General features: G+C 72.1%; 45 protein-coding genes, 4 tRNA genes, 1 pseudogene and 1 riboswitch. Of the genes and pseudogenes, 27 read left to right on the top strand and 23 right to left on the bottom strand.

Annotated features, from left to right (window positions below):
* Positions 1 to 214 precede the first annotated feature (214 nt).
* From IEY56_RS25450 to IEY56_RS25440, 3 genes are all read right to left on the bottom strand, one after another.
* Complete coding sequence (locus IEY56_RS25450; RefSeq protein WP_189039610.1) at positions 215 to 1,645, bottom strand: lipase family protein; 1,431 nt, start codon at positions 1,643 to 1,645, stop codon at positions 215 to 217.
* Positions 1,646 to 1,948: 303 nt separating this feature from the next.
* Positions 1,949 to 2,197, bottom strand: coding sequence for a WhiB family transcriptional regulator (locus IEY56_RS25445; protein WP_189039609.1), 249 nt, complete (start codon positions 2,195 to 2,197; stop codon positions 1,949 to 1,951).
* A 351-nt stretch (positions 2,198 to 2,548) separates the two neighbouring features.
* The gene (locus tag IEY56_RS25440) at positions 2,549 to 3,430 is read right to left on the bottom strand and encodes an endonuclease/exonuclease/phosphatase family protein (RefSeq protein ID WP_189039608.1); all 882 of its coding nucleotides are present in this window, start codon (positions 3,428 to 3,430) and stop codon (positions 2,549 to 2,551) included.
* Positions 3,431 to 4,036: 606 nt separating this feature from the next.
* On the opposite strand from IEY56_RS25440, the gene IEY56_RS25435 reads away from it, so the two are divergent.
* Positions 4,037 to 5,131 carry a cation diffusion facilitator family transporter gene (locus IEY56_RS25435; RefSeq protein ID WP_189039607.1) on the top strand — a complete coding sequence of 365 codons (1,095 nt, stop codon included), beginning with the start codon at positions 4,037 to 4,039 and terminating at the stop codon, positions 5,129 to 5,131.
* Between the two features lie 646 nt (positions 5,132 to 5,777).
* Here the strand turns inward: IEY56_RS25435 and IEY56_RS25430 are convergent.
* The 4 genes from IEY56_RS25430 to IEY56_RS25415 form a co-directional block, all read right to left on the bottom strand.
* A tRNA-Phe gene (locus tag IEY56_RS25430) sits at positions 5,778 to 5,851 on the bottom strand.
* Between the two features lie 4 nt (positions 5,852 to 5,855).
* A tRNA-Asp gene (locus IEY56_RS25425) sits at positions 5,856 to 5,930 on the bottom strand.
* A gap of 39 nt (positions 5,931 to 5,969) precedes the next feature.
* Positions 5,970 to 6,042, bottom strand: a tRNA-Glu gene (locus IEY56_RS25420).
* Between the two features lie 180 nt (positions 6,043 to 6,222).
* The gene (locus IEY56_RS25415) at positions 6,223 to 7,860 is read right to left on the bottom strand and encodes a metallophosphoesterase family protein (RefSeq protein ID WP_189039606.1); all 1,638 of its coding nucleotides are present in this window, start codon (positions 7,858 to 7,860) and stop codon (positions 6,223 to 6,225) included.
* A gap of 103 nt (positions 7,861 to 7,963) precedes the next feature.
* Here IEY56_RS25415 and IEY56_RS25410 point away from each other — a divergent pair, with 103 nt between their 5' ends.
* The 15 genes from IEY56_RS25410 (at position 7,964) to IEY56_RS25340 (ending at position 23,013) form a co-directional block, all read left to right on the top strand.
* The gene (locus IEY56_RS25410) at positions 7,964 to 8,326 is read left to right on the top strand and encodes a metallopeptidase family protein (protein ID WP_189039635.1); all 363 of its coding nucleotides are present in this window, start codon (positions 7,964 to 7,966) and stop codon (positions 8,324 to 8,326) included.
* Complete coding sequence (locus IEY56_RS25405; protein ID WP_189039605.1) at positions 8,323 to 8,925, top strand: fluoride efflux transporter FluC; 603 nt, start codon at positions 8,323 to 8,325, stop codon at positions 8,923 to 8,925. Before IEY56_RS25410 ends, IEY56_RS25405 begins: the two co-directional genes overlap by 4 nt.
* A complete protein-coding gene (crcB, locus tag IEY56_RS25400; RefSeq protein WP_189039604.1) occupies positions 8,922 to 9,296 on the top strand; it encodes a fluoride efflux transporter CrcB in 375 nt (124 codons plus the stop codon). Before IEY56_RS25405 ends, crcB begins: the two co-directional genes overlap by 4 nt.
* 917 nt (positions 9,297 to 10,213) lie before the next feature.
* Entirely contained in the window at positions 10,214 to 12,055 is a 1,842-nt protein-coding gene (locus IEY56_RS25395) for a DEAD/DEAH box helicase (protein WP_189039603.1), read from the top strand.
* Between the two features lie 66 nt (positions 12,056 to 12,121).
* Positions 12,122 to 12,194: transfer RNA gene (locus IEY56_RS25390), tRNA-Lys, on the top strand.
* A gap of 193 nt (positions 12,195 to 12,387) precedes the next feature.
* Positions 12,388 to 12,702 carry a DUF4333 domain-containing protein gene (locus IEY56_RS25385; RefSeq protein ID WP_189039602.1) on the top strand — a complete coding sequence of 105 codons (315 nt, stop codon included), beginning with the start codon at positions 12,388 to 12,390 and terminating at the stop codon, positions 12,700 to 12,702.
* A 422-nt stretch (positions 12,703 to 13,124) separates the two neighbouring features.
* Entirely contained in the window at positions 13,125 to 14,144 is a 1,020-nt protein-coding gene (locus IEY56_RS25380) for a YbaB/EbfC family nucleoid-associated protein (RefSeq protein WP_189039601.1), read from the top strand.
* 24 nt (positions 14,145 to 14,168) lie between these two features.
* A complete protein-coding gene (locus IEY56_RS25375) occupies positions 14,169 to 14,471 on the top strand; it encodes a type VII secretion target (protein ID WP_189039600.1) in 303 nt (100 codons plus the stop codon).
* An 18-nt stretch (positions 14,472 to 14,489) separates the two neighbouring features.
* Positions 14,490 to 15,224 carry a hypothetical protein gene (locus tag IEY56_RS25370; RefSeq protein ID WP_189039599.1) on the top strand — a complete coding sequence of 245 codons (735 nt, stop codon included), beginning with the start codon at positions 14,490 to 14,492 and terminating at the stop codon, positions 15,222 to 15,224.
* 133 nt (positions 15,225 to 15,357) lie between these two features.
* On the top strand, positions 15,358 to 15,681 hold the full coding sequence (locus IEY56_RS25365) for a hypothetical protein (RefSeq protein WP_189039598.1): 324 nt from the start codon (positions 15,358 to 15,360) through the stop codon (positions 15,679 to 15,681).
* A 226-nt stretch (positions 15,682 to 15,907) separates the two neighbouring features.
* Positions 15,908 to 16,666, top strand: coding sequence for a MerR family transcriptional regulator (locus IEY56_RS25360; RefSeq protein ID WP_189039597.1), 759 nt, complete (start codon positions 15,908 to 15,910; stop codon positions 16,664 to 16,666).
* Positions 16,667 to 17,031: 365 nt separating this feature from the next.
* Positions 17,032 to 18,498: an aldehyde dehydrogenase family protein gene (locus IEY56_RS25355; RefSeq protein ID WP_189039596.1), complete on the top strand. Its 1,467-nt coding sequence runs from the start codon at positions 17,032 to 17,034 to the stop codon at positions 18,496 to 18,498.
* A gap of 43 nt (positions 18,499 to 18,541) precedes the next feature.
* Positions 18,542 to 20,200: a GMC family oxidoreductase gene (locus IEY56_RS25350; protein WP_189039595.1), complete on the top strand. Its 1,659-nt coding sequence runs from the start codon at positions 18,542 to 18,544 to the stop codon at positions 20,198 to 20,200.
* Positions 20,200 to 21,690, top strand: a complete 1,491-nt coding sequence (locus IEY56_RS25345; RefSeq protein WP_229712194.1) for an APC family permease — start codon at positions 20,200 to 20,202, stop codon at positions 21,688 to 21,690. The genes IEY56_RS25350 and IEY56_RS25345 overlap by 1 nt, the downstream gene beginning before the upstream one ends.
* Before the next feature lie 408 nt (positions 21,691 to 22,098).
* Entirely contained in the window at positions 22,099 to 23,013 is a 915-nt protein-coding gene (locus IEY56_RS25340; protein ID WP_229712199.1) for a D-alanyl-D-alanine carboxypeptidase family protein, read from the top strand.
* Between the two features lie 87 nt (positions 23,014 to 23,100).
* Here IEY56_RS25340 and IEY56_RS25335 read toward each other — a convergent pair whose 3' ends face one another.
* Both IEY56_RS25335 and IEY56_RS25330 read right to left on the bottom strand, forming a co-directional pair.
* Positions 23,101 to 24,354: a PP2C family protein-serine/threonine phosphatase gene (locus IEY56_RS25335; RefSeq protein WP_189039594.1), complete on the bottom strand. Its 1,254-nt coding sequence runs from the start codon at positions 24,352 to 24,354 to the stop codon at positions 23,101 to 23,103.
* A 339-nt stretch (positions 24,355 to 24,693) separates the two neighbouring features.
* Positions 24,694 to 25,617 (bottom strand): Rieske (2Fe-2S) protein, encoded by a 924-nt coding sequence (locus IEY56_RS25330; RefSeq protein ID WP_189039593.1) that lies wholly within the window; start codon positions 25,615 to 25,617, stop codon positions 24,694 to 24,696.
* Positions 25,618 to 26,293: 676 nt separating this feature from the next.
* A riboswitch (cyclic di-AMP (ydaO/yuaA leader) is annotated at positions 26,294 to 26,474 on the top strand.
* Between the two features lie 347 nt (positions 26,475 to 26,821).
* Here IEY56_RS25330 and IEY56_RS28985 point away from each other — a divergent pair.
* Positions 26,822 to 27,853, top strand: a complete 1,032-nt coding sequence (locus IEY56_RS28985; protein WP_373292187.1) for a M23 family metallopeptidase — start codon at positions 26,822 to 26,824, stop codon at positions 27,851 to 27,853.
* A gap of 562 nt (positions 27,854 to 28,415) precedes the next feature.
* A complete protein-coding gene (locus tag IEY56_RS25320) occupies positions 28,416 to 29,549 on the top strand; it encodes an aldo/keto reductase (RefSeq protein ID WP_189039592.1) in 1,134 nt (377 codons plus the stop codon).
* A gap of 80 nt (positions 29,550 to 29,629) precedes the next feature.
* On the opposite strand, the gene IEY56_RS25315 is transcribed toward IEY56_RS25320, so the two are convergent.
* The 5 genes from IEY56_RS25315 to IEY56_RS25295 form a co-directional block, all read right to left on the bottom strand.
* Positions 29,630 to 30,340 carry a bleomycin resistance protein gene (locus IEY56_RS25315; RefSeq protein WP_189039591.1) on the bottom strand — a complete coding sequence of 237 codons (711 nt, stop codon included), beginning with the start codon at positions 30,338 to 30,340 and terminating at the stop codon, positions 29,630 to 29,632.
* A 145-nt stretch (positions 30,341 to 30,485) separates the two neighbouring features.
* The gene (locus tag IEY56_RS25310; RefSeq protein ID WP_189039590.1) at positions 30,486 to 30,908 is read right to left on the bottom strand and encodes a PPOX class F420-dependent oxidoreductase; all 423 of its coding nucleotides are present in this window, start codon (positions 30,906 to 30,908) and stop codon (positions 30,486 to 30,488) included.
* 18 nt (positions 30,909 to 30,926) lie between these two features.
* A complete protein-coding gene (locus tag IEY56_RS25305) occupies positions 30,927 to 31,139 on the bottom strand; it encodes a DUF397 domain-containing protein (protein ID WP_189039589.1) in 213 nt (70 codons plus the stop codon).
* A gap of 80 nt (positions 31,140 to 31,219) precedes the next feature.
* Positions 31,220 to 31,432, bottom strand: a complete 213-nt coding sequence (locus tag IEY56_RS25300; RefSeq protein ID WP_189039588.1) for a DUF397 domain-containing protein — start codon at positions 31,430 to 31,432, stop codon at positions 31,220 to 31,222.
* Positions 31,416 to 32,264, bottom strand: a complete 849-nt coding sequence (locus IEY56_RS25295) for a helix-turn-helix domain-containing protein (protein WP_189039587.1) — start codon at positions 32,262 to 32,264, stop codon at positions 31,416 to 31,418. The genes IEY56_RS25300 and IEY56_RS25295 overlap by 17 nt, the downstream gene beginning before the upstream one ends.
* Before the next feature lie 116 nt (positions 32,265 to 32,380).
* Here IEY56_RS25295 and IEY56_RS25290 point away from each other — a divergent pair, with 116 nt between their 5' ends.
* Together IEY56_RS25290 and IEY56_RS25285 are read left to right on the top strand one after the other, a co-directional pair.
* A complete protein-coding gene (locus IEY56_RS25290; protein ID WP_229712192.1) occupies positions 32,381 to 32,902 on the top strand; it encodes an ATP-binding protein in 522 nt (173 codons plus the stop codon).
* Between the two features lie 38 nt (positions 32,903 to 32,940).
* Entirely contained in the window at positions 32,941 to 33,348 is a 408-nt protein-coding gene (locus IEY56_RS25285; RefSeq protein ID WP_189039586.1) for a (deoxy)nucleoside triphosphate pyrophosphohydrolase, read from the top strand.
* A gap of 474 nt (positions 33,349 to 33,822) precedes the next feature.
* Here the strand turns inward: IEY56_RS25285 and map are convergent, their stop codons facing one another.
* Entirely contained in the window at positions 33,823 to 34,599 is a 777-nt protein-coding gene (gene map, locus IEY56_RS25280) for a type I methionyl aminopeptidase (RefSeq protein WP_189039585.1), read from the bottom strand.
* A 75-nt stretch (positions 34,600 to 34,674) separates the two neighbouring features.
* On the opposite strand from map, the gene IEY56_RS25275 reads away from it, so the two are divergent.
* A complete protein-coding gene (locus IEY56_RS25275; protein ID WP_189039584.1) occupies positions 34,675 to 34,977 on the top strand; it encodes a helix-turn-helix domain-containing protein in 303 nt (100 codons plus the stop codon).
* Between the two features lie 214 nt (positions 34,978 to 35,191).
* Here the strand turns inward: IEY56_RS25275 and IEY56_RS25270 are convergent, their stop codons facing one another.
* Both IEY56_RS25270 and IEY56_RS25265 read right to left on the bottom strand, forming a co-directional pair.
* Positions 35,192 to 35,485 (bottom strand): YrhB domain-containing protein, encoded by a 294-nt coding sequence (locus IEY56_RS25270; protein WP_189039583.1) that lies wholly within the window; start codon positions 35,483 to 35,485, stop codon positions 35,192 to 35,194.
* Between the two features lie 235 nt (positions 35,486 to 35,720).
* Positions 35,721 to 37,076 (bottom strand): PrsW family intramembrane metalloprotease, encoded by a 1,356-nt coding sequence (locus tag IEY56_RS25265; protein ID WP_229712191.1) that lies wholly within the window; start codon positions 37,074 to 37,076, stop codon positions 35,721 to 35,723.
* A gap of 757 nt (positions 37,077 to 37,833) precedes the next feature.
* On the opposite strand from IEY56_RS25265, the gene IEY56_RS25260 reads away from it, so the two are divergent.
* Positions 37,834 to 38,757, top strand: a complete 924-nt coding sequence (locus IEY56_RS25260) for a DUF2382 domain-containing protein (protein WP_189039582.1) — start codon at positions 37,834 to 37,836, stop codon at positions 38,755 to 38,757.
* Between the two features lie 75 nt (positions 38,758 to 38,832).
* On the opposite strand, the gene trmB is transcribed toward IEY56_RS25260, so the two are convergent.
* From trmB to IEY56_RS25245, 3 genes are all read right to left on the bottom strand, one after another.
* Complete coding sequence (gene trmB / locus IEY56_RS25255; protein WP_189039629.1) at positions 38,833 to 39,600, bottom strand: tRNA (guanosine(46)-N7)-methyltransferase TrmB; 768 nt, start codon at positions 39,598 to 39,600, stop codon at positions 38,833 to 38,835.
* 97 nt (positions 39,601 to 39,697) lie between these two features.
* Positions 39,698 to 41,140, bottom strand: a complete 1,443-nt coding sequence (gene lhgD, locus IEY56_RS25250) for an L-2-hydroxyglutarate dehydrogenase (protein WP_189039581.1) — start codon at positions 41,138 to 41,140, stop codon at positions 39,698 to 39,700.
* A 429-nt stretch (positions 41,141 to 41,569) separates the two neighbouring features.
* On the bottom strand, positions 41,570 to 43,066 hold the full coding sequence (locus IEY56_RS25245; protein WP_189039580.1) for an NsdA family TPR-like regulatory protein: 1,497 nt from the start codon (positions 43,064 to 43,066) through the stop codon (positions 41,570 to 41,572).
* Positions 43,067 to 44,152: 1,086 nt separating this feature from the next.
* Between IEY56_RS25245 and IEY56_RS28705 the strand changes: the two genes are divergently transcribed.
* Both IEY56_RS28705 and IEY56_RS28700 read left to right on the top strand, forming a co-directional pair.
* A complete protein-coding gene (locus tag IEY56_RS28705) occupies positions 44,153 to 46,987 on the top strand; it encodes an asparagine synthase-related protein (RefSeq protein ID WP_229712190.1) in 2,835 nt (944 codons plus the stop codon).
* A gap of 567 nt (positions 46,988 to 47,554) precedes the next feature.
* Positions 47,555 to 47,713, top strand: a complete 159-nt coding sequence (locus IEY56_RS28700; RefSeq protein WP_229712202.1) for a hypothetical protein — start codon at positions 47,555 to 47,557, stop codon at positions 47,711 to 47,713.
* Between the two features lie 1,640 nt (positions 47,714 to 49,353).
* On the opposite strand, the pseudogene IEY56_RS29135 reads toward IEY56_RS28700, so the two are convergent.
* A pseudogene (locus tag IEY56_RS29135) lies at positions 49,354 to 49,779 on the bottom strand (RNA polymerase sigma factor); the annotation flags it as partial.
* Positions 49,780 to 50,065: 286 nt separating this feature from the next.
* Positions 50,066 to 50,947 (bottom strand): TetR/AcrR family transcriptional regulator, encoded by an 882-nt coding sequence (locus IEY56_RS25225; RefSeq protein ID WP_229712189.1) that lies wholly within the window; start codon positions 50,945 to 50,947, stop codon positions 50,066 to 50,068.
* 448 nt (positions 50,948 to 51,395) lie between these two features.
* Between IEY56_RS25225 and IEY56_RS25220 the strand changes: the two genes are divergently transcribed.
* Positions 51,396 to 52,784, top strand: coding sequence for an NAD(P)/FAD-dependent oxidoreductase (locus tag IEY56_RS25220; protein ID WP_229712198.1), 1,389 nt, complete (start codon positions 51,396 to 51,398; stop codon positions 52,782 to 52,784).
* A gap of 217 nt (positions 52,785 to 53,001) precedes the next feature.
* Positions 53,002 to 55,023, top strand: a complete 2,022-nt coding sequence (locus tag IEY56_RS25215; protein ID WP_189039578.1) for an ATP-binding SpoIIE family protein phosphatase — start codon at positions 53,002 to 53,004, stop codon at positions 55,021 to 55,023.
* 13 nt (positions 55,024 to 55,036) lie between these two features.
* Here the strand turns inward: IEY56_RS25215 and IEY56_RS25210 are convergent, their stop codons facing one another.
* Entirely contained in the window at positions 55,037 to 56,386 is a 1,350-nt protein-coding gene (locus IEY56_RS25210) for an MFS transporter (RefSeq protein ID WP_229712188.1), read from the bottom strand.
* A gap of 133 nt (positions 56,387 to 56,519) precedes the next feature.
* On the opposite strand from IEY56_RS25210, the gene IEY56_RS25205 reads away from it, so the two are divergent.
* Entirely contained in the window at positions 56,520 to 57,065 is a 546-nt protein-coding gene (locus tag IEY56_RS25205; RefSeq protein WP_189039576.1) for a MarR family winged helix-turn-helix transcriptional regulator, read from the top strand.
* Positions 57,066 to 57,486: the final 421 nt, after the last annotated feature.

Raw genomic sequence — 57,486 nt, 5'->3', positions numbered from 1 at the left:
TTCGTCCCCGGTGACGTCCGGCGCGCCGGAAGGACGCCCAAGTGTCCTGTGCGCATGGTCAGTTGACCAGAGGGTGATCAGCAGCGCGGCCTGTCGCCCGGTCCTGCGCCGCATGCGGCACGTCTGCGGAACCTCGTATCCCGCACGTCGGATGCAGCTCGGGAGACGGGCGCGGGTGCCGCGCACCGGGCCGGGTCACTGCCGCCGGAGCCGGTCACCGCCTGCCGGGCAGGGTCGCGCAGCCGGAGGCCGCCGCGTCGCCCGAGAGGCGGTCGGTCAGCCACGAGACGGCCTTGCCCTGGTCCGTGATGAGGGGGACGAGGTGGTTGGTGAGGAGCTTGTCGCCGAGATTCGGCAGCTCGATCCCCTCGTACGTGACGTTCGCGCCCTGGCGGCACCAGTCCACGGCCAGCCGGCGGGCCTGCTCGTGGGGGACGATGTCGTCCTGGACGCCGGTCGCCACCCGCACGGGACCCGCGGGCCTGCGGTCGCCGACGCGCTGGTCGTCGAGGACGGCACGCGCCTCCGGCTCGGCGGCGATGATCTCGCCGAGGGACTTGCCGCTCTCCGTCCACTTGCCGCTCTGCGTGAAGCCGTAGCGGAAGATCGCGTCGCCGACGCACATGGTGGAGATGTCCCTCAGCGCGTCGCGGCCGGTGGCGTTGACGTTGGCGTCGACGATGTCGCGCACGTCGGCGTCGGACTGGGCGAAGCCGTTGACCGACCAGCCCAGCGCTCCCGCCAGGGCGCTGCCGTCGATGCCCTTCATGACCTCGGTCAGGTCGGCCGGCGGCGCACCCGAGTAGGTTCCCGCCAGCTCGATCTCGGGGGCGTAAGCGGGCTGGAGTTCCGCCGCCGCGGCGCTCGCTCCGCCGCCCTGGCTGTACCCGTACAGCCCGACGCGCGACCCGGGCGTGACCGACGCTCCGGGCACCGAGCGTGCGGCGCGTGCGGCGTCGAGCAGAGCGTGTGCCTGGTCGACGCGGTTGACGTACGTGTGGAGCCGGTCGGTCGCGCCGAGCCCGGCGTAGTCGGTCACCACGACCGCCGCGCCCTTGGAGAGGAGCCGGTAGATCGCCAGGTCCTCGTACGCGACGGAGACGGTCTGGCCGTTCAGGGTCAGCGGATGCTGCAGCGCCAGCGAGGGCGCGCACTGGTCTCCCTGCCCCATGGTGCCCGACGCCAGAGCCACGAGCGGCCGCGGACCGTCGCCCTTCCACTCGGCCGACGGCTCGATGTACGCGCCGCTCACCGCGACCGGACTCCCGTCGGAATCCGTGGACTTGTACATCAGCCGGGTCGCCGTCCCTGGCATCGGGCGGCCGTCCAGACCGGGCAGGGAGAGTCCGAGCGGCAGCGGCTCGTGGCGGAACAACTCGCCGTTGCGGTCCGGGAGTTCGGAAGGCGGGTTGTAGAACTCGGGGATGGTCACTCCCCGGGAGACGACGGACTCGGATCCCTCGGCGGCGGAGGCGGGCACGGCGCAGAGAGACGCACAGGCCGCCGCGGCGACGGCGAGTCCCCAGACCCGTACACCGCCTGCGCGCCGGCGTACACGGGGGAGACGGCCGGGGCCGGAGCCCCCGCGGGCCCCCGGACGCGCGGTGCCGCGGACGGAACACGAACGGGTGCTCTCGGGGCTCATCGCTCACTCCTCGCTGCGCTCCGGTGGGATGCGCGCAAGCTAGCAGCGAGCCCTTACCGCAAGTAACCCTGCGGTAAGTTACGCGTTGGTAAAGGCTTGTTCCTTCGCGTCCTCCGCGTCCTCCGCCTCGCCGAGCGCGGCCCCTTCGGGGACGGGGCGCTGGAGCGTCCCTCGCCGTCCGCCCGGCGACGGGCGCCCGCCGGCGAAGCGCCTCCGTCCGTCAGCCGACGCGCGTCCGCCCGGCGGCGCCCTGCTCGGGAGCGGACCTCGCTCTGCGGGGCGCCGCCGGCGGAGGGGTGCGCGTCACTGGCTCACCCGGCGAGCGGCCCTGCGGTTGCGGCGCCTGAGGGCCTGCCGTTCGGTCTCGGAGAGCCCGCCCCACACTCCGTAGTGCTGGTCGGCACCCGCTTCCAGGCACTGCTCGATGACCGGGCAGCGACGGCAGACCGCCTTCGCCTCCTCGGCCTGCAGAACGGCCGGCCCGGTGGTGCCGATCGGGAAGAACAGCTCGGGGTCCTCGTCACGGCAGGCGGCGTCCAGCATCCAGTCCACGGGTCTTCTCCTTACAGTCGATTCGCTTTGCTTCTTCACGTACGGGGCTCGTGGCCCGGACCCCGAGGCCGCCTCGTGGCCGGGCCCCGGCGAATGGCCCCGCGGGCGGGCCCGTTGAGGGGCACGGTCGGTGCGGGCGCGTGCGCCGCAAGACCGTGAGGCCCGGGAGGGGGCGGGTCGTACCTGAGGCCGAACTGAGGTCCGTGACCCGGAACTTCCGGCTTCCGGCCGGCGGCCTCCGACTTCCGGCGTCCGGCCTCCGAGTCCGGTCCCTCCGAGTTCCGGCCTCCGGGCACTGCATTCCGGGTGCCCGCTTCCGGACGTTTCAGCGGGGCAGATGCGGAATCCGGCTCACGCCGCTCCGGCAGATCTCCCGGAGCGCGAGTGGCCGGCGGACCCGGACCGTCGAGTGCGCGGGGGCAGGGTCAACTCGGCGAAGACGCCGTAGTGGTCGCTGGCCTGCGTGCCCGCGACGGGCTCCACGAGCACTCTGCGGCAGTCCGTGACGCGCAGCCTCGGCGGCCCGTCGCGGTCGCAGCGCACCATCACGTAGTCGATCCGGCGAGGCGGTTCCTCCTCCGAACAACCTTCTGCGGCAAGGACGTTGTCCCGGGGCGAGAACGTGTGCCCCGGCTCGGACGGGTAGAGCGCGTCCCACGCGTCGCGGTAGGCCACGCTGACGCCCTCCAGGGACTGCCGGCCCGTCCAGAACCTGATGCTCGCGGAATCCGGCTCTGCGTCGAAGTCGCCGAGCAGTACCACGTGCTGGTCGTCCCCGGCGAAGCCCTCGACGAGCCGGGCGCACTCCACGGCCTGCAGTTCGCGTTCACGTTCGCAGCCGTAGGGCCAGCTCGGCTTGTGGTGGGCGACCACGAAGGTGCCCAGCGGTTCGGGCGCGTGGATCTCCGCGACCACCACGCCGCACCAGGGCGTCTGCTTGGTCCTCTCCGTGACCTTCAGATCGGCGGAGCGGACTTCGCCCACGGGCCAGCGGCTCGCCAGCGCGGCGCCGACGCCGTCCTCGCCCCAGCGCGGATGGGCGGCGATGTGCCAGCCGCCTCCGAGCAGGTCCTCCACGTCGTCGATCCCGGCCTCGCTCCCCACCTCCTGCAGGGCGACGAGGTCAGGCTGCAACGCCCGGATGCCCTCCCGGATCACACCCCGCCGGTGCGCTCCGTCGGCTTGCCGAAGATCCAGGACGTTCATCGTCGTCACGCGAAGCTGATCGGTCATGTGTACCCAAGTCGTTCGGTGCCCGGCGGAGTTCGCGTTACCCGGCACGCACCGTCGGCAGTCAGTCCGGCGGTTCCGCACACCCGGGTTCACTCACGCCGGTACCCCCGAACAACGGCCTGATGCATACGCCCACCGACCGAACCGCGCACGGGCTGCGGAAACAGACGACCGCGCACCCGCGGAGGGCCTCGTCGGCGGTCACGGCGAACCGCCACTCATGCCTCCGGCGAACGCGCAGTCTGCGCCCTCCACGCCCTCCGCGCGAGCCGCCCTGCTCGGCCGGGGGTGCCCCAAGACGCCCAGGGGCGCGGCCAGTTGCAGGTGTGGCGGCCCTCCATGGGCCGGGTCCCGCGGGCTGCCGAGCCGGAACCCGGCCCGTACCGCCTCAGCGAAGCCCACGCCCGCCTCACATGAGGGATTGACGCCGGCCGGGGCACGCGTCCTCGATGACCGGCCCGCGACCGGCGCCGGGTACGGCCCGCCGCTCCGTCCCCGGTCAGAAGTTTGATACCCCCTGAGGGTAATTGCGAATGAATCGCAGCTGGTCAGAGTAGGTATGACGGCTATGGCTGCAATGGGTTCCTTGTGCCACGGTGGTCGGTCATGGAGGGGATACAGCACGACCACATCACTGACCGCGACGACGATCACAAGCAGGGACACGGGTCCCGGACAGCAAGACTTCGGCATCGGCTGGCGCACGTCTTCACGCCGCACAGTCACGAGTCCACCGACAAGGTGGACGCGGCGATGGAGACCTCCCGCGAGGGGATGCGCACGCTGTGGATATCCGTCGCCATCCTCGGCCTCACCACTGTGATCCAAGCGGTCATCGTCGCCGTGTCAGGCTCGGTCGCTCTGCTCGGCGACACGATCCACAACGCTGCGGACGCGCTGACCGCCGTGCCGCTGGCCATCGCATTCCTGCTCGGGCGGCGAGCGGCCAACAGCCGCTACACCTACGGCTACGGCCGTGCCGAGGACCTCGCCGGCATCCTCATCGTCGCCACCATCGCCGCCTCCGCGGTCCTCGCCGCATGGGCAGCGCTGGACCGGCTGCTCCACCCCCGCGACATCACCCACCTGTGGGCAGTCGCCGCCGCGGCCCTGACGGGATTCCTGGGCAACGAGTGGGTCGCCCGCTACCGCATCCGCACCGGGCGGCGGATCGGTTCAGCAGCCCTGGTCGCCGATGGACTGCATGCCCGCACCGACGGTTTCACGTCCCTCGCCGTCCTCCTCGGCGCCGGCGGCGCCGCCCTCGGCTGGCGGTACGCGGACCCGGTCATCGGCCTGCTCATCACCGCCGCCATCCTGTTCGTCCTCAAGGACGCGGCACGAGAGGTGTACCGGCGCCTGATGGACTCTGTCGACCCCCACCTGGTCGAGCGAGCCGAGTACGCCCTGCGTGACGTCGACGGCGTGCGAGGTGTGGGCCAGGTGCGGATGCGCTGGATAGGTCACGCCCTGCGCGCGGAGGCGGACATCGTCGTCGACCCGCACCTGACAGTCGTGACCGCGCACCGGCTGGCCGTCGAGGCCGAACACGCCCTGATCCACGCCGTGCCCCGGCTGACCGCCGCGACCGTGCACACCGACCACACCCCCGCCGGCAGCGACCCGCACGCGCCCCTCAGGCACCACAGCACGGAGGGACTGACGGGTCGCCGCAGGCGCAGCGACGACCTGGTGGGCTGACTCGACTCCGGCCCCGCACACCCGAGTTGAACGTGCAGGGCCACGAGTCCCTTCAGACCTGCCCTCGCCACCAAGGGACGTCCGGGTTGTCGTACTGAATGTTCCTGGCTCTCGTAAGGATCTTGTCGTCAAGAGGCCGCACGAGCGCGCGCAGTTCGCGTGCGCTCTTCCTCGGCAGGGCGTGAAGCACTGCTTCGAGGTGATCGCGGGCGAGGCCGGGATCGCAGCCGCATTCGGGGATTCCGCAGCGAGTCGCCGTAAACGGGTCTGCGACTCGCCGGAGTGGGCCGTGGGCCAGAGTTCGCCAGTGCCGGAACGCCCGGGCCGTCGCCCCGGGGCAGAAGCGGACCCGTTCGAGTCGGCGCAGCGCGGCTGCGCACGATCCTGAGAGGCGGTCGACGGACGGCTGGCGACGACGGCCGCGGACACGTTCGGGACGATCGCCGCGCACGGCGGAGGGGCGCCTACGCGGCATAGCCCTTTCGGTAGTCGGTCATGCGGCCAACGTACAACGCGGGCCGTTGACCTCGGCGGCAGAAAGGACAGTCGTCTTGGGCGGCGGAGAGCTGTCAGCCTGTGTTGTCACAGGCAGCAGAACGCCCCCTCCGGTAACCCTGGAGGGGGCGTTCTCGCTGTTCAACTGCGGTGGCTGGGGCCGGGGTCGAACCGGCGACCTTCCGCTTTTCAGGCGGACGCTCGTACCAACTGAGCTACCCAGCCGCAGCGGTCCTGACGGGATTTGAACCCGCGGCCTCCACCTTGACAGGGTGGCGAGCACTCCAAACTGCTCCACAGGACCAAGCATCGTGCGAGCACAAGTCTCGCACAGGGTGGTGCGTGCCCCCAACGGGATTCGAACCCGTGCTACCGCCTTGAAAGGGCGGCGTCCTGGGCCACTAGACGATGAGGGCTGATGGCCCACCTGGGCGCTTCCTGTACGTCAGCGCGTCGGGGACGTGAGAAGCATATGGGATAGCGGGAGCGTTCGCCAAAACGGTTACGGGGAGTTGGCCGGGGCAGCGCCTCCGCAGCCTCCTGGGGCCCCTCCGCCCCCGGCCTCGATCCTCCTGGGCCGCTCCGGCCCTCGTCCGTCAGTCCTCCTCCGGGCCGCCCGAGCGGGACGCCCCCGGCGAGCCCGAGGGGCTGGTGGAGCCGGAGGGGCTGGGGGAGTCCGAGGGGCTGGGGGAGGCCGGTGTGCCGGGCTCGCCGTCCTCCGCGAGGTGCCTGGTGACTTCCGCGGTGGACAGGCCGAGCCCGCCGAGGGTGATCTCGTCCCAGGCCTGCAGCTCGCCGTCGTCGCGGTCCAGGTAGAGGACGGACGCCGAGACCTTCTGCGGTACCTCCTTCTCGACGGCGCGCAGGCCGCCGCCGCCCGTCGAACCTTCGATCATCAGCCGGGTGTCGCGCCGGAGGATCTCGTTGCTGCGCTGGTGGGTGTGGCCGGCGAGGGCGAGGGGGGCGAGGCCGTCGGCCTGCTTGACGAGCACGGGGTTGTGGGAGATCGCGATGTCGACGGGGGTGCCCGCCGCCTTCTGGGCGCGCAGCGCCGCCGCCAGTTTCCGGCCCTCCTCGCGCTCCTTCGGGTCGCCCTCCGGCCGTACGGAGCGGTCGGGTGTGAACTGCGGGTCGCCCCAGCCCGCGAGGCGCAGCCCGGCGATGTTGTACGGCACGCCGTCCTCGAGCACGTGGACGTTGCTGCCCTTCTCCTCCGCCATGTCCTCCAGCGCCTTCTGCGTGGTGTCGGAGTCGTGGTTGCCGCGGACCCACACGTAGGGGGCGCCGAGGTCGCGTACGGGCTCCAGGAAGCCGTTCTCGGCGGACGTGCCGTGGTCCATGGTGTCGCCGGTGTCGATGATCGCGTCGATGTCGTACTGCTCGACCAGCGACTTGATGATCTCCCAGGCGGCGGGATTGAGGTGGATGTCGGAGACGTGCAGGACGCGGGTGGTGGAAGGGTCGGGCTGGTAGGCGGGGAGGGTGGACGTCGCCTCGTAGAGCTTCGTGACGTTGGAGACGAGGCGGGCCAGTTCCCGCTGGTAGATGTCGAAGTCGCTGACGATGCTGCGGGCGTTGCCGACGACGGAGGGGGCGCTGGCGAGGAGTCCCGAGAACTTGGGTTCGAGTACGGATTTCGGGTTCCACGTCGCGAAGGCGGTCGCACCGGAGACCGCGAACAGCGCGAGGGCGAGGCCCCCGGCCGCCAGGGCGCGGCGGGGGCGCCGGTAGACGGCGAGTCCCAGGGCGCAGGCGCCGACGACCGCGGCGGCGGTGGCGCGCAGGGCGAGGTCGGCGGTGCCGGAGCGCACGTCCGAGGTGATCTCGCTTTCGAGGCCCTCCAGGCGTTCGGGGTGGTCGACGAGGGCGGTGGCGCGCTCCTGGTCGAGCTGGTCGACGTCGACGTCGAGGCGGAGCGGCGCGTAGTGGCTGCGCAGTTCGAGGGCGCCGAGCGGGGAGACGTTGACCTTCGTGCCGCCGGTGAGGGACGGGCGCAGCGTCATCTTGGTGTCCATGGGCCCGACGGGCGCGTCCACGCTGCCGACGATCAGCAGACCCAGCCAGGCGCCGAAGAAGGCGACCGCGGCGAGTCCGAGGGCGCGTGTGAGCGGGCGCGGCGTGCTGGTGAGGGTGAGGGCGGTGGTCGTCGAGCGCTTCCGGCCGCCCGGGAGGGCGCGGCGCACCCATTGCGGCAGTCGGTGCGGTTTGCGGGGCTTGCTGACGTCACGGCCCATGAGGCCCCCTATGCCCGTCCGTCGCGCCGCCTATGCGGGAAGGGGCGGGACGGCCACGGGGGAGGCCGTGCGCGGAGGGGAACGGGTGGCCGACAATGGCCGGGTGCTGGAGATGACGCGGGAGGACTTCGAGGAGCTGGTGGCCGAGGCGCTCGACCGCATTCCGCCGGAGCTGACGAGGCTGATGGACAACGTCGCGGTCTTCGTCGAGGACGAGCCGCCGCCCGAGGACCCGGAGCTGCTGGGCCTGTACGAGGGGACGCCGCTGACGGAGCGGGGCGAGTGGTACGCGGGTGTGCTGCCGGACCGGATCACGGTCTACCGCGGTCCGACGCTGCGGATGGTCGAGGCGGAGGACGGGGGCCGGGACGGCGTCGTCACCGAGGTCGAGGTGACGGTCGTGCACGAGATCGCGCACCACTTCGGCATCGACGACGAGCGGCTGCACGAACTGGGATACGGGTGACCGGGAGTGGGCGCGGCGCGGGCGGTCCCGACGGCCCGGGCGGTCCCGGCGGCCGGGGCGGCGCTCCGGACCCGCGGGGCGAGGCGGTCGACCCCGACGTCGATCTGCATGTGCCCGCCCAGCGGGCCGAGACGCGGGGCCGCCACGGGCTGACCGTCGTCGCCGTCATCGGCGCGGGCGGTGCCCTGGGCGCGCTCGCCCGGCACGCGATGCAGGTGTGGCTGCCGTCGGGCGGGGGCGAGACCGGCTTCCCGTGGGGGGTCTTCTCCGTCAACCTGCTCGGCTGCGCGCTGATCGGAGTGCTGATGGCGCTGGTCGGCGAAGGGGGCCGGGAGGAGCGTGCGCACGCCCTCGCGCGGCCCTTCCTGGGGGTGGGCGTCCTCGGCGGCTTCACCACGTTCTCGACGTACGCGGCCGACGTGGCGCTCCTGCTGGAGGCCGGGCGCCCCGGTGTGGCGGTGGCGTACCTCGGCGGCACCGTGCTGGGCGCCGTGGCCGCCGTGTGGGCCGGTGCGTCGGCTGCGCGTGCGGCGCTGGCGCCGGGGCGCGGGAGCGGCCCGGGCGGGCGCCGCCCGGACGTGGGCGGGGGCGTGCGGTGAACTGGCTGCTCGTGGCCGTGGGCGGCGCTGTGGGCGCGCCGCTGCGCTACCTGACGGACCGGGCCGTCCAGATCCGGCACGACTCGCTCTTTCCGTGGGGGACCTTCACCGTCAACGTCGCGGGCAGCCTCCTGATGGGCCTGCTGACGGGGGCGGCGGTCTCCGGTGCCGCCGGGCCGCAGGTGACGGCGCTGCTGGGCACCGGGCTGTGCGGGGCGCTCACGACGTACTCGACGTTCTCGTACGAGACGCTGCGGCTGGCCGAGAAGGGCCGCGGCCTGCAGGCGGCCGCGAACGTGGCCGGTTCGCTCGCCGCCGGCCTGGCCGCCGTCTTCCTGGGGCTGGCGCTCGGGCGCGGACTGGCGGCGTGACCCTTTGGCGGAAGAGGGAGTTGGGCACGGCGTCCCGTCCCGTGCCCAGGAGGTACCGCCGTGCGCCGTCGTGCGTCATCGTCTCCGTCTTCGCCGCCCGGGGGTTCCGGTGACGCGGTGGTCCCGCGGTTCCCGGCGGCCCCGCTGCTCCGTGACGGCCGCGTGGGCCGTGAGGGCCGCGGCGGTCACGCCGCAGCGCGCGGAGTGCTCGCCGGGGCCGTGGTGGCGGCCGTGCTCTCATGCGCCACGGGCTGCATGACCGTCAACGGCTCCGAGGCGGAGGGCACTTCGCCCGGCGGCCGGGCACGCCCGGCCGGGTCCGGTGCGGCGGGCGCGGACGGTGCCTCAGGTGCCGGTGAGGGCCGCGAGGGCGGCGACCGTCCGGGCAGCGGAGGCGGCCGGGACGGCAAGGGGGACCGCACGTCCGGCGGGCACGGCGCCGGCCGCGGTGCCGGCGGGAAGGACGGGCACCGGGGAGGCCCGTCGAAGGAGGCGGGACCGCGGGGCTCCGGGGGGACCGGGGGCGGCGGCTCCGCCCCCGAGGAGGGGCGGCCCCCGTCGCGTCCCAAGTCCCCGGCTCCGCCCCGCACTTCGCGTCCCCGTCCGCCCGCCCCGCCGGCGACGAGTGTGCCGAAGCCCACTCCGACGCCGCCCGGGCCCGAGCCGACGTCGCCCACGCCGCCGACCAGCGGATAAGGGACCGTGGGAGGGGTCCGGCCCCTCCCGGCCGTCATTTGCGCAGCGACCCGCAGGGTGCGTATGCTGGTTGATCGTTTGATCCCATTTGCCCGGCGCCCTTGAAGAGCGCGCCGCGTGGCGCGTTTCTCTTAGCCGTGGCTGACCGCATAGAGGCGGTCGTTTGCGAATTCACGGAGTCTGGGCGCGTGCTGCTGAACTCCGGAAGGTTCGCATTTCGCATGTCTGTTGCTTCTATCGACGCTCTCCTGCCCGAGGACGAGGAGACCGTCACCTTCGCCGATCTCGGACTCCCCGAGGCGGTCGTGCGCAAGCTCGCGCAGAACGGTGTCACCACCCCCTTCCCCATCCAGGCCGCGACCATCCCGGACGCGCTGCGGGGCAAGGACATCCTCGGCCGAGGCCGTACCGGCTCCGGCAAGACCCTCTCGTTCGGCCTGCCGCTGCTCACGCAGCTCGCCGGCTCCCGCACGGAGCGCAAGCGTCCCCGCGGCGTCATCCTCACGCCGACGCGTGAGCTGGCCATGCAGGTCTCCGACGCGCTCCAGCCGTACGGCGACGTGCTCGGCCTGAAGCTGAAGGTCGTCTGCGGCGGCACGTCCATGCAGAACCAGATCACCGCGCTGGAGCGCGGCGTCGACATCCTCGTGGCGACGCCGGGCCGGCTGCGCGACCTGATCGGGCGCGGCTCGTGCTCGCTGGCGGACGTCGAGGTCGCGATCCTCGACGAGGCCGACCAGATGTCCGACCTGGGCTTCATGCCGGAGGTCACCGAGCTGATGGACCAGCTGCCCGAGGGCGGGCAGCGGATGCTCTTCTCCGCCACGATGGAGAAGGAGATCGACACGCTCGTCCGCCGCTACCTCCACAGCCCGGTGCTCCACGAGGTCGACGCGGCCCAGGGCGCGGTGACGACCATGAGCCACCACGTGCTCGTCGTGAAGCCGCGCGACAAGGCGCCCGTGACGTCCGCGATCGCCGCCCGCAAGGGCCGCACGATCATCTTCGTCCGCACGCAGCTCGGCGCGGACCGCGTCGCCGAGCAGCTGCGGGAGGGCGGCGTGGGCGCCGAGGCGCTCCACGGCGGGATGACGCAGGGTGCGCGCACGCGCACCATGGCCGACTTCAAGGACGGCAAGGTCAACGTGCTCGTCGCCACGGACGTCGCGGCGCGCGGCATCCACGTCGACAACATCGACCTGGTGCTGAACGTCGACCCGGCCGGCGACCACAAGGACTACCTGCACCGCTCCGGGCGCACGGCCCGCGCGGGCCTGTCGGGGACGGTCGTCTCGCTGGCCCTGCCGCACCAGCGCCGCCAGATCTTCCGGCTGATGGAGGACGCGGGCGTCGACGCCTCGCGGCACATCATCGGACGGGGCGACGTCTTCGACGAGGAAGTGACCCGCATCACGGGCGCCCGCTCGCTGACCGAGGTGCAGGCGGACGCCACCGCGAACGCGGCCAAGCAGGCCGAGCGCGACGCGGCGAAGCTCACCCGGCAGCTGGAGCGTGCGCAGAAGCGCGCCGCCGAACTCCGCGAGGAGGCCGAGCGGTTGACGGCGCGGGCAGCGCGCGAGCGCGGCGACGACCCCGATGAGGCGGTCGCCGAGGCCGCCGCGGCGCTGACCGCCGAGGTCGAGGCCGAGATCGCGAAGGAGCTGCGCAAGGAGCAGCGCCGCGAGGAGCGGGAGCTGCGCGAGCAGCGGGACCAGCGTCGTGACACCAAGCGCGACGACCACCGCGGCGGCGACCGTCCGTCGTTCAACCGCGACCGGGACAAGCGCGACGGCGACCGCGGCGGCGACCGCCCGTCGTTCAACCGCGGGCGCGACCGTGACCGGCGTGAGGGCGACCGCGGCGGGTTCCGCCGTGACGACCGGCCGTCGTACAACCGTGACCGGCGGGAGGGCGACCGTGGCGGGTTCCGCCGCGACGACCGCCGTCCGGGCTCGCACAGCCGCGACGACAGGCGCCCCTACGCCCGGCGCGACGACCACCGCGGCGGCGGCCGTTCCTTCGACCGCCGCACGGACAAGCCGCGTTGGAAGCGCAACGGCTGACACCTCCCCAGCACGAAGGCCAATGCCTTCGAAGCCCGGCGGTCCGCCGGGCTATGCTGCGGGGGCGGGCCGTTAGCTCAATTGGCAGAGCAGTGGACTTTTAATCCATTGGTTGTGGGTTCGAGTCCCACACGGCCTACCGGTCGGTCGCCGCACCGACGTCTTTCCCGGCCCTGGCCGGCGGTGTCTCCGCCGGTCAGGGCTTTGCCGTGCCGGGCCTCGGAGCTGTGAAGACCCGCAGGACCGCTGTCGGGGGCTGTTAGACACATCCTGACGAACGTCGCCTTTCCGGCCCTCGCGGCCCCACAGCCCTGAAACGGAGCCAAAACCCCATGCTCAAGTCCCTTTCTTCCGCTGTCACTTGGGGTCTGGCCGCCGCCGCGGCAGCCGGCGCGCTTCTGACGGGCTGTTCGTCGGAGGCGAAGCTGCCCAAGGACGAGTTGGGGGACACGGTGGCCGAGAAGCTCGCCGCGCAGACGGGGCAGCCGAAGCCGGACGTCTCCTGCCCGGAGGACCTCGCCGGCAAGGTCGGGACGACGACGCGCTGCAAGCTCACCGCGAGCGACGGCACCAGCCTCGGCGTGACCGTCAAGGTCACCTCCGTCGACGGCGACAAGATCAACTACAGCATCAAGGCCGACCAGTAAGTTCCCTGCCGCAGCCCCGGGGTCCGCTCTCCGAGCCCCGGGGCTGAAACGTGCCGGAGCACAGGGGGAGTTGGAGCGCGGAGAGGTTGCGCCGGGGATCGGGTCTTCGTCGTCCCCGGCCCCCTTGACGTCTCTTCCCTGGTGTCGTTCCCGTCGCCGGGGCGCGAACCGCCGTCCACGGTCCGTCCGTTCGTCCGTCGCTCGTCCATCAGCCCCGCCCCCATCCCCCTCCAACCCTGACCGTCCGTCCCGGGCGGACACGGCGCACACCTGTGCCGATCGGCGGCTTTTCGAGGTGAATGCCCATCAGTCGGAAGCGTTCGAGGACGCCGGGGATTGACAGAAGCCAGCGTTCCGGACGAGGGTTCTGGCGCCGTCGCCTGCAGCAGGCTGCGGGGCGGCCAAGACGAGGGGGACACGGGATGGCCGACGAGATCCTGGCAGCGCTGCGCAATTTCCAGCAGTACACCGCTGGGCTGCAGGGGCTCCTGCAGGAGGTTCAGCAGGGCATGCCCCCCGGCGCGGAGGGACGCGACGCGGGCGGCGCGGTGACGGTCCGGCTGGGAGGCGACGGACTGCCGGAGACGGTGACGTTCGCGCGGGACTGGCCCCAGAAATGCGAGCCCGAGGCCCTGGGCAACGCGGTCACCGAGGCTTACGGCGCTGCGATGAGCGCGTCCATGGCCGCCATGCAGCAGGCGATGGAAGGCATGGACCTGCAGGGCCGCGCGGAAGAGATGCGGCAGGAGATGGAGCGCGGCGACGCCGCTGCACCCCGCTCGTCCGCGTCCGGCCGCCCCGCGGGCGCGGGCCCGTTCGGAGGCGATCCGGGTGCGCCCGGCCAGGCCCCCGGCGGCGACCCCGGTGCCCCGAGCTGGAGCGGCGGCGACCCGGGCGCTCCCGGTCAGCCCCCCGGCGGTGACCCGGGCGCCCCGAGCTGGGCACCAGGCGGCGCCGGCCCCATGGGCCCCCCGGTGCCCTCGGGCCCGCCAGGCCCCCCGGTTCCGGGAGCTCCCGGCAGCGGACCGGGCGAGGACCCGGCCCCCATCGACGTCCCGGGCCGCGACCTGCGGTTCGTCGTCCCCCGTCCCATCGGCGAGGTCGCCGAGGAGATGATGAACGCCCTCGACTCGGTGTCGGGTCTGAACCTGGACTCCCTCGCGGACGCGCAGGTGGAGGGGAAGGACTCAGGGCACAGGGTCACCGTCGTTCTGAGCAAGGGGAGCTTCAACTCGTGCCGCGTGGACGCCTCTTGGGCGCGGGGCAAGTCGTCCGTCGCGCTCGGGCAGGCCGTCGAGGCGGCGCTGTCCGACGGCCGTGCGGCACTGGCCCGGCAGGAGGAGTCCGCCGGGACGGCCACGCAGGACCGTCAGCTTGACGGGCTCCTCGACGAGGCACTGGCCATCCTCCGCGACCCCAAGCGCTTCAGCGGCGGACTCTGACTCATCCTGACAGGAGCACTGACCATGGCACCCACTCTGAAGACGGTCACCGACGCGTTGCGCAGCGAGGCGCGCATGTGGGACCGGCAGGCCGAGACGATGAAGGGCGTCCACAACACGATCGAGGGACTGCGCCTCACACGGCTCGAGGCAGGCATGTTCCAAGTGCTGTTCTCGGCTTACGAGAAGGCGGTCGACCAGCTCTCCGCCCGCTGCAACGAGGGAAGCGAGCGGATGGGCGAGATCGCGGACGCGCTCGTCAAGAACGCGACGGCGTACGACAACAGAGAGGCGGACACGACCGCCTCCATCGAGGGCGCCTACTAAGGCGGAACGGGGAACCGGATGTCATTCAGCTCGGCTCAGTACCAGGCCACCATCGACAAGCTCGTCAAGGGCACCGAGGACCTGGCAGCGAAGCTCAAGGACGTCGGCCCGAAGGCCGAGTCCACCGCCAACAAGTGGTATGTCCCGAAGCCCATCGCGGACGCCCTGATCTGGTGCGCGAACAAGCTCATCGAGGCGGGAAGCTGGCTGCTGAAGAAGATCGGCGAGGTGCTGGAGGGCGCGGCCGCCCCCATCACCTTCTTCTTCTACGCCGGCGACTGGCAGGGCGACGTGCGCGGCAAGGCGTCCACCGTGACGGGTGAGACGGCCGCCGACGCCCTGAAGGCCCCCGACAAGTGGGAGGGCGACGCGGGCACCGCCTACAGCAAGGCGGTCAAGGACCAGACCACGGCCGCCACGTCGATCGAGACCAGCGCCGACAAGATCGCCACGGCCCTGACGTTCTCGGCGGTGGCGGGGCTCGCGTTCTACGTGGCCATCGGCGTCATCCTCGTCAAGTTCATCGCCGCCACGATCGCGGCGATCGCGGCGCTCGGCTCCGTCGTCTTCTCCTGGGCCGGGGCGGCCCTCATCGTGGAGGAGGCCGGCGTCAACTCGGCCCTCATCATCGCGGCCGTCACCACCCTCACCGCCGCGCTCGGCACGCAGGCCCAGCAGATGGCCGTCGTCCAGGGCGAGGCGCAGGACAACTCGGCGTTCCCCGGCGGCAAGTGGCCCTCCGGCACCGCCTGAGCGCGGCCCCGCGGGACGGTGCGGCGAGCAGCCGGACCGTCCCGCCCGCACGGCCCCGGCCGCGCGTCTTTCCTGTACGTTCCCTCCCATCCCCTGAGAGAGCGGAGAGGTGAATCCCCTGTACGGTCCACGCGTGCTGCTGTGGTGCCTTGCACTCGGCGGTCTCTTCCTGATCTTCATCGCCCTGTCCCAGGAGCAACTCCCCCTGGCCTACGTGGGGTTCGTCCTCGTTGTCGTCTGCCCGGGAGTGGCCGAGGTGTACGCGCAGCGCAGGCGTCGCAGCGACTGGTTCGACCGGCAGTTCGCCTCGCAGGAGGAGTTCCTGCGATCCCTCGACACCGAGGGCCTGCGGCGCGTCCGGGACGACAAGGGGCTGGCCGTAGCGGTCCGCGAGCTGCGCCGCCAGCACCCCAAGCTCCCCCTGAAGACCGCTGCGGAGACCGTCAAGCAGCTCTGACCCCGCCCGGCAGTCCGGCGTGCGGCAGTGCCGCCGCCCGGCCGGGCTGCCGCGTGCCCGGGCGGCCGCGCGTGCCGTCCGAGCTCCCGGCCGCCGTGGCCGCGAGGGCTGCGGCGCTCCCGAACGGCACGTCCCGGCCCTCGCCATGCGCCCCTCGGAGAATTGCGCTTGCACCTCACGTCACGTGAGGGCTCATCGTGAAGTGCGTACCGAGAAGGGAGCGGAGATGAGCTGGTCCGTAGGACAGGTGGCCACGTTCGCCGGAGTGACCGTGCGCACGCTGCACCACTACGACGACGTGGGGCTGCTGGTGCCGAGCGAGCGCAGCCGTGCCGGGCACCGGCAGTACGGCGACGCGGACCTCGACAGGCTGCAGCAGATCCTGTTCTACCGGGAGCTCGGCTTTCCGCTCGACGAGGTGGCGGCCCTGCTCGACGACCCGGACACGGACCCGCAGGAGCACCTGCGGCGGCAGTACGCACTGCTGTCCGACCGGATCGAGAAGCTGCGGAAGATGGCCGCCGCCGTGGAGCACGCGATGGAGGCACGGAAGATGGGCATCAACCTCACGCCCGAGGAGAAGTTCGAGGTCTTCGGCGACTTCGACCCCGACCAGTACGCGGAGGAGGCGGAACGCCGCTGGGGCGACACGGACGCCTACCGGCAGTCCCAGCAGAAGACGGCGTCGTACACGAAGGAGGACTGGAAGCGGATCAACGAGGAGCAGGAGGAGTGGGGCCGCCGGTTCGTCGCCCAGATGGACAGCGGCGACGGCCCGGAGTCCGAGACGGCGATGGAGCTGGCCGAGGAGCACCGGCAGCAGATCTGCCGCTACCACTACGACTGCACCTACGAGATCCACACCTGCCTCGCGGAGATGTTCGTCGCCGACGAGCGCTTCACCGCGCACTTCGAGACGATCAAGCCGGGCATGGCGGAGTACCTGCGTTCCGCGATCCTCGCGAACGCGGCACGCCGCTCCTGATCCCGCCCGGCCGGCCAGGCCCGCGCGTGCGTCCCGCGGACGCCGTACGGCGGCGCCTGCCGGGCCCACGGCTCAGAGTCCACGGCTCAGCCCACGGCCGGGCCCCGTCACGCGCTGACGGGGCCCGGCCGCGCTCTGTGGATCGGCGGCACGCCCCGGGACCTGTCTTGCGCAGCTCCGCGGGCCGCGACCTGGCCGCGTGGAGCCGGGCGAAACGCCCTAGTCCACGCGGGTCAACATCCCTCACCCCCGGCCGCCTCCCACGGTGCGCCCCGTGGCTGGCGGCGGTGCGCCGCACGATGTTGGTGCCCGTCTGCCTGCTACGGGCGGGCTGTGGACGCCGCCGGAGAGTGAGGGGCATCGCGATGGCCGAGCTGTATATCGACGGTGAGTGGACGGGGGCCGTGTCCGGCGCGCGGCGCGAAGTCGTCAACCCCTTCGACTCGTCCGTCATCACGACCGTCGACGAGGCGGACGAGACGGACGTCGACCTCGCCGTACGGGCCGCGAAGCGGGCGTTCCAGCGGGCCGACTGGGCGTGGGCGCCCTCGCGGCGGCGCGCGGACGTGCTCTACCGCGTGCACGAGCTGCTGCTGCGCGACCTGGAGCAGCTGTCCCGTATGGAGACCCTCGACACGGGCAAGACGCTCGCCGAGTCGCGGCTCGACATCGAGGACATCGCGAACGCTTTCCGGTACTTCTCGGAGATCGTCGGCAAGGACGCCGGACGCGTCGTCGACGTGGGGCCGGACGTGCTCAGCAGGGTCGTCTACCAGCCCGTCGGGGTCTGCGCGCTGATCGCGCCGTGGAACTATCCGCTGCTGCAGGCGTCGTGGAAGATCGCGCCGGCGCTCGCCGCGGGGAACACCTTCGTCCTCAAGCCGAGTGAGACGACGCCGCTGACGACGATCGCGCTGATGGGGCTGCTCGCGGAGGCCGGTACGCCGCCGGGCGTCGCGAACCTCCTGCTCGGCGCGGGCGGCACTGTCGGCTCGGCCATGACCTCGCATCCCGAGGTCGACATGGTCTCGTTCACCGGAGGCCTCGCCACCGGCCGGAAGATCATGGAGAACGCGGCCTCCGGCGTGAAGAACATCGCGCTCGAACTGGGCGGCAAGAACCCCAACATCGTGTTCGACGACGCCGACTTCGACGCCGCGCTCGACTACGCCCTCGACGCCGCCTTCCTCCACTCCGGACAGGTCTGCTCGGCCGGTTCGCGGCTCCTCGTCCAGTACGGGATCCACGACCGCTTCCTCGCGGAGCTGGCCTCGCGGGCGGAGGCCGTACGCCTCGGCGACGGGCTCGAACCCCTCACCGAGAGCGGGCCGCTGAGCTCCGCCGAGCACCGGGCGAAGGTCGAGGCCTACTTCGAGATCGCCCGCATGGACGGAGCGCGGCTCGTCACCGGCGGGCGGCGTCCGGACGACCCCGAACTCTCCCGCGGCTTCTTCCTGTTGCCGACGGTGTACGCCGACTGCAAGTCCTCGATGCGCGTCGTGCAGGAGGAGATCTTCGGGCCGGTCGTGACCGTCGAGCGCTTCTACTCCGAGGAGGAGGCGGTGGAGCTGGCCAACGACACCCGCTACGGGCTGGCGGGAGGCGTGTGGACCAGCGACGCCGGCCGCGCCCAGCGGGTCGCCGAGAGGCTGCGGCACGGCACCGTCTGGATCAACGACTTCCACCCCTACGTCCCGCAGGCCGAGTGGGGCGGCTTCGGCCGCTCCGGCATCGGGCGGGAGCTGGGGCCGACGGGGCTGCGCGAGTACCAGGAGGCCAAGCACATCTACCAGAACCTCTCGCCCGCGCCGTCCGGCTGGTTCAAGGGATGAACGGCCACTTGGCTGCCACGCCCGGCCGGAGACGGGTGAACGTATGAGCGACGGAAGCAGGGACGACGAGCCTTACGACTACGTCATCGTGGGCGGCGGCACCGCCGGGTGCGTACTGGCCGCCCGGCTCAGCGAGGACCCGGACTGCCGGGTCTGCGTGGTGGAGGACGGCCCCAGCGACGTCGGCGACGAGCGGGTGCTGAGGCTGCGGAACTGGATCAACCTCCTCGAGACCGAGTACGACTACGGCTACACCACCGTCGAGCAGCCCCGCGGCAACTCCCACATCGTCCACTCGCGGGCGCGCGTCCTGGGCGGCTGCTCGTCCCACAACACCCTCATCAGCTTCGTGCCGTTCCCGCAGGACCTGCGGGAGTGGGTGGAGCTCGGCGCCGAGGGCTGGGACCCCGAGACGGTCCTGCCCTACCGGGCCCGGCTGCAGAACACGATCCAGCCCGTGGCGGAGAAGGACCGCAACGCCATCGCCCACGACTTCGTGACGGCCGCCGTCGACACCCTCGACGTCCCCGTCGTCGACGACTTCAACGCGCACCCCTTCACCGACGGCGCGGGCTTCTTCTCCCTCGCGTACGACCCCGCGACCGGCCACCGCTCCTCGGCGTCCGTGGCGTACCTGCATCCCGTCCTCACCCGGCCCAACCTGACGCTGAAGCTGGAGAGCCGCGCGTACCGGCTGATGCGGGCGGGGGACGGGCGGCTGACGAGGGTCCTGGTCCGTGGCGCGGACGGCACCGACGTCACGGTGCGGGCGGAACGTGAACTGCTGCTGTGCGCGGGGGCGGTGGACACGCCGCGGCTGCTGATGCTCTCCGGAATCGGTCCCGCCGGGCACCTGCGGGAGGTGGGCGTCGACGTGCTCGCCGACGTTCCCGGCGTGGGCGAGAACCTGCTGGACCACCCGGAGTCGGTCATCGTCTGGGAGACCGGGCCGCTGCCGCCCAACTCCGCGATGGACTCCGACGCGGGCCTCTTCGTACGGCGCGACCCCCGGGAGCCGGGCCCCGACCTGATGTTCCACTTCTACCAGGTGCCGTTCACGGCCAACACCGAGCGGCTGGGCTACCCGACGCCGCCGCACGGCGTCTGCATGACGCCCAACATCCCCAAGTCCCGGTCACGCGGCCGCATCTGGCTGCGCGGACCGGACCCCGGCACGCAACCCGCCCTGGATTTCCGCTACTTCACCGACCCCGAAGGCCACGACGAGCGCACCGTCGTCGACGGTCTGCGCATCGCGCGCGAGGTCGCCGCCACCGGGCCGCTCCGAGACTGGCTCGTGCGGGAGGTCGCTCCGGGCCCTGGGCTGACGACCGACGAGGAACTCTCCGAGTACGGGCGCCGCGCGGCCCACACCGTCTACCACCCCGCCGGCACCTGCCGGATGGGCGCGGACGGCGACCCGCTCGCCGTACTCGATCCGCAGCTGCGGCTGCGCGGAGAGCGCGGCGTCCGCGTGGTGGACGCCTCCGTCTTCCCGACGCTGCCGACCGTCAACCCCATGGTGACGGTGCTGCTGGCGGCGGAACGGGCCGTCGACCTCATCACCGGCCGTGCGGCCCCGCAGCGCGGGGGCGCGGGGGCGGACGGGCCGCCAGGATCACACCGGACGCCGGGGACGCCGGGGACGCCCGGGACGCACGGAACCGAGGGGACGCCGGGGACGCAGGGAATGGAGCGCTGATGACCGACGCCGGGACGCCTGCCACCGGAGGCGGAAACGGAGGAGCCGTTGGGCACGGCTCCGAGTTCCGCAAGGAGATGGGCCCCTGGGCCAATTTCGCCCTCGGATTCACCTACCTCTCGCCGGTCGTCAGCACCTACACGCTCTTCGCGACGTCGCTCGCGACCGGCGGCCCACCGATGATCTGGGCCTTCCTGCTGGCGGGCGCGGGTCAGTTCCTGGTGGCCCTCGTCTTCGGCGAAGTCGTCGCGCAGTACCCCATCGCAGGCGGCGTCTACCCGTGGGCGCGGCGGCTGTGGGGCATCCGCTGGGCGTGGATGACCGGCTGGGTCTACATGTGGGCGCTGCTGGTGACCATCACCTCGGTCGCCTACGGGGCCGGCCCCTACATCGCCATCCTGTTCGGCTTCGAACCGAGCGTGCACACGACGGTGTTGTGCACGGTGGTGCTCATCGTCGTCGCGGCCCTCATCAACTACGCGGGGACCAGGGCGCTTTCACAGGCCGCCGTCATCGGGTTCACCGCGGAGCTCGTCGGCGCGGTCGTCGTGGGCGTCTACCTGCTGGCCACGCACCGCTTCCACGGACTCGGCGTCGTCTTCGACGATTTCGGCACGTCCGGGAACGGCTCGTACCTGCCGGTCTTCCTCTCGGCGGCCATCATCGGCTTCTACCAGTACTACGGCTTCGAGGCGTGCGGGGACCTCGCCGAGGAGGTCGCACGTCCCGGCATCGTCATCCCCAAGGCGATGCGCAGGACCGTCTACGTCGGCGGTGCCGCCGCCACCTTCACCTGCCTGACGCTGCTGCTCGCCGTCTCCGACTACCAGGCGGTCATCGCCGGGAAGGACAGCGACCCGGTGGTGCGGGTGCTGTTCGACGCGCTGGGGGAGGTGGGCGCCAGGATGGTGATGGGCGTGGTGCTCATCTCGTTCCTGTCCTGCACGGTCAGCCTCCAGGCCGCGGCGGGACGGCTCATCTACTCCTACGCGCGGGACAAGATGATCGTCGGCCACCGGCTGCTGCGGTCCTTCTCGTACGCCCGCGCCGTGCCGCACAACGCCCTGCTGGTCGCCGCCGTCGTCCCGGCCGTCATCGCCTTCGGGTCGCTGATCTCCGAGGACGCCCTCACCAAGATCGTCTCGTTCGCCATCCTCGGCATCTACGGCGCCTTCCAGATGGTCGTCCTCGCGGCCTTGCGGGCCCGGCTGAAGGGGTGGCGGCCGAACGGCGAGTTCACGCTCGGCCGCTGGGGGCTGCTCATCAACGCCGCGGGACTGGCGTACGGCATCTTCGCCATCGTCAACATCTCCTGGGCGCGCAACCCGGACCAGCCCTGGTACGACAACTGGATCGTGCTGCTGTGCGGCGGAGTGGTCCTGGGCACGGGGTTGCTCTACATGTTCACCACGCACCACTACGGACGCGGGGACGCACCGGCCGGCGACGCCATCCCGGCACGCACGTCCGGCGGGACCTCCCGCCCCTGAACGTCCCGCCGCCCGACGTCCCGCCTGTGAAGGGCCCTGGTGCGGTGCGTCCTGAAGTAGCCGTCCCGGGGCCCGGCGGGGTTGTGCCGTGCGCGGCTCCCGTCGTGTACGGTCTCGCCAGTGCGGCGGCAACTGGCCGCCGTCGCACGCCGGTTGACGCGCGAGAAGGTGTTCCAGGTCCCGCTCGCCCCCGTCACCGGGCTTCCGGGCGATCGCAGGACCGGATCACGTGCCCGTGTGTCCCCGCGACGAGGCGGGGCAGACGTCGGCAGCGAACAGAAATCCGGGACGGGTTCCCGTGCAACCAAACGGGGTGCTGCGCTGTCTCTGGAGCGACAGGCCTTCCGACGGCCGGGCGGCACCGCGAGCCGGAGCCGCCGGCCTCGACGACGATGGAGCGTTGAGTTGATTCGTGTATCGAAAAGGGCCCGCCGGCTGGGTGCTGCCGGGGTGGTGGCCGGAGCCGTCCTGGCCGCCGGGCCCTTTGTCGTACCGGCACAGGCCGCCGGCCCCTCCGGTGTGAAGGCCAAGGGCGCGTTCCTGCTGGACAGTTCGTCCGGTGAGGAGATGTGGGGCAAGGGCGCCGACACCAAGCGCCAGATGGCCAGCACCACCAAGGTCATGACCGCTGCCGTCGTGGTGAGCACCAAGGGCATCGACTTGGACCGGAAGGTGACCGTCAAGCAGGCCTACCGCGACTACGTCGCGAAGTGGGGCGGCAGCACCGCCGACCTGCGGACCGGCGACAAGCTCAGCCTCCGGCAGCTGCTGTACGGCCTGCTGCTCCCCTCCGGCTGCGACGCCGCGTACGCGCTGGCCGACGCGGTGGGCACCGGGAAGACCACGTCGGCGCGGACGGGTGACTTCATCTCCAAGATGAACGCGAAGGCCCGCCAACTGGGCATGAAGAACACGGAGTTCGACTCCTTCGACGGCATCTCGAAGAAGGGGAAGAACTACTCCACCGCGCGCGACATGGCGAAGCTCGGCAAGTACTCGCTGGGCAGCACCAACATCCGCAAGGTCGCGAAGTCGACGTCGGCGAAGCAGAAGGCCACCAACGGCCGCACGTACACCTGGTACAACACGAACCAGCTGCTCGGCTCGTACAAGGGCGTCATCGGCATCAAGACCGGCACCGGCACCAAGGCCGGACCGTGCCTCGTCTTCGCCGCGACGAAGGGCGACCGCTCCGTGGTCGGCGCGATCCTCAACAGCGGCGCGCGCTACCCCGACGCGAAGAAGATGCTCGACTGGGCCTTCGAGCAGAAGACCGCCAAGCTCGACCTGCGTCAGCTTCCCAAGGGCGCCGAGCGGGACTGACCGGCAGCTCCGGGTGCCGGGGAGCGTCCCGGCGTCGAAGACGCCGGCGCGTAGGAACGCAGCACACCGACCGCCCGGGCACGGCCGTCATCCGGCGCCGTGCCCGGGCGGTCGTGTGTCGCCGGCGGCGGCCCGCGGCCGGTACTGCAGGACGACGACCACCATGTCGTCGTTGACGGCGTCGGCCCAGCGGGTGACGTCCCGGCTGACGAAGGAAACGACCTCTGCGGGTTCGATGGCCGCCCGCGTGCGGACGCCGTCCACCATGCCGTAGCGCTCCGCCAGCCGCTGCTCCAGCGGGTAGAAGCCGCCGCGCTTGCTGCGGGCTTCCGTGACGCCGTCGGAGTAGGCCACGAGGGTGTCGCCTTCGGCCAGGCGGTACTCCTTCGGCTGTGGGTCCGGGGCGGGGGCGAGGTCGGCGTAGCCGAGGGGCAGCGCGTAGTCCGGTCCGGGGTCGAGAAGGGTGACATCGCCGCCCGCGCGGATCAGGCACATCGGCGGGTGGCCGCGGTCCAGCACCCGCAGCAGGCCGCCGTCCGGGGCGAACTCCAGCAGCACGGCCGTCGCGAACAGCTCGCCCGCAAGCCCTGACGGGGTCCCGCCCGGGCCGTTCCCGGCCAGCGAACCGCCGGCTTCGAGGTCCAGCCGGTCCATGGCCATCGCGCGCTCGATGCGCTCGGCGACCTCCAGGAGGCTCGGGCCGGACGTGGCGGCCTCGCGGAACGCGGAGGTGATCGTGGCCACCGACTCGGTCGCGCCGATGCCCTTGCCGCGTACGTCGCCGACGATCACGCGTACGCCGTGCGGCGTCTTCCGCGCGCTGTAGAAGTCGCCGCCGATGAGGGCCGCCTCGTCGGCGGCGCGGTAGACGCCGGCGAGGCGCACGGGCCCCAGCCGGTCGGGGAGAGGCCGCAGCAGGGCGCGCTGGGTGGCCTCGGCGACGGCCTGCACCTGGACGAGCTGCAGGGTGGTGCGTTCGAGGACGCGGGCCAGTGCTGTGGCGAAGCCGGTCACCAGCACCAGGGTGATCACGGGCCCGGTGATGTCGTCGGGGTAGACGTCCTCCACGAGCACGTGCATGGACACCAGCAGGGCGATCGCCAGGCCGCCGATCACCACCGTGAGCACGGAGCGCGAGAGCAGCGCCGCGAGCACCACCGCCGCGGTGAGCAGCGACGCGAACGAGTAACGGGGCGGTGCGGACAGCTCCATCACGAGGGCCACCAGCAGCAGGCCCGGCGGCAGCAGACGCACCCACCGGGGGAGCCACGCCGTACGCCCGCCGCGCTGTGCGCGCCCCGCGTGGTCCTGCCGTTCGGCGATCACACTGCCCGTGCCCACGTTCCCTCGCCCCTCGTCCCATCGGGAATCGGGCACCGCTGCCCGCTTGCCCGGCTTGCTCCGCTTCTCCTCAGTCTCGGATACGTGGAGCGATCCGGCCCGGGTTGGCGAGGTGCGGGCGCGGGCGTTGCGCGGGCGTGGGCGGCTCCACGGGGCACAGGCAGCTCCACGGGGCGCGGACCCTCATGCCCCGCGGGTCGGCTCCGCTCCGGCCGCCCGCGTCGCGTCGGCCCGTCCCCCGCGTCACGTCGGTCCCGTCGCCCGCGGTTGCGCCGGCCGGGTCACCCCCCGTGGGGTGCGCCGGTCCGGCGGCGCACCCTGCGGCCCGCGGCCCGCGGTTCACTTGTTCAGACGTGCCTCGACGCGCCCGTCGACGTTCCGCGTCTCGAAGGCGGGCTGCGGCGCTGTCGCGGGCCCGCTCACGTTCCAGCCGTCGGTGAGGCGGAAGACGCTCCCGTGCCAGGGGCAGGTCACGCAGCCGTCGCTGACCTTCCCCTCCGAGAGCGGGCCCGCCATGTGGCTGCACCGGTCCGCGAGCACGTGCACGGCGCCCCCGCTCTCCCGTACGACCACGACCGGTACGTCGCCCACGTGCCGCCGCACCGCCTCGCCGACGGGCAGGTCCGACGTCGCGCCGAGCGAGTGCCAGCCGGGCTCCGTGCGTACGGAGACGTCCTCTGCGTGGTTGACGGCGGCCGCCTGCCGGTAAGCCAGGTGACCGCCGAGCGCGCCGCCCACGCCCACGGCCGCGAGTCCCGCGAATCCCCAGGCGCGGCCGCGCAGCGACCGGCCGCGCAGGCGTGAGAAGAGCGAGGCGGCGTAGCAGCCCACCGCGACGCTGTTCGCCGCGGCGTGCACCACGCCCACCCGCATCTGCGGTTTCCGCATCTCGGCCCAGTCGACCCAGCCGGTCACGGCGGCGGGCAGGGCGGCGGCGAGGCCCGTGCCCACGAGGAGCCCGGCCGTGTACCGCTTGCCGGGCACCAGGTCGAGGACGGCGGCGGAGACCCAGGTGCCGACGGGGACCTGCACCAGAAGCGGATGGACGGGGTGGCCGAGCCACCGGCCGTGCATGACGTCGCGCAGGTCCTCCCCGATCGGAAGCGACTTCACAGCCTGCCGGAGCTTCATGAGGGCGGGATCGAGGACGTCGGCCTTCTCGATCTTGTCGACGGCGGACAGCACGCGCCCCGGCCGCTGCGGGTCGGGGAGCACCGAGCGGACGGCGGTCGCGCAGGCGAGGAGCTTCTGTGAATAGGACATACCGCCCGGTGCCCCTCTGGGGCGGCGGCAAACGACGCCGTCGGGATTGCCGGACCGTCCCGATGCCCGCCGGGCCGCGCCGAGGCACCGCGTCGGCGGGCCCCGCCGCGGGCCGGACCACGGGCGGGCGTACGGGGCCCGCCGCGGGCCGGCCGTGCCCGTCCGGCAGCCGGTGCGTCCCTGGAGAAGGCCGGGCAGGCAGGCGGGAGCCCCGACGGCCGCGAAGGGTTCACGACGGCGGCGACCGACCGCGTCGACCGCCCACGACCGCGTCGATCGCCCTCGCCGAAGTCCCGGTTGTCGCCCCCGTCCTCCATGTCACCCTCGTCCTCGTTGTCACCCCCGCCGAAGTCCCCGTTTCCGTAGGGGAGTCGGCCCGTGGGTGTCGTCGTGGAGCGGCCCGGCGGGCGGTCGGAGCAATCCGGACGAGAGCCTCAACTGACGGTGTTTCACCGCAGGTTCACCCGTCACTCGCAGCGACGCCACACCCCGCTCCGGGTGAGCGTGTGTCTGGATTGGCCATCGCTGTCCGGTAGGTGACTGTCAAGCCGCTACAAATTCCGCCGGAAGCGCTTGGAATCCGAGCCGCGCGCCTATTAACGTTCGATAACGCAGCGCGGTCGTCACTGCCGTCACGAAAGACGGCACCGTGCGCCGTCGCCGAATCCTGAAAGTGCACCACCGCGAGCCACAACTCGATACAGATGCACCAGAGGGAACCGGGGAACCAACCCTTGCTGGACATCCAGGCGAGGATGGGGTGAATCGACAAGTCCCGTTCATGGGCGGGCAGTTCGTAGGAGACCTTCCTGCTCCGAACCCGTCAGCTAACCCGGTAGGCGAGAAGGAAGGAAAGGAGAACGCCCCCGTGGCGTCCAACAGGTATGCCCCCGAGGGCACGTACGGCCCGTACCGGGACGATGACGAGTCCGGCACGTACGGCGCCGTCCACGACTCCTTCGGCGCGCAGCACGACTACGGCACGTACGGCGGCCAGTTCGACAACGGCCAGTACGCCACGGGTCACTTCGACACCGGTCAGTTCGCGGCTGTCCAGACCGGCCAGTTCGGCACCGGCCAGTTCGACGCTGTCCAGACCGGCCAGTTCGACACCGGTCAGTTCGACGCGGCGCGGACAGGCCAGTACGACTTCGCGCAGACGGGCCAGTTCGACACCGGCCAGTTCGACACGTACGCCTCGCCGCTGACCGAGACGTACGAGCACCCGGCCGTCACCGTAGAGACCCGGACGCCGGAAGGCGGCTCCGCCGGTGACACGGCACCCCGCTTCGACGCGAGCGCCGTCCCGGCCTCCCTCTTCGCCGCCCGCGACGACGAGGAGCCTCCCCGCGAGGAGTGGAACCCCACCGCCGAGTCGGTCCGCCCCGTACGCGGGCGCCACAAGGTCGCCAAGCAGCGCGGCGGCAGCATGGCCCGCAGCGGCGCGGTCCTCGGCGTGGGCATGATCGCGGCGGTCGGCGCCGGCGGCATCGCCACCGCGCAGGAGAGGCCGCCGGCCATCTCCATGCAGGACGTCTCCGCCGCCACCGACTCCGCCGCGAGCCTCTTCGGCGGAGGCTCCGAGGAGACAGTGGCGGGCTCGCCGCTGACGCAGGCGGCGATCACCGAGGACGACGCCAAGGCCGGCCGTACCGACGCCGGCGAGGCACTGCGCTCCCGCATCCTCGCCCAGGCGCAGCAGGCCCAGGCGCAGGCCGACGCCTCCGCACGTGAAGCGGCGGCCAAGAAGGCCACGGCGGCAGCCGAGGCCAAGGCGGCCAAGGCCGAGGCGGAGAAGGAGCGCAAGGCGGAGAAGGCCCGCCTCGCCAAGCTGGCGAAGAGCTTCGCGCTTCCCGTCTCCGGCTCCCAACTCACCTCCAGCTTCGGCGAGTCGGGCAGCCTGTGGAGCAACGACCACACGGGTCAGGACTTCGCCGCCTCCACTGGTACGCCCATCAAGGCCGTCGGCTCGGGCACCGTCAAGGAGGCCGGCTGGGCCGGTTCGTACGGTTACCGCACGATCCTCGAACTCAACGACGGCACCGAGGTGTGGTTCGCCCACCAGTCGTCCGTGAACGTCTCGGCGGGCGAGAAGGTCGCCGCGGGAGACACCATCGGACGCGTCGGCGCCACCGGCAACGTCACCGGCGCCCACCTCCACATGGAGGTACGGCCCGGGGGCGGTTCCCCGATCGATCCGCTGTCCTGGCTGAGGGGCAAGGGCCTCAGCATCTGACAGCCGGTGCTGCGATGACACAGGTCGGGACGGCTCACGCGGCGCATCCGCTGCTTCCTCCGTGGAGCGCCGCAGGGCCGCGATGCCCGGTTCCGACTCGGCAGGGGACGCGTCCGCGGGCCGCGGCGGTCTTACGCGACGCACCGGAGGCGGCGTCCGGCGCGTGACGTACCGGGCGCGTCCGGCGTACGCCGGGTGTCCCGCCGTACGCACCTGACGCGCTCTCCGGCCCGGGACCCGCGGACCGGCCCGCAACGTGACGGCGGGCGTCCCCGGTTCCACCGGTTCCGTTCCGGCCCCGCCGGGCGTACCGTCCCGAAGACCATCCGCGCCGCCGCCGCCTCGCACCGCCGGGGTGCGCTGGATCGACGCACGATTCGCCCCTGCCCCCCCGGCGTGCAGCAAGGAGGGGACGAGGCGGCGGCGGACGGGGGCTTCCGCACCCCTCACATACCCCGGCGGCCCTGGTGGACCACCCCCCGACACCAGGGTCGTCGGTCTTTTCCCGCCACGTCCCCCCGTGCAGGGCGCGCGGCCCCGGGGTGGCGCTACGGTCGAGGTCATGCCTGCCGACGCCGAGCCTGACAACAACCCCAAGCCTGCCAACGCCGAGCCTGCCAACGCCGAGCCTGACAACTCCGAGCCTGACAACTCCGAATCCGCCCCTGACACCGGAAGCCACCCCGGAGCCCGCACGAACAGCAGTTCCGAAGCGCATGCCCGGGCAGCCGCGAGTACGCAGGCGCCCGGCCTCTCCCGGCGCCGCCCCGTCGGCGGCCTCTCCGTCTCCCCGCTGTGTCTCGGCGGCAACGTCTTCGGCTGGACGGCCGGCGAAGCCGCCTCCCGCGACGTGCTGGACGCCTACACGGCCGCCGGCGGCAACTTCGTCGACACGGCGGACGTCTACTCGGGAATCCGCCACGGCGTGAGCGGCGGCCAGGACTCCGAGACCGTCATCGGCGACTGGATGGCCCTCCGCCGCAACCGCGACGACGTCGTCGTCGCCACGAAGGTCGGCGCGCACCCGGACCGCAAGGGCCTGTCGGCCGCCAACATCAAGGCGGCGGCGGACGATTCTCTGCGCCGCCTGCGCACGGACCGCATCGACCTGTACTACACGCACTTCGACGACGAGAGCGTCGAGGTCTCCGAGATCATCACCGCGCTCGACGAGCTGGTGCGCGCCGGCAAGGTCCGCGAGATCGGAGCCTCCAACATCTCGCCCGAACGGCTCGCCGCCTCCCTCGACTTCAGCGAGCAGTCGGGCTGCGCCCGCTACACCGCACTGCAGCCGCACTACAACCTCGTCTCCCGCGATACGTACGAGGGCGCTCTCGCCGGGACCGCCGGCGCGCACGGCCTCGCCGTCATGCCGTACTTCGCGCTCGCGATGGGCTTCCTCACCGGCAAGTACCGTCCGGGCGCGGCGGCCGAAGGGAGCCCGCGCGCGGAGAGGGCGGCGGGCTACCTGGAGTCGGAGCGCGGGCGGCGCGTCCTCGCCGCGCTCGACGACATCTCCTCTGCCCGCGGCGCCGAGCCCGCCACCGTGGCCCTGGCGTGGCTGCTGACCCGTCCGACGGTCACCGCGCCGATCGCCAGCGCACGCTCCCTGGAGCAGCTCAGGCCGCTACTCGCCCTCGCCGACGTCGAGTTGACGTCCGAGGAGGCCGGCCGGCTGACGGCGGCGTCCGCGTAACCACGCGGTGCGGCCCGCCGAGCCCTGGTCCCCGCGGCGAGGGGGCCGGGGGCGGCAGGGCCGCTGCCGCCGCACCGGCGTTACGCGCCCTGCTCCCGCAGTTCGCGCAGCCGCGCCAGGTCGTCGCGGGCCGACTCCCGCTCCTCGTCCGTGAGTTGAACCGCCTCCGCCTCCTCCAGGGCGCGGGTGGCGGTCGCGTCGTCGCCGAGCCGTCCGGCGACGTCCGAGCGCATCACGAGCAGGCGCATGAGCTGGACGGGGGTGGGCCGCTCGCCGTCGAGTGCCAGCACCCGGTCGATGATCTGCGCCGCGCCTCGGGGGTCGTCGCGCGAGTCCGCGAAGAGCGCCGCGTTGTGCAGGGCCCGCGCGAAGGTCTCCTTCGGCGCCGGGCGGTGGCTCTGGTCCTCGCTGATCTTCTTCCCGATGCGGATGCAGTTGCCGCCGGGGTCCGTCATGAGGAACTGCCGGACGCCGTACGACATGTCCTTCAGCGGTCCGATACGGGGCAGCCCTCTGGTCGGGATCTTCCCGTAGGCCGCCTTCAGCCCGGCCCGGAACGCCTCGTGCAGCGCGTCGACCTCGTCGGTGAGGACGTAGCACGTGCTGAACGACGCGGCCGGCTCGTACTTCTTCATCCCGAAGAACTGCAGCTCGATGCCGCCCCGCTCGACGACCGCGAAGGGGTTCGGGCTCTTCTGCTGGTACGTCACCTCGAAGCCGATCGCGGTGTAGAAGTCGAGGACCGGCTGGATGGTCTGGCAGGGGAGGATGGGGATCGTCTTCTCGCTCACCCGGGTCACTCTAGTCAAAGTTGAATAGTTGGGAACAGGGGTGCGCGATGACGTTCTCGTACGCTTCAGGGGATGCCGGTTCAGGACATGCCGGTGCCGGGTTCCGGTTCAGGGGATGCCAGGGCCGGGGATTCCGGTGCCGGGGTCAGCGCCGGGGCTGGCCGTAGGCGTGCTCGACGCGCAGCCGTACGACCTGGCGGCGGTCGGCGACCATCGCCGCGCGGTACTCGTCCCAGTCGGGGTGCTCGCCCTGGACGGCCCGGTAGACGTCGACCAGCTCCTCGACCGCGTCGTCGCCCGGCTCCGCGGCGACGGCCGTCAGCTCGGCGGTGCCCTCGGCGACCGTCCAGGCCCAGCCGTCCTGACTGGTGACGTAGAAGCTCGCACGCGCGTCGCGCAGCAGGTTGCGCGTCTTCGCCCGGTCGGCCGTCACGGAGACGCGGATCAGCCGGCGGGCGGAGTCATACGTGTAGTTGACGTTCGACAGCTGCGGCCGCCCGTCGCGCTTCAGCGTCACCAGCACGCCCAGTCTGTACTCGGAGAGCAGTGCGAGCAGTTCCTCGTCCACGGGTCGGTCCTCTCGGTGTCAGAGCCGGCCGTCTTTCACCGCGGTCAGGAAGGCGCCCCAGCCGTTCGTGGGGAAGACGAGGACGGGGCTGCTGCCGTCACTGTGCTTGCTGTCGCGTACGGGCACGTGGCCGGACACGCCGTGGGCGACCTCGACGCAGTCACCGCCGTCGCCGTTGCTGTAGCTGCTCTTGCGCCAAGCGACACCGTTCGGATCAGCGCGAGTGGTCATGTCCGTGCCGCCGGTACGCCCAGTCTGTGCTCGGAGAGCAGTGCGAGCAGTTCCTCGTCCACGGGTCGGTCCTCTCGGTGTCAGAGCCGGCCGTTCTTGACGGCGGTCAGGAAGGCGCCCCAGCCGTTCGTAGGGAAGACGAGGACGGGGCTGCTGTTGTCACTGTGCTTGCTGTCGCGTACGGGCACGTGGCCGGACACGCCGTGGGCGATCTCGACGCAGTTCCCGCCGTCGCCGTTGCTGTAGCTGCTCTTGCGCCAGAAAGTGCCGTTCAGGTCAACGCGAGTGGTCATGTCCGTAGTCCTCTGCCGCGGCCTCGATCATGGTGAGGGACGCCCTCGGCGGTGCCGCGGCGGCCCTCAGCAGATCGTACGACTTCGTGTACTTCGCCACGAGAGCTACATCGTCGATGGTTTGACCGCTGTGGAGAGACTCCGTGTACGCCAGCGGCGGAGCGTCGGCGAAGGTCATCATCATCAATGGCCCGATCATGAAGGGGTGTGCGCCGGCGTTCAGCGGAAGCACCTGCGTAATGATCCGGCCCCGGCGCGCCAACTCCGCGATATGGCGCAGTTGTTCGGCGGTGGCGTCGGCCTCCATGATCGGCTGCCGGAGCAGCGACTCGTGCAGGATCACCCAGTACTCCGGGGTCCTGGGGTCGTCGAAGAGGCTGGCCCGCTCCATGCGCGCGGTCACCTTCCGCTCGACGTCCTCCGTGAGGTCCAGCGGATACTGCGCCCTCACGACCGCCTGCGCGTATGCCCTCGTCTGCAGAAGCCCGGGGAGGAGTGTCGGCGACCACTCCTCGATCGTCCGGGCGCGCTTCTCCTGCTCGACGACGTCGGCGAAGTACTCGGCGTGGCCGCCTCGGCGTGCTTTGCGGGCGTCGCCGCAGCGGCGCTCGAAGAAGCCGTCCGTGCCGAGCACTTGGTCGGCGTGGCGTGCCAGGTCGAGGGGCATCCGGCGGTCGCCCATCTCGATCTGGCTCAGGAAGGCGACGCTGTAGAAGCAGCCTTCGGCCAGCTCCTGCAGCGTTAGCCCGGCGTGCTCCCGTTTCCAGCGCAACTCGGCGCCGTAGAAGGCGGGCACGCTCGCCGCGGCGTCGACGTCCTTGCGTGGCGGCATAGTTGACGACCTCCGGATTCAGCGCGGTTCGTAGCTGAACGTGACTCCCTGTCACATTACGCGCGCTTCTTCCAGGCTGTGAGGGAAACGTCACACAGCGCACGGAAAGGCGTCCCATGCACCCGTCACCACGCGAGGCCCGGTCGGCTTCGGCTCCCGAACCGCAGCCGGAACACCCGGTCCCGCTCTCCGTGTCCGCCCACGGCTCGGCCGCGGCGCTGCGGGCCGAGGAGGACCGCGGTCATCTCGCACGCCGGTGCTGCGTCACGCTGACGATCCCGGTGCTCGCGGAGGCGGAGGCCCTCGCCCCGGTGCGGCGCCGCGTCGGCGCCTGGTTCGAGTTGTGGGGCATGCCGGAGCCGGCGGGAACGGCACGGCTCTGCGTCAGCGAACTGCTCACCAACGTCATCGTCCACGTCGGACCGGGCACCCCGGTCATGCTCCACGCGTCGATGGCCGGGCCCCGCCCCCGGCTCTCCCTCACCGACCCGCTGCCCGGCCCTCTGCCGCTCCCGCGGCTGCCCGGCGCCGATGCTGAGTCGGGACGCGGGCTGCTCCTCCTCGACGCTCTGGCACTCCGCTGGGGCGTGGACCAGCACGGCGCCGGCAAGACGGTCTGGTGCGAACTCGACGGCTGACCCCGCGAGAACGCCCTTGTGCCATAGGTTCGTCGACCATGGATGACGGGACGAACGGGCGACGCGTGGTGGTCGGTGGCGCGGTCTGCGACAAGGGCAGGCTGCTCGCGGCACGGCGTACGGCGCCGCCCGCACTTGCCGGCCGCTGGGAGCTCCCTGGAGGCAAGGTCGAGCCCGGGGAGCGGGTGGACGAGGCCCTCGTGCGTGAACTCCGTGAGGAGCTGGGCATCGAGGTCGAGCCTGTGGCGCGGGTAGCGGGCGAGTGGCCCCTCACGCAGGAGTTGGTGTTGCACGTGTGGCGGGCACGGCTGCTGGCGGGCGCACCTCGACCCCTGCAGGATCACGATGAGTTGCGCTGGCTCGCCCCTGACGAGGCCTTCGACGTGGACTGGCTGGACCAGGACCGGCCGGCTGTCGCCGCCGTGGTCGAGACGCTGAAGGGTTAGGGCGCTCCCCGACACGTCTCGCGACGGGACGGCGTCGGCGCAAGCATCGCTGAAGGGTGCGGTTCCGTAACGTCCGGAACCGTCAGCGCCGTCCTGCGTGTCGTGAGCCCGGCGAGGACGGCAGTGCCAGAAACTCCGGCGCGAGCTGGCTGCTGCGCGGCACTCCCGGCGGCCTCGGGGCGGACGGGGCGCTCTCGTTCGACCCGGGCGACCTGGGGGCGCCGGCGGCGGGTGCGGAACTCGGCCGCTGGTCCGCGAACTGACGGACGGTATCGGCCAGTTGGCTTAACCGGTCGGTTGCCGTCACCGAACGCAGGCAGTCGGAGGGCGGCGTGGCCCGAGCGGGGTGCCGTCCCTCGATGGAGAGGGCAGTCCGGGCGGCTTCCCTCGACCGGAACGAGTCCGTGCCCGGGAGGCGAACTCGCCTTCCGGGCACGGCTGCTGAGGGCGCCACACTCAACCCACCTGAGCACGCTACGAGTTGGGCGGCAGGGTGAGGATCTCCGCTCCGTCCTGAGTGACGGCGATCGTGTGCTCGCTGTGTGCCGTGCGGCATCCCGTCGCGCTCCGGAGCGTCCAGCCGTCGGCATCGACGACGAGATCGGCGGTGTCCGCCATGACCCACGGCTCCAGCGCGAGCAGCAGCCCGGGGCGGAGCTTGTAGCCGCGTCCGGGCCGTCCGGTGTTCGCGACGTGCGGCTCCTGGTGCATCGCCGACCCGATGCCGTGCCCACCGAACTCGGTGTTGACCGGGTAGCCCGCCTCGCTGAGGACCGACCCGATGGCATACGAGATGTCACCGGTCCGGGCGCCGGGTACGGCGGCGGATATCCCCGCCTCCAGGGCGCGTTCGGTCGCACTGATCATGGCGACGCTCTCTGTGGGCCTCGACGTGCCCACGAGGAAACTGACGGCGGAGTCCGCGGCGACTCCGGCCCGGGAGACGGCGAGATCCAGGGTCAGCAGATCGCCGTCGGCCAGCGTGTAGTCGTGGGGCCGCCCGTGGAGTACGGCGTCGTTGACGGCCGTGCAGACGTAGTGGCCGAACGGGCCGCGCCCGAACGAGGGTTCGTAGTCGACGTAGCAGGACTGCGCTCCGGCTTCGACGATCATCGCCTCGGTCCAGCGGTCGATGTCCAGGAGGTTCGTGCCGACCGTGGTGCGGCTCCTCAGCGTCCGCAGTATGTGGGCGACCAGGGCGCCGGTCTCCCTCGCTCTGGCCAGTCCCGAGGTGTTCAGGATCTCGATCACGCGTGTCCCTCTGTGTCCCTCTGCCGATGCCAATAACTATACCGGCCATATTATCCCGGTACTAGAATCGGCGTCATGGTCAGGTTGCCGCTCACTCCCGCAGAGGTCGAACGCGGACAGCGCCTCGGCGCCCTGCTGCGCCGCGCCAGGGGACAGCGCTCGATGCTCGAGGTCGCGCTCGACGCACGGGTCTCACCGGAGACCCTCCGGAAGATCGAGTCGGGCCGCGTGGCGACTCCGGCCTTCCCGACCATCGCCGCGATCGCAGACGTCCTCGGCCTCTCCCTCGACACGGTGTGGGCCGAGATCAACCAGCCCGAGCGGGACGCCGAGCCGGCCGGTGGCGGACGGGCGGAGCGCGAGCGGCTGGCCTCGTAAGCCGCGGCTCCGCGGTTCGCCGTCGTACGTGCCGCTTCGCACTGGTGGAGCGCCCGCACGGACAGCGCGAGCCGGAAGCTGAGCCTGAACTACCGGCGGGGGCAGGGGAGTCGGGTGTCTGACGTGCCGTACGCCGTCTGTGTCCCGGTCACGGAGCAGCGCGCGCCGCCCCGAAGGCAGGAGCACGCCCCGCGCGAGGGCCGGGGAGGTGGGGTCACAGCGCCGTGGGCCGGATCGCCGAGGCGTAGTCGGCGAACTCCTCCGGCGTCATGTCCTTCGGGGGGAAGTAGGGCACCTCGCCGGTCTTGGGGACGACGACCACGCTGACGGACGGCGCCCGTCCGGGGTCGCCGCCGTCGATGTGCTCCTGCGAGTCGAAGCGGACCGCCCACGCCCACGGATACTCCTCCGTGGACTCCGTCCGGAGCACGATCGTCATCGAGTCGTCCGCGTAGACGCCCTCGAGGAACCGGCGGGCGGCGTGGTGGGCTTCGCTCAGGGACAGCATCGTCGGTTCGCACTTCCCGCTCGGCTCGGGGGTGTCCGCGGTCGTGTGGTGGGGCCGGTGCCGATGCTGCCACGACCTGGGCCCGCCGCACCGCCGGCGGCAGCCGTACGGGTTATGCCCCGTCCCGAACGGGCGCGGTCCCGGTGATGCCGGGGCGGGGCCGGGCGCGCGGACGCGCGGGCGGATGCCGCCGCGCCGGTGCCGCGGGGCCCGGATCGGCGCGGGTGGTGGGGGCTCAGCGCACCGGGAACTGGACGGGAGCGCCGTACGGACTCGGGTGACCGGCACCGGGACCGGCCCCTGGCCCTGGACCCGGGCCCCAACCCCGCCCGTTCAAGGCCGGGTTGAGGCTGAACGCCGCCGAGGCCGTGGCCGGGCCGGCGAGCGCGTGGCGCTGCCAGAGGTGGTGGAGGAGTTCCTGCTCGCGCGCGTGGAAGTCCGGCGGGGGCGTGCCGTGCTGGGCGCGGGCGCGCAGGAGCGCCAGCGACGTCGCGAAGTGCTGGTACTCGGCGACCGTGCGGGCGCCTGCCGTCCCGTGCGTACGGCGTGCCGTCGAACGCGCCAGCGCCCGGGCCCGCATGGACGACAGGGCCCAGGGCTCCCCTGCCTCGAACCAGCCTGCGGCCGCGTACGCGGGCAGCGTGTCGCGGATGGTGTGCAGCTCCTGCCGTCGCGACCAGATCGCCAGCCACGTGAGGGTCACGAAGACCGGGATCATGAAGAGGGCGTAGACGGCGACGAACGTCCAGTCGGGCAGCGACGCGGAGCCGTTCCAGATGGCGTGCAGCAGCACGGCCGTCAGCAGCCCCAGGACGGGAAGCGGGAGTTTCAGCCCGCGGCGCATGGAGGGGACGGCGGCGATGATGCCGAAACTGACGCCGATGAGCGCCGTGAACAGGGGATGCGCGAAGGGCGCCAGGACGATGCGGATGAAGAACGTCATCGCGGTCACGGACTCGTGCAGCCCGTCGGGGGAGAGGATCTGGTCCTCGCCGAAGGCGGTGCCGAGGTAGAGGACGTTCTCCGTGAAGGCGAAGCCGGTGGCGGTGATGCCGGCGAGGGCCAGTCCGGACGTCACCCCGTCGAAGTCGCGCCTGCGGAAGCAGAAGAGCAGCAGTACAGCGGTGCCCTTGGCCGTCTCCTCCACGACGGGGGCGATGACCGTCGCGCCCAGGGCGTCGGCCTGCCCGGCGGAGTCCGCTATCGAGGCGCCGGTGAGCCAGTCGGTGGCGAAGCTGTTGGCGAGCAGCGCGACGAGGGTCGCCGCGCAGGCGCCCCAGGCGAAGGCGAAGAGGTGGTTGCGCCACGGCGTCGGCTCCACGCCGTCTATCCACCGGAACGCGGAGACGAGGAGCGGCACGGGAAGGACGGCCAGGCCGAGGCCGACGAGCAGGCCGACGGTGCCGGTCTGCTCGCGTACGAGCCCGAGGATGATCAGCCCGCACAGGGCGAGAAGCGAGACGAGGGCGAGAGCGCGCAGCTTCCGCCGGTGCCGGTGCCACCAGGACGGGGCCTTGGGCGGGTGGTAGCGCCACTCTTCGGGAGATGCCGGCATCGCCGGGAACTGCGGCTGCTGGGCGTAGGCCGGCACCGGGGCGAGATGCGTCTGCGGAGGGTGGTGCGCGGGCTGCTGGTGCGGGGAGAACTGGGCGGCGGGCGCGGCCGGACCGCCGAAAGACCGTCCGGGCTGCGGTTGCGGAGCCTGGTACGGGTGGGACGGGACCTGCTGAGCGGGCTGCGCGACGGGGGACGGCGGCTGCCCTCCGTCCTGCGGTTGCGTCCCTGCCCCCGCTTGCGGAGAACGCGGGCCGTGTGTCAGCGGGTCCTGCCCGGGCCCGGCCTGTGACGGTCTCCGGGGCGGACGCGACGGCAGGGGCGGCAAAGGCTGCTGGGACTGCTGCGACGGCTGAGTTGGCTGGGATCTGCGGGACGAGTCGGAGGAGGGCCCGCTCCCCTCAGGGCCGGCACCCGCGGCCCGGCCCCCGTCCGCGTCCCCGTCCGCGACCGGCCCCGCCTCAGGCCCGCTCTCCGGAGCCGTCCCCGGGGTCTCGCCGGTGCCGCGGCCTCCGCCGGCCGCACCGGCGCCTTCCGCATACGTGGGCGCGTCAGCCGCGCCGGAAGCCTCGTCGTCCACCACTCGACAGTAACGAGGCGGAGGCCTGCTCGCGGCGGGTGTTCCGGATTGCCGGAGATCGCCGGGGACCAAGCCCCACTCAGAGCCTCGAAGGATGTTTTTCACTCATATGGCCCAATTTGCGTGCTGATGTGTGGCTGGGAGGTGCGGCTTGTGCCGCACGGCGTTTGCCTTGGAAGTGGAGTGATACGCCATTGGGAGTAGGAGGCTCTTCATGATCTCCCAGGAGCAGATTCCCGCCGTGGTCGACCACATGATCTACGACGCGGACGGCAAGAAGATCGGCGAGGCCCGGCACGTCTTCCTCGACGAGCGCACGGGGGAGCCGGAGTGGGCGACGGTCCGCACGGGCCTGTTCGGTACGCAGGAGACGTTCGTACCCATCCACGAGGGCCGCGTGGTCGGCGACTACCTCGAGGTGCCGGTCCCGAAGACCAAGGTGAAGGACGCCCCGCACATGGACGTCTCGAAGGGGCGGCTCACCGAGCAGCAGGAGCGGGAGCTCTACAACTTCTACGGCTTCGACTGGGACGAGCCCATGCCGTCCCGCGGTGAGGACACCTCGGCAGGCGGCACCGGCGCGGCCGGCACCGTGGCGGGGACCGCGGCCGGCGCGGGTACGGCGGCAGCGGGATCCGCGGCCGGCGAGGAGAGCTCGGCGTCCACGGCCGGAGCCACGTCCACCGGCGCGATGCCGTACGGCAGCGAACGTGCCGGGGCCGGAAGCGCGACGGGATACGGCACGGGCCGAGCCCAGGACGCCATGACGCGTTCCGAGGAGCGTCTGCGCGTGGGCACCGAGCGCTACGAGACCGGCCGCGCGCGGCTGCGCAAGTACGTCGTGACCGAGGACGTCGAGCAGACCGTGCCGGTGCGCCACGAGGAGGTGCGTATCGAACGCGAGCCGATCAGCGAGGCCAACAGGGACGACGCGCTGAGCGGCCCGGCGATCACGGAGGACGCCTACGAGGTCGTCCTGCACGACGAGCGTCCGGTCGTGGAGACCGAGACCGTTCCGGTGGAGCGGATCCGGCTCGTCACGGAGGAGCACGTCGAGCAGGAGACCGTGCACGGCCAGGTGCGTAAGGAGCGCATCGAGGTCGAGGGGATCGACGACACGTCCTACGGGACCCTCTGACCTGACCCGCACCGTCGGCGGCCGTCGTCAGCAGCTCGCGGCGGCGGCCGTCAGCGGTATTCGACGGGGCGGCCGTCAGCGGCGGCGGAACAGCAGGTCGCGGACCTTGTGGCCCTTCGTGAGCCCGGCTTCCTCGAAACGGGTGAGGGGGCGGACGTCGGGCCGCGGGGCGAACCCCCCGTCGGGCTGCGTGTTCTCGTACGCCGGATGGCCCGAGAGCACGTCGAGCATCTGCTCGGCGTACGGCTCCCAGTCCGTCGCGCAGTGGACGAGCGCGCCTGAACGGAGCGGTTCCGCGGCGAGGTCGAGGAACTCCGGCTGGATCAGACGCCGCTTGTGGTGCCGCTTCTTCGGCCACGGGTCCGGAAAGTAGACCCGCAGCCCGGAGAGGGAGCCGGGGGCGAGCATCTCGCGGAGCAGGATGATCGCGTCCCCGTTCCCCACGCGGACGTTGGTCAGCCCGCGTTCGTCCGCGAGGCGCAGCAAGTTGCCCTGGCCGGGGGTGTGCACGTCCACGGCGAGGACGCGTGTCTCCGGCTCGGCGGCGGCCATGTCGGCGGTCGCCTCCCCCATGCCGAATCCGATCTCCAGCACGACGGGGCGTTCGGACGGACCGTTCGGCTGCCCGGAACCGGACGCCTCCGGCTCGTCCTCCGCGAACAGTTCGTCCAGGTCCAGCCGCCGCAGCCCGTCGATCTCGAAGCCCCAGCGCGGCCACAGCCGTCGCAGCGCCGCTCGCTGACCCGCGGTGACGCGGCTGCGGCGGGGCTGGAAGCTGCGGATGCGCCGCTCGTGGTGCGAACCGGCCGGGTCCGCTGAGGGGCCGTCGCCGTCGGGGAACATGGCAGGTTTCTCAGACACAGTGCTTCCACTGTAAGGGCGTTGCCGAGGGGGCCGGGAACGCGGCGGGGGACGCCTGCCGGGCACCGGCTTTCGCCTCTCAGCGGCGGTCGCGTGCAGCGTCCGCAGTGCGCGCCGCGGGGCTCAGCGGGCTCAGCGACTCGAGCGCCGCCAGCGCCCTGCCCGCGATCTCCCGGCCGATCGGCAGCGACGCCGTCGCCGCGGGGGACGGGGCGTTGAGGACGTGGACCGCGTGCTGCCCTTCCGTGATGAGGAAGTCGTCGACGAGCGTCCCGTCGTGCAGCACCGCCTGTGCCCGCACACCCGCGGGGGACGGTACGAGGTCCTCTTCGGCGACCTCCGGCAGCAGCCGCCGTACCGCCCCGGTGAAGGCCCGCTTCGACAGCGACCGGTGCAACTCCCCTGCCCCGTAACGCCAGTGGCGGCGGGCGACGCGCCACGTGCCGGGATGGGCGAGCACCCCCGCCAGCTCGCGCGGGCGGACCGTCCGCCAGTCGTAACCCTCGACGGCCAGCGCGGGTACGGCGTTCGGGCCGATGTGCACGCCCCCGTCGACGCCGCGGGTGAGGTGGACGCCGAGGAAGGGGAACGCGGGATCGGGCACCGGGTAGACGAGACCGCGCACCAGATCCTCACGCTCGCGGCGGAGTTCGAAGTACTCGCCGCGGAAGGGGAGGATGCGCGCCGGCGGATCGTCCCCCGTCAGCCGCGCCAGCCGGTCGCAGTACAGGCCCGCGCAGTTGACGATCACGCGGGCGCGCACGACCGTGCTGCCGCCGTGCACCGTCTCGGCGCGGGCGCGGGCGCCGGATCCGGAGGTGTCCGAAGGTGCTCCGGAACGGAAGGCGCCGGAACGGGATTCCGATGGGGAAGCGGCGGCCGGGGAGGCGGATCGCGTAGGTCCGCGGCCGCGGACGCGGACGGCCACGCCCCTCCCCGGGCGGCGGTCCACCGCCGTGACCTCGGCGCCGTACCGCACGACGGCGCCGCCGTCCTCCGCGAGTCGAGCCAGCCGGCGCGTGACGGCGCCGAAGTCGCACACTCCTGTCGTGCCGACGTGGATGGCGGCCAGACCCCGTACGTGCGGCTCGCGTTCGGCGAGCTGGGCCGGCCCCAGCTCCCGTACCGGAATGCCGTTCTGCCTGCCGCGCTGGATGAGGGCGTGCAGCCGCGGCAGCTCGTCGCGCCCCGTGGCCACGATCAGCTTGCCGGTGACCTCGTGGGGGATGCCGTGCTGCGCGCAGAAGTCGGTCATCTCGGCGGCACCGCGCACCGCGAACCGCGCCTTGAGCGACCCGGGACGGTAGTAGATGCCGCTGTGGATGACCCCGCTGTTCCGTCCCGTCTGGTGGCGGGCCGGGCCGGGCTCCTTCTCCAGCACGACGACGCGGGTGCCGGGGGCGGCACGGGTGACGGCGTAGGCCGTGGACAACCCGACGATGCCGCCGCCGACGATCAGGACGTCGCAGTCGAAGCGCTCGGCGGGGCGGCCGGGTGGGGGGCTGCCGGAAGACGTCGGCACTGGTGAGGCCCTTCCCGTGGTCGTGCTGGCGGTGCTCGTTGTGCTGGTGGTACTGGCGGTGCTGGACGTGTTGGACGTGCTGCCGGTGCTGCGCGCCGGGCGCGGCGGAGGGGCCGCGTGCGCCCGCCGGGCCTCTGCTCCGGACCGGTTCGCGGAGCGACCCGCGGAGCCGCTCCGGGTGTCGGCCGGAACGGTGGCGTCGGTGGGCACGTCCTCCATCATGACCTCACCACCGACAGCGGGCTGCGGCGCGGGTCACGCGGGCGGCGAAGGCCGCGCAGGCGGGTGGTGCAGGTCACGGACGTCGCACGGGCGGTGCGCGTCACGTGGACCGTGAAGTCCGGGCCCGCGGGGGCGGCGCGGCAGCCGGCGCCTCCGCCCGCCGCGCCGGTGCGGTCGCCCGCCGTGCTCGCGCGGTCCGCCGCCGCGTCACGCCGGAGCCGCCAGCAGCGGCCGGGCCTGCTCGCGCAACTCGACGACCTGGGGCTCGTCGCCGTACGGCTCCAGCCGGTTCAGCAGATCCCGTACGTACTCGGTCGTACGCGCGGACGAGATGCGCCCGGCGACCTCGACGGCGCGCGCTCCGGCCGCGCAGGCCGCGTCCAGGTTCCCCGACTCCAGTTCGGCGACGGCGGAGACGACGAGCCGCAGCCCGTGCGAACGTACGAACTCCTCCGTCGGCTTGGAGAGCGCCTTCTCCGTGAAGCGCCGTACCTGGCGAGGGGCCTTCAGATCGCGGTAGCACTCCGCCGCGTCCGCCGCGAGCCGGTCGTAGGAGTAGAAGTCGAGCCACGACGGGTCGGCGTCGCCCTCGCGGGCGCGCTCCAGCCAGCTCTCCGCGTCGGAGAGCGCCGCGCCGCACGCGTGGGAGTCGTTGGCCTTGGCGTGCGCGCGGGCTTCGACGAGGCGGAAGAAGCTCATCGTGCGCGCGGTGGCCAGACCCCGGTTGCGTTCCACGGCGGCCTGCGCGAGGTCGACGCCTTCGTCGGCGAAGCCGCGGTAGGTCGCCTGCAGCGACATCGAGGCCAGCACGTACCCGCCGAGCGGCACGTCCGCCGCCGCTCTGGCCAGCCGCAGAGCCTGGATGTAGTAGCGCTGGGCCGCTTCCTGCTGGCCCGTGTCGAAGGCCATCCACCCTGCGAGGCGCGTCAGTTCGGACGTGGCGCCGAAGAGGGAGCGGCCCACTTCGTCGGTGTACGCACCGAGCAGCAGCGGGGCGGCGTCCACCCGCAGGCACTCGGGCACCATCGACGAACGCCAGTCGCCGCCGCCGTACTTGGAGTCCCACCGGCGTGCCTCCTCCGCCGCCTCGCGGAGCTTCGCCACGTCGGCGTGGCCGACGCGCAGCGGCGGGGCCGGCACCTCCGCCTCGCCCTGGGGGACCTGGCCGCCTGCCGCGGCGTCCGGCGGACCGGCCCCCGTGGAGGAGCTGTCGGCCGCGGTACCCGGATCGCGCGCGACCGTGCTGTCAGCGGGAGTTATGAGCCAGCGCGACGCGGGCGTCGCGTAGGCGCTCACCGCGAACGACCCCGCCAGCGACTGCCAGATCCCGCCGCCGCCGCGCCGTCCGCCGTGCAGATCCAGCCGGTAGAGGTCCGTGGCCGCCTTGACCGCCGCGCCCACGTCCCGCGGGAAGGCCAGGCCGACTTCGGGGGCCGGGTCCGCGTCCGCCAGACCGATCTCGTGGAGCGGGACGGGACGGCCGAGCTTGCTGCCGATCGCCGCGGCGATGAGATGGGGCGCCGCGCCTTGCGGGATCATCCCCTTGGAGACCCAGCGGGCGACCGACGTCTTGTCGTAGCGCAGCGTCAGACCGCGCTGCGCTCCCAAGTCGTTGACCCTGCGGGCGAGTCCGGCGTTGCTGATTCCTGCGAGGGCGAGAACGGTGCCGAGTTTCTCGTTCGGCCCGCGTGGCTCCCTGGACATGCGCGCACACCCCTGACACACCGACGGCCGCCCCACGCCCCGGTGCCGACCGGGAGGTGAGGCACCTCCTGCCCGCGCGAGAGGCGCGGGATGCCTCCCGGGGCCCTGCACGGCGCGGGAAGCACTGGGGACTTAGCGTAGTTCGCCGCATCCCCACCGTTAAGGGGCACCGGCTCGGATGGCGGGATTCGTGTACGTGCGCGATCGCCGCGGAGGGCCCGTCCGGCGGGCAGGGCGTCGGGGCGGACGCCGGTCGGGGCGCACCGGTTCGTGACTGTCCGCGTGTACGTGCGTCCGTCACGTGCCAAACCCCTTACGGCACAAGGCGGTCGGCCGAAAACGTGTGCGGAAAAACGTCGGATACCGGTATGCAGTTCGTGCTCCCGGCGTGTGGCCGTGCGCCCGTGCATGCGCCTGTGCGGGCCCCAGGGCGGGTTGTTCACTGAGTGCTGCGTGGGTCGGCCCGCTGTACTGGACCAGTGGGCTGGGGGAACCGCCGCCCCGTTCCCCGCGGGCGGACGGTCCGGCCCGGGAGGTTGGAGAAGCCTCCCGGGCCGTCGTCGTCTCCGCGCGTCCTCCGGCAGTTCTGTGCTCGCCCCCTCTCATCTCCCGTGTGGATTCTGGGGGTTCGGAGGGCTTCGCGCGGCGCACGGCAGGAGTCCGCGCCGGGCTCCGGCGGGCGCGGGGCGAACACGGGGCGTAGGGCCCGGGGCGGGCCCGGGCCTGGGCGGCGAGCCGACGTCAACGCCGCGCCCGCTACACATACTTGGCCGAATAACATCGGTCATCTGTGGGTTGCCCGGGGTCGACGCCAGTGGAATATGCCCCCAACCAGGCGGTTGACGGGCCGTGGACGGCGTTCGGACGGCGGCTCCCCGGGCCGCCTCCGGCCCTGCGGCGCGGAGGCCCGTCCTCCACGTCCGAACGGGCGCACGAGCCGCGCAACCCGCGTTCACGCACAGCGCGTTGGGCCAGATATGCGCCCCTTTCACGCCTCTCGTGCACCCGTCTCGTGGCAACATGGCCGCAGGGCAGCTGACGGCACGCTCACTAGAAGCGTCATTCAGGCAGCGGAGGCGGGCGGCGATGCGATGGTTGGTGGGATGGAGCAGCGCCTCGCCGGGAGGCGGCAGCATCACCCCCGGCACACTGCAGCCGGTCGGCGCCCAACTGCTGTGGAACGAACCCGACCCCCTCTGGGCGGTCGGTGACTGGCGTCCCGACGAAGTCCGCATCGTGCAGGCCGACGGCAACCGCCTCGCCGTCTTCGGCTGTTGCGGAGCGAGCGACGAGCAGCTGCGCCTCGGCCTGTCCGCCGCCCGCGGCGGCGCCTACCGCCATCTGACGGCCTGGCCCGGCAGTTACACGGCCGTCGCCTCCGTCGGACGGCGGCTCACCGTCACCTCCGACCTGGCCGGCGTCCGCCCCGTCTTCCACACCCCGTGGGACGGCGGCACCGCCTACGCGACGGCGGCCCTCCCGCTCGCCGACCTCATCGAGGCCCAACTCGACATCGGCCACCTCGGCGCGCTGCTGGCCTGCCCCGACTCGCCCGAAGCGCTCGGCGATGGAACGCCCTACGAAGGCGTGCGGCGCGTTCTCCCCGGCCACGCCCTGATCCTCCGCGAAGGCGGCAGCCGCGAGGTCACGAGCTACGAACCCTCCGCCTCCCTCGTCGTCTCCGCGCCCCCTCCCGTCGATCCGGACGAAGCGGTCGCGGCCGTACGGGACGCGCTCGTCGAAGCGGTGCGCGCACGGCTGTCGGCACCGCGGCACGCGTCGGAGAACGGCCAGGGGTACGGACAGGCCCGGCAGCCGCGGGGCAGCGGGGAAGGGCATGGCGGACACGAGCGCGAGAGGGACGCATGGGACGGCCGCCCCGGCCGGGACGCCCCGCACAGGGACTTCGACGGTGCGGCGTACGGCGGGTCGGCCTACGGGACGTCCGCGTACGGGACGTCCGCGTACGGAAACCCGGGACCCGGCGGTACGGCGCCCGGAGGGTCGGGCGGTCCCGCGTACGACGCGTATGAAGGGGTCGCCTACGGCAACGGAACGCGTCCGCGGGGCGACGAGCCGTACGGAAGCAGCGCGTACGGCGCCTACGACGACCGCGTGTACAGAGCCCCGATCTACAGGGACCCGGCCTACAGCGACCCCTCACCCAGGACGAGTTGGACTGCCGGCGACACCGACGGTGGTCCGTACAGCTCAAGTGCCCCTGACGGCATGGCGTTCGGCGCGTACGGCGGCAGCGGGTATGACGGCAGCGCGTACGGCAGCGACGCGTACGGAGGCGGCGGGGGCGCGGAGGGAACCGGCGGCGGGCGGAGCCCCGGCGGCGCCGGACCGCGCGCCAACGGCCGTACGGGCGGCAGCGGTTACGGCGAAGGCAGGTACGGCGACAGCAGCTACGGCTACGTCGCCCCGGGCATGGAGGACCGCGATCCCGGCCCCGTACCCGGCATGGGCCCCGCCGACCGGCGCGCCGCACGAGGCGGGCCCGCACCCGGAGTCGGCGCCGACCTGTCCGGCGGCCCCGCCTCCGGCACCCTCGCCCTGCTCGCGTCCGGCCTGCCCGGGATGCCCGGCACCGTGCACGGCACCCTCGGCGCGGAAGCCGGTGAGCGGCTTCTGGCGGTGACCTTCAACGACCTGACGAGCCGCGCCGCTTCCGCCGCCGCGGAAATGGAACGCGCCCGCACCATGGCCGAGAACCCGCGACTGCACCACCTCGTCGTCGCGGCATCGGAAGAGGCCCTGCCCTACACCGAGTTGGAAGGCCCGCTCACCGACGAGCCAGGGCCGTCGCTCGTCGTTGCCGACAGACACCGGCAGCGCCTGGCGGCAGGCAGCTCCGACCACTTCGTCGGCTTCGGCGCCCGCCCCGTCATGGACGCGCACCCGGCCCGCCTCGCCGACCTGCTGATGGACCGCAGACGCCGTCATCTGCTGCGCCCCGTAGCGGCGTTGGCGCGGGCGGAGGACGTACCGCCCGGACGCTCGGTCCTCGTGCCCTGGACGGTCTACCGCGCCGCTCGCCGCCTCGCACGTACGCAGTACCGCGACGGCATCACGGAGACCGCCGTACGGCTGCGCACCGGCGGCTTCACCGCCAACGGGACGGGTGCGAAACGGAGTTCGGACAAAGGCGCGGGCAACGGCGAGGGGAAAGGTTTTGCCGACCTCGGCGCCGCCGACGTTCCTGGCGGATACAGCAGCGAGGGCGCAGTCGGAGCATCCGTGGCCGCACTCACCTGGTGCCGTCCGGGGCCCGCGGCGCGGTGGCTCACCGGCGAGACGCTCGCCGAGGTGTCCCTGCGCCTGGACGCCGCGGCCCGGCACCGCCCCACGGTGGAGCGTCCCGGGGAACGCCGCGCCCGCGCCGCCCTCGCACGCCAGGCCGCCGACTACCGCGTCCTCGAACAGGCCGCCGAGATCCGCAACCAGCGGCTCCATGCCCCCTTCTACGACAACCAGGTCGTACGGGCCTGCCGCGACCTGCCGGAATCCCTGCGGGTGAAACCGGGCGCACGGGCGTCGGTACTCCGAGCCGTACTGAAAGGCGCAGGCGTGCACGACCTGCCCGCAGGCTGGGGCGCTCCCTCGCACGCCGCCCAGACCGCGTCCGTACGCGCCGGACTCCGCAACGCGGCAGCCGACCTTCTCCAGCTCTTCGACGCACCGCTCCTCGCCGAAGCCGGACTCGTGGAGGCCAGGGTCGTACGCAAGGCCCTCCGCGCCGCGTCACAGGGCGAACAGCTCCCGCTCGACGGCCTGGCAGACCTCGTCTCCACGGAGCTGTGGCTGCGGCGGCTCATCTCCCGTCGCGGCACGTGCTGGACGGGTTCCGCCGCTCCCCGTCAGCGGGCGGTCGCGGGCGGAGTGCTGCCTGCGACGCAGCAGCGCCCCGCTCTCTGACGGCCGGGTGCAGCGGTGGGCGATTGACGCGAGGTGACCGGGGCGGTCCGGTCCGACAGCGGGTGACCGAGCGGGGAGCGACCCCGGGCCGGAGCGGGTTCCGTACCTCGGAGGTCAAGTCCTGGGAGAGAGCGACGACCCGGTGAGCGCAGTACCCCTTCGAGAAGTAGTGGCGGACGGGTGGTGGGGGACGGACAGCGGCGGACGGTCTGTGGTGCTCGGCCGCTGCCGCCTGCGGGCGCCGGAGGCACGAGCCGTGCCGTACGGCCTGGCGGGAGGCGTCCGAGTCGGCGTCATGGGATCCGACCCGGGCGGGACGGTGCATGTGGGCCCGGCAGCCGAACCGACCGCGCTGACACGGACGCTGACGCTTCGGCGGTCGTCGAGGTGGCCGACGCGGCAGTCGTCGCGACGGGGACTGCCGTCACGAAGGCCGAACCCGCGAGGGCCTTTGCCGTAGGAGCCGTTGCCGAACCCGTCGAGGCAGACGCTGTGGAGGCGGGCGCCGCAGACGCTGTCTCCGTCTTCGCCTCCGTCCCCACGTGAACCGGTACTGCAATGGGATCCGTGGAGGCCGTCTCCGGCGCCACGGAGGCTGTTGTCACGGAGGCAGGCAGTGCGCTGGGAACCATGGAGGCCGTCTCTGTCTCCGCGAAGGCCGACACTGCGGTGGGATCCGTGGAGGCCGTCACGGTTGAGACGGTGCTCTCGGAAGGGACCGCCTGAGGGCTGAACGCGGGGGAAGACGGCGAGGTCTCAGAATCCGGCGAAGAGGTTGGCCCGCCTGACGTCTGCGTGGCGTCATTGTCACCGCCCGCAATGAGCCGGGCCCTCCACGGGCCCTTCGGCCGAGTCAGGGGCAGTCCGTGCCGTGCGTCTGAGCTCGAACCGTCTTTCTCGGTACGGAGTTTGGACCGCGCACCCGGCGTCCCCAGATCGCCGCTCCCGGGCCTCGTCGACCGGGACTTCCGTCCTGTGGACGGACCTGGCGCGGACTCTTGGGCCCCCGACCCAGGAGGAACGGGCTCCACCTCGCGGCCAGGTGGCTGAGGCGCATTGCTGGACGCGGCCCCTTCCGGGGCCCCCGCCCCCGCCCCCTCCGTCCTACCGCCCGCCAAGGCGAAGATGAGCGTCACGCCGGCCACCGCCGCAGCCAGCGCACCGGCGCTCACCTGCAAGGCTGCGCCGAGCCGCCTGTGCGAGCCCGCGGCCGCGCAGGCCGGCCCAGGCGTCCCCTGGTCACGACCTTCCGCCCCGGCCCGCCTCCACCGCCCCCACAGTCGCGCCCCCGACCGCGGACGCGGCCACGCCGGCTGTCTCCACCGTCCCTCTCGTCTCGACCACCCCGCATGCCTCGACCGCCCCGAGCGATGGGCCACTTCCGACCGACGCGCCTGCCCGACCGCATCAGCCCTGCCGCCCGCGCCGACCCCGTCAGCTGTGTCGCTCACGTCAGCCCCGCCGGACCCGTCAGTCGAGCCAGTCACGTCAGCCTTGCCATTCACGTCAGTCTTGCCAGTCACGTCGGCCACGTCAGCGTCGCCCCCGACGTCGGCCTCTACCGCTCCGACAACCTCCCCGGTGCCGTCGGGCGTGCCGCTGCGCAGCGTCACGGACGTCTCCGCCTCACCCGTCGGCTCCGTGACGCCCGTGCTGCTGAGCAGAGCACCGAAGGCTTCGGCCCCACCGTCCGAGGCGAACCAGCCCAGGAAGGCCACCGGCGCGAGCACCCGAAGGCGTTCGTTGAGGTCTATGACCTCCGCTGTCGCAGCCCGGCACTGCGGGCAACGCTCCAGGTGCTTCCGCATCCCCGACTTGGCACGCGCACGGAGTCCTCCTCGCGCGTACTCGTCGAGCTGTGACGAGTAACGGGCGCAGTCCCCTCCGCACGTGTGCGAGCGATGGATGTGCGCCTGCAGGTACGCGCGGCGCAGGTTCTCGCGTGCGCTGCGTGCCGCGGTGGCCGCCGCGTCTTCCGTGAGCACCGGCATGGGTGCGACGTGTGCAGGTCTCTGTCTCCCTTCCTCGATCGTCGTGTGCCAGAGCACGGCCTGCTCCCTGGCTGACAGAGCATTGAAGGCCTGGACGACCAGCGTGCGTTCAGCTGCGAGTATCGCCAGGACATCGGCGCCGAGCTCCTGGTTCTCCTCGGCCGACGGCCCTTCACCGTCGTCCTCGACCTGAGTGCCTGACGGCGGCTCATCTGACGTCTGCTTGCCCGACCACTGCTCGTCCGACGACCGCGCGCCGGCCGCCGTCCGCACGCCTGCCGACAGCACGCCCACGGTCCTTACGCCTGACGGTTCGACCACCGGAGACTGCCTGAACAGCTCGCTCCATCCATCGAGTTGATCCCGTTGCTCACTCCTCGCCCATCCCGTGGCGACGGGCCGTACGGACGCCAGTAGGTAGGCGCGAACCGACGTCTGAGGGCCCTTTCCGCCGCGTACCGCCCACAGCATCCGGGCGAACACCTCGTCGGCGAGGGCGTCCGCTGTCTTCCAGCTCCGGCAGCAGGTGCGGGCGTAGCGCCGGACCGATCTCACATGGCGCCGGTACAGCTCGTCGTAGGCAGAAGGTTCCCCGTCGCGCAGGCTCCGCAGGAGGTCGGCGTCGGTGGGCCGGGCGCCGCAACCAGCCCCAGCCCCCGCCCCAGCCGTAGCCGCAACCTCGAACCCGATCCCGCTCCCGGCCTCGGAGCCGCGCTCGTGGTGAGAGTGAGACCGCTGAGACCGACCCCCGTATCCGCTCGGCGCCCCTTCCGGGGAAGGGGCCCGGAGAGGCCGGTTCATGCCGGCGCTCCCCGGGTTCACGTTCACGGGCCTCCCGAGATCCTCCCGCTCCTCAGCACCCATCGCAGTGGCCCCCGCACACGCTGTCGCAGCCAAGTCCCGGGCAAGACTGGCACAGCGTTGACGAGCAGTGATCGCTACGCCGGATCAGTCACCCGTCCGAGGGGAATCGCGGTCTGAATCCACGCATTCCGGGCGTGTGAGGCGATCGGTCCGGTAGTGGCGATCTCTGCCGAGGCGGCGGCCACCGCCGTGGCCTGCGGCGTCGCGCCCTCTGACGGCGGCGTTACGCCCTCTGCCGGGGGCGGAGCCCTTCGAGGAGTATGTCGAGCAACCGCCGTGACGCCGCCGCCTGCTGGACGGCGTCCGGAAGCGAGGGCGCGGCAGTGGCTATCACCAGGAGGACGTCGCCGACGGTGACATCGGCACGCAACTCACCCGCGTCACGGGCTCGTTGCACCAGCTGGCCGACCATGCCCAGCAGCTCCGCGCAGCCGGACTCCTCCTCGAACTCTCCGAGCTGCCCGACCGGCGCTTCGCCCGGCTGCTGCGAAAGCCCGTGCTGAGGCTGCTGCGACGGGATGCCGGAGCTGTCAGGCACAAGCCTCAGCCCCGAGCCCTGCTCCGTCCCGTACTCGGCCTGACGCTGCTGCGGCAGCCGCGCCGCGCTGTCCACTGCCGTCGCGTCCGTGCTCCATCCGTCCGCCCGGAGTATCCGGGGCGGCAGCAGCCGCCCGGCTCCCGAGGCCACCGACGCCCGCAGGAAGCGGGAGAGCGCGGACCACGGTTCGTCCTCCTGGGCCAGTGCCGCCCGCGCCTGTTCGGTGAGGCGCGCGGTCTCCTCCTCCGCGATGCGGCGGACGAGTACGTCCTTGCTGGGGAAGCGGCGGTAGACGGTTCCCACGCCGACGCGTGCCCGGCGGGCCACGTCCTCCATGGGGGCGCCGTAACCCAGCTCCCCGAAGACCTCCCGCGCGGCCCGCAGCACGTGCTCGAGGTTCCGCTGCGCGTCCACGCGCAGCGGAGTGGAGCGCGGAACGCCGGCTGCCTCTGCGGCGCCGTCGGAGATGCCGGCTCCGTGCAGGCCGCCGGACGCCGTGTTCACGGCGCCGGGTCCGCTGACTCCGTGGCCCGCCCCCTGGCTCCCGTTGTCAGGCACCGCCGCCATGGCAGCGGCAACCGAATGAGAGCCGTGAATACCCTGAATGCGCATAATTTTTTCCCCCGGTCATCAAGTCTCCCCCCGGAGACCCTTGCGCTGTTGCGGCCGGGGTTGCTGGAACCGCAGTCGTCAAGCACCGCTCCCCCGACGTCACGAAGATAGTTCAAACGCTGGTCGAGAGAGAAGGGGTGGGTTCACAGCTGCCCCGCAAAGGGGAACCCGGCCTTACGGGAGTTTCCGGAATACTTCATTCAGTGTCTCCTGCACGCGGATCTGACCTGCGGTTATGGAAATGTGTGCGAGTGCCGGAGGGAAACGGAGAGATAGCTTCCGCCAGTCACACGATTCCCTGAGCCTGTGGACAAACCACCTCTCGCGGGTGCGTCATGGACGGGTGACGAAGGCGAAGAACGAATCCGCGCGCATTCTCGTGATCGGGGGCGGCTACGTCGGCATGTACGCCGCCCTCCGCCTCCAGCGGAGGCTGAAGCACCAGCTCAAGGGCGTAGCACCCGGACGGAGCGACGGGGACGGCCTCCGCCTGGACTCGGGCCGGACCCCGGGAGACGATCTCGGCGCCGGCGTCGAGATCGTCGTGGTCAGCCCCGAGCCCTACATGACTTATCAGCCGTTCCTCCCCGAAGCGGCGGCCGGATCCATCTCCCCGCGGCACGTGGTCGTTCCCTTGCGGCGGGTCCTGAAGGGGTGCCGCCTCGTCATCGGTGAGGCAGTCTCCGTCGACCACGAGCGACGAGTGGCCCACGTCAAGACGCTCGCGGGGGAGGAGGAGGGCTCGGGACCGGTCGAGATCCCGTACACCGAACTGGTGCTGGCGCCCGGCTCCGTGTCGCGCACCCTTCCCGTGCCCGGACTCGCCGAGCACGGCATCGGCTTCAAGACGGTCGAGGAGGCCATCGGGCTGCGCAACCACGTGCTGGAACAGCTCGACATCGCGTCGTCCACCCGCGATCCCGAAGTGCGCGACGCCGCGCTCACGTTCGTCTTCGTCGGCGGAGGCTACGCCGGGGTCGAGGCGCTGGCCGAGCTGGAGGACATGGCGCGGTACGCCTGCCGCTACTACCACAACGTCCGCGCGGGGGAGCTGAAGTTCATCCTCGTCGAGGCAGCGGAGAAGATTCTTCCCGAGGTCGGCGAGGAGATGGGGCGTCACGCACTGCGCGAACTGCGGGCCCGCAACATCGACGTGCGGCTCGGCACCCGTCTGGACTCCTGCGAGAACAGGGTGGCCGTATTGAGTGACGGGTCCCGCCACCCCGCCCGGACGCTCGTCTGGACGGCCGGAGTCAAGCCGCACCCCGTCCTCCAGGCGGCCGGGCTGCCTCTGACCGAACGGGGCCGGCTCCAGTGCACCGCCCGGCTGAAGGTCGACGGCGTCGAGCACGCCTGGTCCGCGGGGGACGCGGCGGCTGTGCCGGACCTGGCCGCACGGGAGAAGGGAACCGACGGCGCCGTCTGCGCGCCCAACGCCCAGCACGCGGTGCGGCAGGCCAGGTTGCTGGCGGACAATCTCGCCGCCACGCTACGGGGTGAGCCGTCGAGCGATTACCGTCACGCTTACGCGGGCTCCGTCGCCTCCCTCGGCCTGCACAAGGGCGTCGCGCATGTCTACGGGCGCAAACTGAAGGGCTACCCGGCGTGGTTCATGCACCGGGTCTACCACCTCAGCCGCGTGCCCACGTTCAACAGGAAGGTGCGTGTGCTCGCCGAGTGGACGCTGGCGGGGCTGTTCAAGCGCGAGATCGTCTCACTGGGATCGCTCGAACATCCGCGTGCGGAGTTCGAGAGCGCCGCCGGCGCAGAGCGGCGTGGCAACGGAGAGTAAGCCTCCGCCCAGAGGGCTGCGGCACAGCTCGGGCCGGTCGGGGCACCTCGCGGAGATCCCGCCGGGTGGTCTCATGGGTGACGATGCGTGATCCAATGTGACCCCCTTGCACTCCGCGGAACATGTGACCATGGGTGGGCTCGCATCCGCACAGAGTGAGCAGTACGACGGCCCCGCGGACGGCCGTCTTCCGGACAACACGAGGAATCGGACGACCGTGAATTTCACGCGCTGGAGCGCCCGACTGCCCGGCACTCAGCGGCGCACCTCAGCCGCCCGGGCCGCCCGGGCGGCAGCGCAGGCGCAGCAGGCGTCCGAGCGCGAGGCGCCCGAACGTCCCGAGGACGGGGGCACCTCCGCGGAGGAAGCGGAGGAAAGCGCCGCCTCCTGCGACAGGGAGGGCACTGACGGCGTCGCCGCTGACTGCACGAGAACTGTTCCGGCAGCGCGAGGGGAGCGCCTGACGTCCACTGCACCCGCGGGCGTCGACACAGCGGCTGATCCGGCTTCTTCCGCCCATGGCGACGAAACCGGCGCGGACAGTACGACGCACCCGCCCGTGGGCGGCCTGCCCGCACCAGCCCAGGGCCCAGGGGAGGGGCCGCTCGCCACGGTCGACCGTAGAGCGGCATCCGCCGCGGCACTCGCGGCACCCGCAGGCGGCAAGAGCCCGAGTGCCCGGGTGACGCGCAGCCTCGACGCCCTGTCCGTGCACGATCTGCTGGGTCAGGTTCCCGCTCTCGCCGCTGTCGTCCACGGCCCCGAGCACCGCATCGCTTACGTCAACGACGCCTACAGAGCCGTCTTCGGGCCTCGCGCACAGGGCGACGCGGCTCGCGACGCCCTGCCGGAACTCGTCGAACTGGGTCTGCTGCCCCTCATGGACCAGGTCCTGCGCAGCGGGAAGCCGCGCACTGTGAAGTCACGGCGCGTCCCGCGTGCCGGAATCTCCCGCGAACAGCCGAACGCGCGTGACGCACGTGAGGGGCGCGAACCCAAGGACGCCTTCTACACGTTCACCTGTACGCCCATCACCGCGGACAGCGAGAACGGCGTGCTGATCTTCGCCGCCGACGTCACGGACCAGGTGGAGGCGGCAGAGCGGCTGCGGGTCAGCGAACGCCGCCAGCGGGAGGCCGCCGTCACGCTGCAGCGCAGCCTGCTGCCGCAGGAACTCGAACAGCCAGACGACCTCCGCGTCGCCGCCACCTACCAGCCGGGCGGGACGGAAGCAGCCGTCGGCGGTGACTGGTACGACGTCATCACCCTCGGCGCCGGCCGTACCGCCCTCGTCATCGGCGATGTCATGGGACGGGGAGTGCGCGCCGCAGCCGTGATGGGCCAACTCCGTACGGCTGTACGGGCCTACGCGCGGCTGGACCTCCCCCCGCACGAGGTCGTGCAACTGCTCGACGGCCTCGCCGCGGAGATCGACGCCAGCCAGATCGCCACCTGTGTCTACGCAGTGCACGATCCGAACGAAGGCCTCCTGCACTACGCCTCCGCAGGCCATCCGCCGATCATCGTCCGTGACGCCGACGGCGGTGTTCACCGGGCAGCCGAGCCGACAGGACCGCCGCTGGGCACGGGCGGCTGGGCGCACGTCTCCCGCTCCCTGCCGTTCGACCCCGGCTCTTCCGCTGTTCTCTACACCGACGGTCTTGTCGAACGCCGCGACGCCGACATCGACACCGGCGTCCTCACGCTCGAACGGGCCTTCGCCGGAGCGACGGGGTCGCCCGACATCGTCTGCGACCGGCTCCTGCGCTCCCTCGGCATCACCGCCGAACACGACGACGACGTGGCCGTCCTCGTCATGGAGCACCCGGCCCGTACGGGTCCCGACGCCGAGCTCTTCCACAACGCGGCCCTCGACCTGCTCGGCGGCACCGAAGCGGCCCCGCGCGCACGCGCGTTCGCCACCGGGGTGCTCTCGTCGTGGCGCTTCCCGAGGGAACTGCAGGATCTCGGCGTCCTCGCCGCCAGCGAACTCGTCGCCAACTCGCTGCAGCACGGCATCCCGCCCATGCGGCTGCGGCTGCGGCGCACGGACCGTCGCCTGATCGTGGAAGTCACCGACGGCGACGACCACTTGCCGCGCCGCCGCCGCGCCGAACCCGTGGACGAGGCCGGCCGCGGCATCTCCATCGTCGCCACCGTCGCCTCGACGTGGGGGTCGCGCAGGACGCCGGGGGGCGGCAAGTCCGTGTGGTGCGAGTTCGCCCTGCCGACCCCGTAGCCGCGCTGGCCGGTCAGTTCCCGGACGCCGCCAGCGCGTGCTCCTTCACCGGCGCGCCCTGCCCGTGCGCGAGGTCGTCGGCCGTCTCGCTCCGCCCCGCCACGACGACGGACCGGTACGGCCGGTCCTGCACGGGGGTCAGCCTCCTGCCGAGCCACAACGCGAGGACGCTCACGCCCAGCGAACAGCCCACGAGCAGCACGATGTAGAGCCCGTAGGCACCCGTCGCCGCGAGCAGCCCGCCGACCGCCGGACCGACTGCCAGCGCCAGCTGCTTCACCAGAGCGAAAGCCGAGTTGTACTGCCCCATCAGCCTGGCGGGCGCCAGGTCGGCGACCAGCGGTGCCACGGTGGGGGAGAGCATCGTCTCGCCCAGGCCGAACAGCGCGTACGTGCCGATGAGCAGAGCAGTGGCCACCGCCTGCGCGCCGTGTACGAGCCCCGACGCTCCGGCGGCCACCCAGGCAACCGCCCAGATGACGCCGACGAGCGCGACGACCCGGCTGCGCCGGCGACGCTCAACCAGCCGCAGCACGACGTACTGCGCGAGCACGATCACCGCGGTGTTGGCCGCCAGGGCCATGCCGAGCGTCGCGGGGGAGATGCGCGTGACCTCGATCGCGTAGGCGGAGAGCCCCGACTCGAACTGTCCGTAGCACGCGAAGAACAGCACGAACCCGAGCACGCACAGCAGCACCATCGACCGGTCCTGGAACAGCGCGCGCCAGTCGCTCCCGGCCTGTGCGGCAGGTCCCGCCTGACGCGACGGCGTCCGGCTGTCGTGCGCGGGACCGGTCAGGGGCAGACGGACGGTCGCGAGCACCACGGCCAGCACCACGAACATCGCGGCCTCGATGACGAACAGCAGCGTGAAGGTCCCGGGACGGTGCTCGTCCACCATCAGCCCGCCGAAGAGACCGCCGAGCCCGAGCCCGAGGTTGTTGAGGAAGAACTGGGTGGCGAAGGCGCGCGAGCGCGTCGCGGCGCCGGAGCAGGCCACGATCATGGTCGCCAGGGCCGGCTGGAGCACCGCGACCCCCGCACCCATCAGTGCGGAGGAGGCCAGGACGCCGAGTGCGTTCTCCGCCGCGGCGAAGCCCAGCGCGCCCACCGCACCGAGAAGTGAACCCAGGTAGGCGACCGGCATGGGGCCCCGCCGGTCGATCACCCTCCCCGTGAACGGAAGTACGGCGAGCGCCGCCGCGGCGAAGACCGCCATCACCGCACCCGCGGTGCCCTCCCCCAAGTCGCGCACGCGCGAGGCGTAGACGAACAGGAACGGTGCGGTGAAGCCGTTGCCGAATGCCGCCAACGCGTTCCCGCACTGGATCCGACGCAGCGCAGCGCTCATCGCCGTGGTCACACTCACCTACCTCTGGACGGAGGCCCCCGAGCGGGAGCCCTGAAGAACGAAGACTTCGAAGCTAAAATTCGAAGATAAAGAGTACATGGCGCAAGCCTTCAAGGCGAACGGCTTCGCGTGGGATACTCCAGGCATGCCATCCGCAGCCGGCCAGCAGCCCTCGCTCGACGAGCAGATCGCCATCTACCAGCGCGAATACCGCGACCTGGACCCTCAGGTGGAGAAGGTCGTGAACGCGCTGAGCCGCCTCGACCGCCGGATGAACGTGGCGTACGGCCGCCAGCTCGTGACTCTCGGCCTGGGCCACGCCGAGTGGGAGGTCCTCAAGGAGCTGGTCATGGCGGGCTCGCCGTACCAGCTCTGGCCCGGCACCATCGCCAAGCGGCTCGGCCTGACCCCCGCCGCCATGACCCACCGCATCGACCGGATGCTCGCCCAGGGACTGGTCACCCGCGAGCGCGACCCGGACAACCGGGTGCGCGTCATCATCGGGATCACCGACGAGGGGCGCGAGAAGTGGCTCCAGGTGATGCGCAAGGCCTCCGTCTTCGAGGAGGACCTTCTCCAGGACCTCACACGTTCCGAAAGGGGCCTGCTGGGCGAGCTCCTGACCCGCCTCCTGCGCCGCGTGGAGGACGCCCAGCCGGACGCGGGCGGCCGTCTGACCGACCTCGACTGAGCCCTCCAGGGAAGCCCCGAGCTGCAGGTTGACACCGCCGACCCCGATCCGTATTGTCCTCCGGGTTGCCGCGAAGCCGTGGTGCTTGTGGTGACGCTCTTGCCGTTCGTCGGCAGTCTCTGGGTTTGTTTGTCTCCCCGGTTCGCGGGGCTGGTTTTGTTGTGCCCTGTGTGGCTTATGGAATCGGTTCGGTGGATGTTTCCGGTGGCTCGATTTTGAGTCGCTGGGGGATGGCGAGTAATGTGGCGGCTGCGTCGGAAGGCGCCCCCGCCGGCCGGGGAAATCGGATTTACGGGTCCACCGCTCGGAAACGAGTCGGATCAAGAGTCTGATAGAGTCGGAAACACCGAGAGGGAAGCGCCCGGAGTGGCCTGTGAAAGGGTTGCGAAGGAAGCGTCCGTTCTTTGAGAACTCAACAGCG

Origin of the sequence: Streptomyces daqingensis, assembly GCF_014645895.1 — a bacterium.
GTDB classification, from domain to species: domain Bacteria; phylum Actinomycetota; class Actinomycetes; order Streptomycetales; family Streptomycetaceae; genus Streptomyces; species Streptomyces daqingensis.
Note: the sequence above shows the minus strand (reverse complement) of the source record. Positions and strands in the feature narration are given on the sequence as shown.

Coding starts and splice junctions, on each gene's coding strand:
- IEY56_RS25320 (WP_189039592.1), top strand. CDS start 28,416: ATGCCTGCCGACGCCGAGCCTGACAACAACCCCAAGCCTGCCAACGCC.
- IEY56_RS25245 (WP_189039580.1), bottom strand. CDS start 43,066: ATGTCCAGGGAGCCACGCGGGCCGAACGAGAAACTCGGCACCGTTCTC.
- IEY56_RS25305 (WP_189039589.1), bottom strand. CDS start 31,139: ATGACCACTCGCGCTGATCCGAACGGTGTCGCTTGGCGCAAGAGCAGC.
- IEY56_RS25260 (WP_189039582.1), top strand. CDS start 37,834: ATGATCTCCCAGGAGCAGATTCCCGCCGTGGTCGACCACATGATCTAC.
- IEY56_RS25370 (WP_189039599.1), top strand. CDS start 14,490: ATGTCATTCAGCTCGGCTCAGTACCAGGCCACCATCGACAAGCTCGTC.
- trmB (WP_189039629.1), bottom strand. CDS start 39,600: ATGTTCCCCGACGGCGACGGCCCCTCAGCGGACCCGGCCGGTTCGCAC.
- IEY56_RS25440 (WP_189039608.1), bottom strand. CDS start 3,430: ATGACCGATCAGCTTCGCGTGACGACGATGAACGTCCTGGATCTTCGG.
- IEY56_RS25270 (WP_189039583.1), bottom strand. CDS start 35,485: ATGCTGTCCCTGAGCGAAGCCCACCACGCCGCCCGCCGGTTCCTCGAG.
- IEY56_RS25345 (WP_229712194.1), top strand. CDS start 20,200: ATGACCGACGCCGGGACGCCTGCCACCGGAGGCGGAAACGGAGGAGCC.
- IEY56_RS25375 (WP_189039600.1), top strand. CDS start 14,169: ATGGCACCCACTCTGAAGACGGTCACCGACGCGTTGCGCAGCGAGGCG.
- IEY56_RS25360 (WP_189039597.1), top strand. CDS start 15,908: ATGAGCTGGTCCGTAGGACAGGTGGCCACGTTCGCCGGAGTGACCGTG.
- IEY56_RS25275 (WP_189039584.1), top strand. CDS start 34,675: ATGGTCAGGTTGCCGCTCACTCCCGCAGAGGTCGAACGCGGACAGCGC.
- IEY56_RS25435 (WP_189039607.1), top strand. CDS start 4,037: ATGGAGGGGATACAGCACGACCACATCACTGACCGCGACGACGATCAC.
- IEY56_RS25285 (WP_189039586.1), top strand. CDS start 32,941: ATGGATGACGGGACGAACGGGCGACGCGTGGTGGTCGGTGGCGCGGTC.
- IEY56_RS25205 (WP_189039576.1), top strand. CDS start 56,520: ATGCCATCCGCAGCCGGCCAGCAGCCCTCGCTCGACGAGCAGATCGCC.
- IEY56_RS25395 (WP_189039603.1), top strand. CDS start 10,214: ATGTCTGTTGCTTCTATCGACGCTCTCCTGCCCGAGGACGAGGAGACC.
- IEY56_RS25330 (WP_189039593.1), bottom strand. CDS start 25,617: ATGTCCTATTCACAGAAGCTCCTCGCCTGCGCGACCGCCGTCCGCTCG.
- IEY56_RS25225 (WP_229712189.1), bottom strand. CDS start 50,947: ATGGCGGCGGTGCCTGACAACGGGAGCCAGGGGGCGGGCCACGGAGTC.
- IEY56_RS25290 (WP_229712192.1), top strand. CDS start 32,381: ATGCACCCGTCACCACGCGAGGCCCGGTCGGCTTCGGCTCCCGAACCG.
- IEY56_RS25380 (WP_189039601.1), top strand. CDS start 13,125: ATGGCCGACGAGATCCTGGCAGCGCTGCGCAATTTCCAGCAGTACACC.
- IEY56_RS25350 (WP_189039595.1), top strand. CDS start 18,542: ATGAGCGACGGAAGCAGGGACGACGAGCCTTACGACTACGTCATCGTG.
- IEY56_RS25450 (WP_189039610.1), bottom strand. CDS start 1,645: ATGAGCCCCGAGAGCACCCGTTCGTGTTCCGTCCGCGGCACCGCGCGT.
- IEY56_RS25355 (WP_189039596.1), top strand. CDS start 17,032: ATGGCCGAGCTGTATATCGACGGTGAGTGGACGGGGGCCGTGTCCGGC.
- IEY56_RS28705 (WP_229712190.1), top strand. CDS start 44,153: ATGCGATGGTTGGTGGGATGGAGCAGCGCCTCGCCGGGAGGCGGCAGC.
- IEY56_RS25415 (WP_189039606.1), bottom strand. CDS start 7,860: ATGGGCCGTGACGTCAGCAAGCCCCGCAAACCGCACCGACTGCCGCAA.
- IEY56_RS25385 (WP_189039602.1), top strand. CDS start 12,388: ATGCTCAAGTCCCTTTCTTCCGCTGTCACTTGGGGTCTGGCCGCCGCC.
- IEY56_RS25220 (WP_229712198.1), top strand. CDS start 51,396: ATGTACGCCGCCCTCCGCCTCCAGCGGAGGCTGAAGCACCAGCTCAAG.
- IEY56_RS25295 (WP_189039587.1), bottom strand. CDS start 32,264: ATGCCGCCACGCAAGGACGTCGACGCCGCGGCGAGCGTGCCCGCCTTC.
- IEY56_RS25300 (WP_189039588.1), bottom strand. CDS start 31,432: ATGACCACTCGCGTTGACCTGAACGGCACTTTCTGGCGCAAGAGCAGC.